The organism is Microbacterium sp. C7(2022), assembly GCF_028823665.1.
Classification (GTDB): domain Bacteria; phylum Actinomycetota; class Actinomycetes; order Actinomycetales; family Microbacteriaceae; genus Microbacterium.
Map to the genome: position 1 here is coordinate 1 of NZ_JAPEHV010000007.1, position 57671 is coordinate 57671.

Annotated in this window: 44 protein-coding genes (1 of these 44 running past the window's edge); 24 read left to right on the plus strand and 20 right to left on the minus strand. The window is 65.7% G+C overall.

All coding sequences use genetic code 11. The features are described from left to right. Positions 1–495: 495 nt before the first annotated feature. Together ON062_RS12210 and ON062_RS12215 are read left to right on the plus strand one after the other, a co-directional pair. Positions 496–780 carry a hypothetical protein gene (locus tag ON062_RS12210; RefSeq protein WP_274647429.1) on the plus strand — a complete coding sequence of 95 codons (285 nt, stop codon included), beginning with the start codon at positions 496–498 and terminating at the stop codon, positions 778–780. A 529-nt stretch (positions 781–1309) separates the two neighbouring features. After that, positions 1310–2272, plus strand: coding sequence for a PD-(D/E)XK nuclease family protein (locus tag ON062_RS12215; RefSeq protein WP_274647430.1), 963 nt, complete (start codon positions 1310–1312; stop codon positions 2270–2272). Positions 2273–2482: 210 nt separating this feature from the next. Here ON062_RS12215 and ON062_RS12220 read toward each other — a convergent pair whose 3' ends face one another. From ON062_RS12220 to ON062_RS12230, 3 genes are all read right to left on the minus strand, one after another. Further along, the gene (locus ON062_RS12220) at positions 2483–3157 is read right to left on the minus strand and encodes a hypothetical protein (protein WP_274647431.1); all 675 of its coding nucleotides are present in this window, start codon (positions 3155–3157) and stop codon (positions 2483–2485) included. A gap of 233 nt (positions 3158–3390) precedes the next feature. Then, positions 3391–3813, minus strand: a complete 423-nt coding sequence (locus ON062_RS12225) for a hypothetical protein (RefSeq protein WP_274647432.1) — start codon at positions 3811–3813, stop codon at positions 3391–3393. Between the two features lie 69 nt (positions 3814–3882). Next, positions 3883–4572 carry a GntR family transcriptional regulator gene (locus ON062_RS12230; protein ID WP_274647433.1) on the minus strand — a complete coding sequence of 230 codons (690 nt, stop codon included), beginning with the start codon at positions 4570–4572 and terminating at the stop codon, positions 3883–3885. 153 nt (positions 4573–4725) lie between these two features. On the opposite strand from ON062_RS12230, the gene ON062_RS12235 reads away from it, so the two are divergent. From ON062_RS12235 to ON062_RS12255, 5 genes are all read left to right on the plus strand, one after another. Beyond that, positions 4726–5817, plus strand: coding sequence for an urea carboxylase-associated family protein (locus ON062_RS12235; RefSeq protein ID WP_274647434.1), 1092 nt, complete (start codon positions 4726–4728; stop codon positions 5815–5817). Beyond that, on the plus strand, positions 5810–6439 hold the full coding sequence (locus ON062_RS12240) for a flavin reductase family protein (protein WP_274647435.1): 630 nt from the start codon (positions 5810–5812) through the stop codon (positions 6437–6439). The genes ON062_RS12235 and ON062_RS12240 overlap by 8 nt, the downstream gene beginning before the upstream one ends. Before the next feature lie 99 nt (positions 6440–6538). Then, the gene (locus tag ON062_RS12245) at positions 6539–7711 is read left to right on the plus strand and encodes an ABC transporter substrate-binding protein (RefSeq protein WP_274647436.1); all 1173 of its coding nucleotides are present in this window, start codon (positions 6539–6541) and stop codon (positions 7709–7711) included. Positions 7712–7773: 62 nt separating this feature from the next. After that, the gene (locus tag ON062_RS12250) at positions 7774–8529 is read left to right on the plus strand and encodes an ABC transporter ATP-binding protein (protein WP_274647437.1); all 756 of its coding nucleotides are present in this window, start codon (positions 7774–7776) and stop codon (positions 8527–8529) included. Continuing rightward, on the plus strand, positions 8526–9392 hold the full coding sequence (locus ON062_RS12255; RefSeq protein WP_274647438.1) for an ABC transporter permease: 867 nt from the start codon (positions 8526–8528) through the stop codon (positions 9390–9392). The genes ON062_RS12250 and ON062_RS12255 overlap by 4 nt, the downstream gene beginning before the upstream one ends. 278 nt (positions 9393–9670) lie before the next feature. Here ON062_RS12255 and ON062_RS12260 read toward each other — a convergent pair whose 3' ends face one another. The 7 genes from ON062_RS12260 to ON062_RS13950 are packed head-to-tail and all read right to left on the minus strand — an operon-like array spanning position 9671 to position 16370. Continuing rightward, positions 9671–9880, minus strand: coding sequence for a hypothetical protein (locus tag ON062_RS12260; protein WP_274647439.1), 210 nt, complete (start codon positions 9878–9880; stop codon positions 9671–9673). 21 nt (positions 9881–9901) lie between these two features. After that, positions 9902–10795 carry an HNH endonuclease gene (locus ON062_RS12265; RefSeq protein WP_274647440.1) on the minus strand — a complete coding sequence of 298 codons (894 nt, stop codon included), beginning with the start codon at positions 10793–10795 and terminating at the stop codon, positions 9902–9904. Then, positions 10792–11076 (minus strand): hypothetical protein, encoded by a 285-nt coding sequence (locus ON062_RS12270; RefSeq protein ID WP_274647441.1) that lies wholly within the window; start codon positions 11074–11076, stop codon positions 10792–10794. The genes ON062_RS12265 and ON062_RS12270 overlap by 4 nt, the downstream gene beginning before the upstream one ends. A 35-nt stretch (positions 11077–11111) precedes the next feature. Beyond that, on the minus strand, positions 11112–11429 hold the full coding sequence (locus ON062_RS12275) for a hypothetical protein (protein WP_274647442.1): 318 nt from the start codon (positions 11427–11429) through the stop codon (positions 11112–11114). A 25-nt stretch (positions 11430–11454) separates the two neighbouring features. Then, positions 11455–13140, minus strand: coding sequence for a nuclease-related domain-containing DEAD/DEAH box helicase (locus ON062_RS12280; RefSeq protein ID WP_274647443.1), 1686 nt, complete (start codon positions 13138–13140; stop codon positions 11455–11457). After that, positions 13141–13626 (minus strand): hypothetical protein, encoded by a 486-nt coding sequence (locus ON062_RS12285; RefSeq protein ID WP_274647444.1) that lies wholly within the window; start codon positions 13624–13626, stop codon positions 13141–13143. Beyond that, positions 13623–16370 carry an ATP-dependent DNA helicase gene (locus tag ON062_RS13950; protein WP_274647445.1) on the minus strand — a complete coding sequence of 916 codons (2748 nt, stop codon included), beginning with the start codon at positions 16368–16370 and terminating at the stop codon, positions 13623–13625. The genes ON062_RS12285 and ON062_RS13950 overlap by 4 nt, the downstream gene beginning before the upstream one ends. 161 nt (positions 16371–16531) lie before the next feature. Between ON062_RS13950 and ON062_RS12295 the strand changes: the two genes are divergently transcribed. The 7 genes from ON062_RS12295 (at position 16532) to ON062_RS12325 (ending at position 35512) form a co-directional block, all read left to right on the plus strand. Beyond that, positions 16532–19258: a hypothetical protein gene (locus ON062_RS12295; RefSeq protein ID WP_274647446.1), complete on the plus strand. Its 2727-nt coding sequence runs from the start codon at positions 16532–16534 to the stop codon at positions 19256–19258. Then, positions 19255–20817: an AAA family ATPase gene (locus ON062_RS12300; RefSeq protein WP_274647447.1), complete on the plus strand. Its 1563-nt coding sequence runs from the start codon at positions 19255–19257 to the stop codon at positions 20815–20817. The genes ON062_RS12295 and ON062_RS12300 overlap by 4 nt, the downstream gene beginning before the upstream one ends. A 10-nt stretch (positions 20818–20827) precedes the next feature. Beyond that, entirely contained in the window at positions 20828–22963 is a 2136-nt protein-coding gene (locus ON062_RS12305; protein ID WP_274647448.1) for a site-specific DNA-methyltransferase, read from the plus strand. Then, the gene (locus ON062_RS12310) at positions 22960–25563 is read left to right on the plus strand and encodes a DEAD/DEAH box helicase (protein WP_274647449.1); all 2604 of its coding nucleotides are present in this window, start codon (positions 22960–22962) and stop codon (positions 25561–25563) included. The genes ON062_RS12305 and ON062_RS12310 overlap by 4 nt, the downstream gene beginning before the upstream one ends. 32 nt (positions 25564–25595) lie before the next feature. Next, positions 25596–28895 (plus strand): hypothetical protein, encoded by a 3300-nt coding sequence (locus tag ON062_RS12315; RefSeq protein ID WP_274647450.1) that lies wholly within the window; start codon positions 25596–25598, stop codon positions 28893–28895. Continuing rightward, positions 28879–33546 (plus strand): DEAD/DEAH box helicase, encoded by a 4668-nt coding sequence (locus ON062_RS12320; RefSeq protein ID WP_274647451.1) that lies wholly within the window; start codon positions 28879–28881, stop codon positions 33544–33546. The genes ON062_RS12315 and ON062_RS12320 overlap by 17 nt, the downstream gene beginning before the upstream one ends. Positions 33547–33607: 61 nt before the next feature. Continuing rightward, positions 33608–35512, plus strand: a complete 1905-nt coding sequence (locus ON062_RS12325; RefSeq protein WP_274647452.1) for a DUF262 domain-containing protein — start codon at positions 33608–33610, stop codon at positions 35510–35512. A 130-nt stretch (positions 35513–35642) separates the two neighbouring features. Here ON062_RS12325 and ON062_RS12330 read toward each other — a convergent pair whose 3' ends face one another. The 3 genes from ON062_RS12330 to ON062_RS12340 form a co-directional block, all read right to left on the minus strand. Further along, positions 35643–37358, minus strand: a complete 1716-nt coding sequence (locus ON062_RS12330; RefSeq protein ID WP_274647453.1) for a DUF726 domain-containing protein — start codon at positions 37356–37358, stop codon at positions 35643–35645. 98 nt (positions 37359–37456) lie between these two features. Further along, positions 37457–38263, minus strand: a complete 807-nt coding sequence (locus ON062_RS12335; RefSeq protein WP_274647454.1) for a nuclease-related domain-containing protein — start codon at positions 38261–38263, stop codon at positions 37457–37459. 234 nt (positions 38264–38497) lie between these two features. Continuing rightward, positions 38498–39307 (minus strand): energy-coupling factor ABC transporter permease, encoded by an 810-nt coding sequence (locus tag ON062_RS12340; RefSeq protein ID WP_306802549.1) that lies wholly within the window; start codon positions 39305–39307, stop codon positions 38498–38500. A 158-nt stretch (positions 39308–39465) separates the two neighbouring features. Here ON062_RS12340 and ON062_RS12345 point away from each other — a divergent pair, with 158 nt between their 5' ends. After that, positions 39466–40758: a Fic family protein gene (locus tag ON062_RS12345; protein ID WP_274647456.1), complete on the plus strand. Its 1293-nt coding sequence runs from the start codon at positions 39466–39468 to the stop codon at positions 40756–40758. A gap of 8 nt (positions 40759–40766) precedes the next feature. Here the strand turns inward: ON062_RS12345 and ON062_RS12350 are convergent, their stop codons facing one another. Further along, a complete protein-coding gene (locus tag ON062_RS12350; RefSeq protein WP_274647457.1) occupies positions 40767–42260 on the minus strand; it encodes an amidohydrolase family protein in 1494 nt (497 codons plus the stop codon). 102 nt (positions 42261–42362) lie between these two features. Then, the gene (locus tag ON062_RS12355; protein WP_274647458.1) at positions 42363–43019 is read right to left on the minus strand and encodes an LON peptidase substrate-binding domain-containing protein; all 657 of its coding nucleotides are present in this window, start codon (positions 43017–43019) and stop codon (positions 42363–42365) included. 112 nt (positions 43020–43131) lie between these two features. On the opposite strand from ON062_RS12355, the gene ON062_RS12360 reads away from it, so the two are divergent. Continuing rightward, on the plus strand, positions 43132–43629 hold the full coding sequence (locus tag ON062_RS12360) for a DUF427 domain-containing protein (RefSeq protein WP_274647459.1): 498 nt from the start codon (positions 43132–43134) through the stop codon (positions 43627–43629). Between the two features lie 6 nt (positions 43630–43635). On the opposite strand, the gene ON062_RS12365 is transcribed toward ON062_RS12360, so the two are convergent. After that, on the minus strand, positions 43636–44361 hold the full coding sequence (locus tag ON062_RS12365) for an aminoglycoside 3'-phosphotransferase (protein ID WP_274647460.1): 726 nt from the start codon (positions 44359–44361) through the stop codon (positions 43636–43638). 69 nt (positions 44362–44430) lie between these two features. Between ON062_RS12365 and ON062_RS12370 the strand changes: the two genes are divergently transcribed. Further along, complete coding sequence (locus ON062_RS12370; RefSeq protein WP_274647461.1) at positions 44431–45129, plus strand: Type 1 glutamine amidotransferase-like domain-containing protein; 699 nt, start codon at positions 44431–44433, stop codon at positions 45127–45129. A 13-nt stretch (positions 45130–45142) separates the two neighbouring features. Here ON062_RS12370 and ON062_RS12375 read toward each other — a convergent pair whose 3' ends face one another. After that, positions 45143–45667 carry a hypothetical protein gene (locus tag ON062_RS12375; RefSeq protein ID WP_274647462.1) on the minus strand — a complete coding sequence of 175 codons (525 nt, stop codon included), beginning with the start codon at positions 45665–45667 and terminating at the stop codon, positions 45143–45145. On the opposite strand from ON062_RS12375, the gene ON062_RS12380 reads away from it, so the two are divergent. Together ON062_RS12380 and ON062_RS12385 are read left to right on the plus strand one after the other, a co-directional pair. After that, positions 45666–46643 carry an AbaSI family restriction endonuclease gene (locus tag ON062_RS12380; RefSeq protein WP_274647463.1) on the plus strand — a complete coding sequence of 326 codons (978 nt, stop codon included), beginning with the start codon at positions 45666–45668 and terminating at the stop codon, positions 46641–46643. The genes ON062_RS12375 and ON062_RS12380 overlap by 2 nt on opposite strands. A 53-nt stretch (positions 46644–46696) precedes the next feature. After that, positions 46697–46867: a hypothetical protein gene (locus ON062_RS12385; protein WP_274647464.1), complete on the plus strand. Its 171-nt coding sequence runs from the start codon at positions 46697–46699 to the stop codon at positions 46865–46867. Positions 46868–46909: 42 nt separating this feature from the next. Here ON062_RS12385 and ON062_RS12390 read toward each other — a convergent pair whose 3' ends face one another. After that, complete coding sequence (locus tag ON062_RS12390) at positions 46910–47248, minus strand: type II toxin-antitoxin system PemK/MazF family toxin (protein ID WP_274647525.1); 339 nt, start codon at positions 47246–47248, stop codon at positions 46910–46912. 2 nt (positions 47249–47250) lie between these two features. Next, the gene (locus ON062_RS12395) at positions 47251–47484 is read right to left on the minus strand and encodes a hypothetical protein (protein ID WP_274647465.1); all 234 of its coding nucleotides are present in this window, start codon (positions 47482–47484) and stop codon (positions 47251–47253) included. Positions 47485–47885: 401 nt separating this feature from the next. On the opposite strand from ON062_RS12395, the gene ON062_RS12400 reads away from it, so the two are divergent. After that, positions 47886–50900 (plus strand): hypothetical protein, encoded by a 3015-nt coding sequence (locus ON062_RS12400; RefSeq protein ID WP_274647466.1) that lies wholly within the window; start codon positions 47886–47888, stop codon positions 50898–50900. A gap of 119 nt (positions 50901–51019) precedes the next feature. Here ON062_RS12400 and ON062_RS12405 read toward each other — a convergent pair whose 3' ends face one another. Next, on the minus strand, positions 51020–51406 hold the full coding sequence (locus ON062_RS12405; RefSeq protein WP_274647467.1) for a YccF domain-containing protein: 387 nt from the start codon (positions 51404–51406) through the stop codon (positions 51020–51022). A gap of 83 nt (positions 51407–51489) precedes the next feature. Between ON062_RS12405 and ON062_RS12410 the strand changes: the two genes are divergently transcribed. From ON062_RS12410 to ON062_RS12425, 4 genes are all read left to right on the plus strand, one after another. Then, complete coding sequence (locus tag ON062_RS12410) at positions 51490–51792, plus strand: ribbon-helix-helix protein, CopG family (protein WP_274647468.1); 303 nt, start codon at positions 51490–51492, stop codon at positions 51790–51792. Continuing rightward, positions 51789–52214: a TA system VapC family ribonuclease toxin gene (locus ON062_RS12415; protein WP_274647469.1), complete on the plus strand. Its 426-nt coding sequence runs from the start codon at positions 51789–51791 to the stop codon at positions 52212–52214. The genes ON062_RS12410 and ON062_RS12415 overlap by 4 nt, the downstream gene beginning before the upstream one ends. A 60-nt stretch (positions 52215–52274) precedes the next feature. Beyond that, positions 52275–54761 carry an ATP-dependent helicase gene (locus ON062_RS12420; protein WP_274647470.1) on the plus strand — a complete coding sequence of 829 codons (2487 nt, stop codon included), beginning with the start codon at positions 52275–52277 and terminating at the stop codon, positions 54759–54761. A 169-nt stretch (positions 54762–54930) separates the two neighbouring features. Then, positions 54931–57671: the 5' portion of a carboxypeptidase regulatory-like domain-containing protein gene (locus ON062_RS12425; RefSeq protein WP_274647471.1), read on the plus strand. 388 nt of this gene lie beyond the right edge of the window; 2741 of the gene's 3129 nt are visible here — the first part of the coding sequence; the start codon lies at positions 54931–54933; its stop codon lies beyond the right edge, outside the window.

A 57671-nucleotide genomic window follows, 5' to 3' on the forward strand; every position in this document is an offset into this window, starting at 1 on the left:
CCTCGGAGGCAACCCCCCGATCAGCCGACTGCAACCAACGTCCTGACCCCGTACAGCTAGATCCGGCGCTACTGCCTGGGGCTGCACACCATCGCCTGGTCGGGGGGCAGATTGAATCGATGGTTCCGGCGGATCACCTCATGTCATCCCAGACGCAGACACTGCTACGGCGCCCGAGGTCTAGCTGACTGAGAATCGGTTCGCGACTTTTGGATCCACCGGTTGAGGGACCCAGAGCGCTCGCCCAGTCACACAACCGCGCGATGCCTGTATGCGATCGCAAACGAAGTCTCGGCGCATCCCTTGATCGTGTGATCGCGCAGAACCGCTCCGAGTTGCCAAGCGTGGCCCGCCTATCCTGGCGCGATGTCGCACGATCCCAACAAGCCACCAGGCGATGCGCGCTCCGCCCGAAGAACGAGTCTTGGCTCGATCACGAGACGCGGGCGTATTGTGACCAAGGGCTACATCGCTGCCTGGGCCGATGATAAGAACGTGGTTGACGTTTTCGACCTCCAGGGCGCGCGCGGGTACCCGTCCTCAATCGAGAACGCCTCGGTTGTGAGCTACGTCTGCGATTCCGAGGTCATGACGATTGACCTCGAGCGCGAGTACGGGCTCATTGAGGATGCTGGCGTTGCGGCATCGCCAGACTCCGCGCGGGCCGGAGCGTTACGCGCGAAGAGCAGGAGGCCACGATCGCGTTCCTTGACATGCATCTTCACCGTGGGCGGTATGCCGACCGGGCCGAAGTTCGGGTTCCGGCAAAGCTGCCAGTGAGAGATCGGAGCGCTCAGGACGCGGAGTTGAAGCTGGGTGACATGCTGTATCTCGCGCAGCAGATTCCGGATACGCTCCGGCTGTCGACGCTTGAACTCGAAGATCGGACGATGGTGCTGTACTGCTGCGGCGGCCCAGCTACGAGGCCGACCTGTCGACGATCACATTCCCTCTTTCGCCTACCCAGCTGCTCGTGACCGGCGATGATCTGCCCGACGACCTCGACATGAATAAGTTCCTTCTCAGGAACTGTCGCCGCTGGATGGTCGGCCAGCGTGGCTCGCTCCTCGACCTGGAGGCGGCGCTCCTAACTGAGCGGGGGATCCCGACACCGCTAGCGCTTCGGGCTTCTGCGCTGACCGTGGAGGAGTGCCAAAGCTCCCCCGAGCGCGCAGCGCCGGATAGGGGATCGGCCGGTCGTATCGGCCAAGAAAGATCGATGGTGCTCGACGGGGAGCCCCATGCGTGCAGTGCCCGCAAGAGGATCGCGAGCGGCGCGCTCGCAGACCCGACTGGATACTGTGGTCCCGTGGCGCTTGACATCTCGTTCCTCACCGTCCCCTTGGGACTCGCGGCGCCGCCGGCCCGACCTGTGAACGTCTACGACATCCTTCGGGAAGGCTGGCGGGAGACACGGGTGGACATGACCCTGCTCTTCTTCCTCGACCCGAACGAGCGCCACGGCCTCGGGTCACTGGTCATCGACGCGCTGCTCACCCTTCTGGATGGAGCCGATCTCGTTGGCGCCCGCGGCGGAACCGGAGTCCCATTCGATGCCGGAACCTACCTTGGATCTGACGAGTGGGAGCTCGGCAGTCAGGTCGACTACATTGACGTCCTCGCTGTGAACCGCACGAGCGGGTTGGCGCTCGTCGTCGAAAACAAGATCGGTCACGTACTCAACAATCCCCTCGATGCCTACGCCCGGCGTGCCCTCTCCGAGGAGGGCGTCGACGCAGTGCTGGTTGCGACGCTCGCGCCTCAACACCGCGTTGCTCCGGAGCCGCAAGCCGCCTGGCACTCTCGCTCGATCACCTACGCGGAACTTCGCGCCCAGATCCGTTCCTCAGCGGACCTAGTCGATCACCTGCTCAGTCCTGTCGACACCAATCAACGGCGGAGTCTCGATCTGTTGCAGCAATTCATGGAAGCTCGAACTGAAGGGTGGAGCATGTCCGACAACACAGTTGACGCCGCACGGATCGACGAATGGCGTGCGCTGCTCGAAAAGCACGGGGACGCAGTGAGCCAGTTCCTAACGGCACGGAGCAACGTCGAGCGAACGCTTCGCGCTCGAGTAAGAAGGCTCGAGCCGCTTATCGACACACAACTGAAGGACGCTGGTTTCGTCGTGGGTTGGGAGTCGCACAGCGGGTCAAAGGGTGTGGCCTGGAACGCCTACCACTTCCCGGACATCGACTGGAGCTACGAGCTCAAGCTGTCCGTCAAACCCGAGCACCCGAGCATCTTCATCTACGAGTACCGCGGGTGAACTTATCAAGACGAGACCATCCACCCGTTCTCCCTGGGGTGGTCCGCCAGCGACGCCGAGATCGCTGCAGAGTTCGTGATCCAGGTTGCTCACCTGATCAACGCACGTCGAGCGACCACGACCTCGGAGCAGTAGGAGCGACACAGTCGGCCCGGCGCAGGCAAGCACCCCTCAAGCGTGCACTGCCCGTATACGGATCGGGATGACCCCTCAGGCCTGAGCTTCGTCGTCTCTCGGTCGCATATTCTTGAGGCGCATGTCGCGCTCCGCTTTCACACTTGCGACAAGCTCCTCCGGGAGAGTCATAATCTCGTTCACTTGTCTGGCGCTGAGCTCGGCGTCGATCTCGCCTGTCTGTTGCCAGCCCTCGAGCTGCCAACCCACAGTCACTTCTAGGACTCGCCACCGGCGCTTGCGCCACGCGCGGTCTCTATCGGAATCACATTCTCCTGTGGGGCGATAGACCGCCTCGATTGTCTCGTCTGTCACCTTGAAGAGCCACTTATGAAGCGCATCCACATCCAGAGGCAAGCCCTCTGATACCAGTGCGGCGCGCATCCTGGAGACGACCACTAAAGCACGGGCGAAGGCGTCGTTGGGCTCCTGTGGTGCAGGCTCCGCCAGCATCTCCTCGCGGAATGTCTTCAGCGTCGACTTGACCACCCGCGCTCGTTTCGCGCGTAGCTCGCGTTCGCGGTCATGCTGGCGTTCTTCACGTTCCTCTTTCGCGATCTGACGAGAGACGGTCAGTGCGGTCTTTGCGTGTCGATTAGCTGCGATCGCTACGAAGAGTGCGGCGAGCGCCAGCGCGATTGATGCGACGGCCGCAATCACCGGGATCGTCACGCCCGTGAGCACTTCCCAGGAAGATGGGTCGTCGGGCACGACGCTGACGAGAAGTGTCTCGAGCGGTGTCGGCGTGGCATTGGGGGTCGTGCTATCGGATGGGACGACGACTGCGGTGGGCGTAGGCGTAGCGGTCGGCCCCGTCGGGGACTGGACCGGGGAAGGGGAGGTACTCACGCCGTAAGTTTGACTGACTCGCCATTCTTCGGCGAGGTTTCCGCGTTGCCGGGGATTGTCAACGTCGCAAAGGGCGGAACGAGATTCAGGGCGAATCACGTATCCGTGAGGCCGTTTGCTCTGCCAATCTCATGGGCAACGGCGTCGCTACGCCCATCGACCTGAGTTCCGGGCGCCGACTTGAGCTCGCGCGAAGATTGGTCCCGGGTACGGCTGCCGCCGCCGCCGCGGCGTGCGAGACTGGCCACATGGATGCCCCCAGCTGGATTCACAGCGGTAGCTTGCTCCACCGTGCCGCCTCTCGGCATGCCGTTGCGCTGTGCGGTGCTGAACTCGACCGCACTCACGCCCAGCAACTCGGCCGCAAGCGGGCTCTTGATCTGCTCGACGAACACACCACCATCTGCGGGAGCTGTGATCGCGAGGTTCAACGACGAGGGTTCCCTGCCGAACGGTTTATACACCTGCCGGCAGATCAGCAGGCGATCCGGGACCGCCTCGCGCAGGACCGTAAGCATCGGAACAGTGCGCAGGCCGCAGACGCAAGAATGCGAAAGCAACGAAGCGCCCCACCCCGGGCGAACGGATCAGTACTGCGCGAGGATCATCGCGAGCGATCGCGCGTCGGACTGAGGGGCGCGGAGGGTCTTTCGCTCTACCTCGCCCAGGTGCGACATCGCCAGGCGGTGAGCGCCATCGCGGTCGCCGGCCGCGAGCAGATCGACGAGCTGTTGATGTTCGTCGATGGAGCTCTGCTGATCGATGTCGCGCCCGTAGACGGTGAGGATCAGCGCCGTCCGCGAAACGACTTCTGACACGTAGCGGTGCAGCAACGCGTTGCCCGTCGCCGCGGCCAGTTCAATGTGGAACTGTCCGCCCAGGCGAGCCGACGCCTTCGCGTTCTTCGAGCTCCATGCCACGCGCTCGGCATCGATGTGCGCGTTGAGTCGCGCCGCGATGGCTGGGGTCCAGCATCCGGCCAGCACATCGATCGCTTCGCGCTCGAGCGCGGCGCGCACGGCGAATGCATCGCGCGCCTCGTCGAGAGTGGGCTCGGCCACTTCGGCCGACTTGCCGCGGCCGGTATCGACCAGGCCTTCGCCCACGAGGCGGCTGAGCACGTTCCTGATGAGCGTGCGGCTCACGCCGTAGTGCGACGCCAGGCTCTCTTCGCCCAACTTGGTGCGCGGTGTCAGTGCGCCCTCGATGATCGCGGCACGCAGCGAGACGTAGGCGCGTTCTGCGCGCTCAGCGGGTCTTTCGGTATCGATGGGCACAGCAGAAATGTATACGGAAAAGCGGGTGAGCGTGGCATCCTCGCCCTGAAATTCCGGCACAGAGTCGCGAAACATGGTCTTTACATGACGGCAACACCAATTTTCTGTATACCGAATAGCTTTACTTGTGTATCCCGAAAAGGAGTTGCCCGAATGGCTGTTCTCACCCTCACCCATCAGCAGAAAGAGCTGCTCGACCGTTCCGTTGCTGCGGGGGAAGCCGCCGACGTCCACGCACTCGTGATGCTGGCGCTGGCGGAGCACGACAGTGGCATTCGCCCCCGTACGATACCGGGCGACCCGGGCAGCATCCGCCGCTGGCGTGACGACATCGCGTTCACGCCGTCCACCGAGCGTGTCGTGCGGTGGGAACACCGACTCGAGCCGGGTACCGGGCGCGCAGTGATCGTCCGTGCCGGTCAGATTCTGCGGGTGGCGCAGGTGGAGGGCAATCAGTGCGCTGACCTCAACGTCTTCAGCCTGGCCGACTACCGCGAAGCGATGCACGTCGGACGCACCCGCACGCTGCACGGCATCCACCCGGTCGCGGGGGACTTCCTGTGGTCAGCGCCGCCGCGCGAGCGCGCCATGATGTTCATTCTCAACGACACCGCGGGGCTCAACGACACGTTGTTCCCTCGATGCAGCGCGAACATGTACGAGTCGATGTTCGGGTTCGCGGATCACACCAACTGCGCCGACATGCAGGCCGAGGCCCAGCGTGAATTCGGTTTGACGCCGGACGACGTGCACGACTCGTTCAACCTGTTCATGGGAACGACGGTCAACGACGACGGCAGTTGCTCAGTGGTTCACCAGCAGACGTCGGCTGACGACTACGTCGAACTGCTGGCCCTGATGGACGTGCTCGCGGTGCCGAACACGTGCGGCAACGACATCTTCCGCACGAGCAACTATGCGTTGCGCCCCCTTGACCTGACGGTCATGGACGCCGCCGACGACGACTTGGCCGCCGTGCCCGAGTTGCGCGCGTACCCGACCCAGCGCACCCCGGCCGACTTCGCGCAGCCGCACATTCGAACCGAGCGTTCGCTCGAGCGCGATCCCGACTACGTGCCCCACTTCTCGCGCACGCCGATCGTCACCCACGAAGTATCGGTGGAGTTGGATGCCGGTGCCCAGGCGTTGCTCGACCGCCACGCGCGCCGCGATCTGTACGGCGATGACAGCGACGCGGCCCTGCGCGACCTCGTGCTCGGCTGGTGGGTCGACAGCCATGCCTGACGTAATCGACTTCGACGCGCTCGCGCCATACGAGCGCTACAAGATGATGGCGAGCCTGATCGTGCCACGACCGGTCGCCTGGGTCACAACGCGGTCGGCCGATGGCGTCGCCAACGCTGCACCCTTCTCGATGTTCGCCATGGTGGGAGAAGAACCTCCGCTGCTGATGGTCAGCATGGACCGGCGCAAGGAAGGCAACTCGAAAGACAGCGCCGTGAACATCGACGCCACGGGGGAGTTCGTCGTCCACCTCGCCGACGAGTCGCTCGTCGAGGCGATGGACGCCTGCAGCGCAGCCCACCCGCCCGAGGTCGACGAACTGGAGCTGTTGGGCATCGAGACACGCCCTGCCGAGGTGGTGGGTGCGCCGATCATCGCGGACGCTCCAGTCGCCTTCGAGTGCGAACTATGGCAACGCCTCGAGATTCCGAGCCGCCACATCTACTTCGGCCAAGTGCGTCGCCTGCACGCTCGCGACGGACTGATCGATCGCGAACTGTGGCGGGTGAACCTCGGCGACTACTCCCCGGTTGGGCGATTCGGGGCGAGCTTCTACACGACCACGCAAGACCGCTTCGCGCTCGCCGGAGCGCCCACCCGCACCACGATCGATTCGCTCTGACCGCCGGACTCCGGCATCCGCTCTTTGACCGATGCACCACCGACCCGCGTTACCCGAGCTCCACCGTCAATTGATCCGACTCCCCATATAGGAGACATCATGTCCACCACGTTCATTCGCCGCGCGAGCGGCATCACGGCACTCGCCCTTGCCGCCGTCACCGTCGCGGGATGCGCCAGCAGCACCCCGACTGCGACGCCCGAGGCGGCATCCGACCTTGAGATCGGCGCGGTCGATCTGTCTGGTGTGTGCCCGGCGACCGTTGTCATCCAGACGGACTGGAACCCGCAGGCAGAGCAAGGCGGGCTGTTCAACCTCGTCGGCGAAGACGCTCAGATCGACGCGGCGACCAAGCGCGTGAGCGGACCGCTCGTCTCCTCGGGGGAGTGGACCGGCGTTGACGTCGAGATCCGCGCTGGAGGTCCCGCGATCGGATTCACCGGCGTGCCCGCTCAGATGTACACCGACCCCGACATTCTGCTGGGCTGGGTGAAAACCGACGAGGCGATCGCGAACTCCGCGGAGCGCCCGACCACGGCCGTGATGTCGACCTTCGAGAAGGCGCCGTGGATCGTGATGTGGGACCCCGAGACCTACCCCGAGGTCGACGAGATCGCTGACCTCGCCGACACCGACGCCACGGTTCGCTACTTTGACGGAACGACCTACATGGACTACCTGATCGGGAGCGGCCAGCTGCGCGCCGACCAGGTCGACGGATCGTACGACGGCACACCCGCGAACTTCATCGCGGCGGGTGGCGCGGACGCGCAGCAGGGCTTCGCGACGGTCGAGCCGTGGGTGTACGAGAACGCCATCGAGGGCTGGATGAAGCCGGTCGACTACCAGTTGGTTGCTGACACCGGTTACCCGATCTACGCCGTGGCGCTCTCGGTGCGCACCGCCGACGTCACCGAGCAGGCAGAGTGCCTGAGCGCGCTGATCCCCGTCGTGCAGCAAGCGACCGTCGACTACTTCGCCGACCCCGAGGCAGCGAACGCGCTTCTCGTTGACGCGGTCACCGCCTACGACAACGGCTGGGTGTACCCGGCGGAAGAGGCCGCGAACTCGACCACGCAGCAGCAGGAGTTGGCTCTCGCTGCCAACGGCGCGGACGGGACGTTCGGATCCTTCGACTCGGCACGCGTCGACTCGGTCATGGAGATCGTGGAGCCGATCATGGCCGACAAGGGGGTGGCAACGGCGGACGACCTCACCGCCGATGATCTGGCGACGAACGAGTTCCTCGACTCGAGCATCGCTCTGCCGTAGTGACCATCGGGTGCGGTCGGAAGGCCGCACCTGATCCTCCACCTCCCCGAAAGGCTGACCGCATGTCTGCCCACACCACCACAGCCGCGCCGGCTGCCGCCTTCGATGACGTCGCGCTGACGTTTCCGACCGGAACGACCGCGCTCGCCGGAGTATCACTGAGCGTCGACCGAGGGGAGTTCGTGTCGCTCGTCGGCCCTTCGGGGTGCGGCAAGAGCACGCTCCTTCGGCTGGCATCGGGGCTGGCTGCGCCGACGGAGGGGGAGGTGCGTACGTCGGCGGATCATGTGGCGTATGTGTTCCAGGACGCGACGCTCTTGCCGTGGCGATCGGCGCGCGCCAATGTCGAGTTGCTCACCGAGCTGCGCCGACTCCCGCATGCGGAGCGGCGAGAGCTCGCGGATGCTGCGCTCGCGGCAGTCGGCCTGACGGGATTCGAGAAGCATCTGCCGCACCAGCTCAGCGGGGGCATGCGCATGCGTGTCTCGCTGGCTCGTTCGCTCACGCTGCAGCCAGACCTGTTCTTGTTCGATGAGCCGTTCGGTGCGCTCGATGAGATCACGCGCGATCGCCTCAACGACCTCGTCTTCTCCTTGTTCGCCGAGCATCAGTTTGCTGGGCTGTTCGTCACGCACTCCGTGCGGGAGGCAGTGGCGATGTCGACGCGAGTGGTGGTGATGAGCGGTCGGCCGGGACACATCGTGGCCGAGGTCGACGTGCCGTTCGGTATGGAGCGAGGGCCCGAGCTACGCGAAACACCCGAGTTCGCATCGTCGGTGGCTGAGGTCGGCCGCCTGCTGAGAGAGGCCAGCAAATGACAACTTCCATTTCTGTCGCGAAGCCCGCACGCGCAGCGGCGGTGGCAGCTATTCCTGTGACCCGCAAGCGCGGCGCCCGGGCACGGCGCGTTGTGGCCGCGATCTGGCCGCCGGTTGTGGTTTTCGCTCTCGTCTTGGCGGGCTGGTACGCCGTGTCGTACCTCGCGCTGGCGCCCGAGCGTCGCTTCCTCCTGCCGCCTCCTCACGAGGTTGTCGTCAGCGGCTTCTTCGACCCGATCGCCGGCCCGACGATATTGACCGGGCTGCTGCAGACGGCGCTGGTCGCGGCGGTCGGCTTGGGCGTCGCCGTCGTGGTCGGTGTCGCGTGGGGGATCGCGATGTCTCAGGCGCGATGGGCCGAGCGTTCGCTCTTCCCGTACGCGGTGTTGCTGCAGTGCATCCCGATCCTCGCGCTGGTGCCGCTCGTGGGCTTCTGGTTCGGGTTCGGCTTCTTCGCGCGGGTGATCGTGTGCGCACTGATGGCACTGTTCCCGATCGTGTCGAACACGCTCTTTGGGCTTCGTTCTGTTGATCCGCGCATGCGGGATCTCTTCGCGTTGCAGCGGGCGTCGTCCGCGCAGGTGTTGTTCAAGCTCGAGCTGCCTGCGGCGCTGCCGGCGATGTTCGCCGGTCTGCGAATCTCGGCGGGGCTGGCCGTAGTCGGCGCGATAGTGGCGGACTTCTTCTTCCGGCAGGGCACAGCTGGGATCGGTACGGCCATCAGCCGCTACCAAGCGATGGTGCAGGGCCCGCCGCTTTTCGCAGCGATCATCGCTGCCGCCTTGCTCGGTATTGCTGTGTTCGTCTTCTTCGGTTGGCTGTCGCGCCGCGTGGTTGGTGCGTGGCACGACTCGGCGTCGTAGGGCGGTGATCGTCCGCGAGGGCGACCCGCGCTTTGCCGCAAGCTGAGCGGGCCGCGATGCTCGCCGAATTGCGTCAGTCTCGAATCCGGAGAGCCCGCCGCATCGCCGCGTCCAACGCTTCCTCCGCCCGAATGCGCTCGTCGCGGTCCGCCTTGTCCACGCGGGTAACCGCCGATCCGGCGTCGCGCACGTACCCGGTGCCGGGATTACGTGTGCGACCCCGCGAACTTCGTGAGTACATCGCGGCCGCGCTAGAGGCCGACATCGGTTGACCGAGGTCAGAAGCCCCTCGGGTTCGAACGGTTCTGAAGATAGCCGCGCTCGCTGCAGAGATCTTGCCAGGCCTCTTCGTCGACCTGCCGGAAGTTGCGGCCGCGTACCCGGCAGATGTGACTCCATCCGTCGCGGCTGACCAGGTCCTCGGACGGGATCGACCCGCTATTGATAGCGCGAACAATCTGCGCGTCGCTCCAGCTTGTGATGCTCATGGTTCCGATTCACCGACCCTTCTATCGCTGCGCGAACAATTCGAACTTCTGCGCCAGTCTGTCGCGGTCCGGACGCGCACGACGGCTCGAAGGAAGCCGGATCGGCTTTCCATGCATGTCCTGCAGTCCGTGTCGAAGCATTGGTCCGTCCACTTCGTCCAGCAGCTCCTGGTCGATCCGAACCTCGAAGTCGGGTGTGATGCCCAGTAGGGAGCGGTCGTAGGCAGCGTGATGGATCTTGCACATCGCGAGGCCATTCGTGACGTGGGCGACGCCGTGCTCTTCCGCGTCAGGGATGATGTGTGCTGCGTCGAGCAGCTCCGAGTGCCGGAGATCGCACACGGTGCACGCTCCGGCGTAGGCGTGGAGCACTCGCGCACGAAAGATTGGCTGATGAAGTCGAGTGCGCACGATCGACTCGGCGTAGAGACGCCTTTGCTCGTCGTAGGAGAGCGGGTCCCCAAGGAACGAGAGAGCCTGATCGAGCGGGAAGCGCACGATTCGGGCGACAGGATCGTTGTGGGCTATCACGATGGGGTAGTACGGGATGTAGAAGCCCTCACGTACCGCCCGGAAGTACACCAAGGGGTCGCCGTTCGCCCAGGCTCGCACGAGCTTGGTGTTATCGCCGCCCTCACCCTCGCGATAGTGATAGGTCACCCAGCCGTCATCCGACTCGTAGTCGGAGTACTTGTTTGCCTTCCAGCCAGACATGATCGACAACGTCGATGAGAACGTCGCGGGATTACGTATTCCCTTGCCGCGATCGAGCAATGGGATCGGCTCGCCGCCGAAGCGATAACTGCGGAGAACTGAGCTGTGGATCTCGTACCCGCCTTGTCCTATGAACTGTTCATCCAGCCAACGGAAGATGTCCGCTCGGATCGCCCGCTCCTCGTCGCGGCTTCTCATCATGAGATCCCCGTGATAGTGAAACCCAGCTCAGCAAGGCGGCCTGCTGCCCCCGCCCTTCCACCGCTGAACTCATCGGCCGTTAGGGCGGTGCCATGCTCATACCCGTACGCAACGCCGAAGATTGCTTTGGAGTCGTAGCTGCCCTCCTCAGTCACGAGCAGGTAATCGCGCGCTGGGCCGAAGCCGTACTTGTGTAGAAACGCATCGCGCCCCATCCGGTCGAACTCTGCGAGCGCTTGAGCAACCGCCGAGCGATTAGTGAGAGCGGAGTATCGCGGCACGGTTCCAATCTAAGGCTCTCGGTCCCCAGGCGCGCCTACAACCTATCGATCCAGGTCTCTTCTTCGCGGTCGTCCCACGAGTTCCCGGTCGTTACACGCCCCAAGGCCTCCGCGCGCCGTTTGAGTGCTCCGATCAACCGATGAGCGGTCGCCGCGTCCAGCTCGCCGACCGAAGAGATTCGGACGCCTGTGAGCTCGGCCGTGACTTCGAACTGTCGCGCGGCAGTAGGGATGTCGAGGCGCGCGAACAGCTCCCGGATCTCGGACCGCTGGCGGTCGGTCATCTGGAGCGGGCGAACGCTGGCCGACTCTGAGTCGTCGTTGTCATCGAAGACCGAAAGCAGATCGCTCATCTATCCATTCTGGCTCGTGTGGTCGTTAGATCGAGACGAGGTGTTCAAGTGAGGTGAGCACGACCAATCGGTCCTGGGCTCTTGTGGCGCCGGCGTAGATCAGATCGGGCAAGCGTTCGCTCGTCCCCGAGATGTCGGTCAGGATGACAGCCGGCGCCTCCATTCCCTTGAACTCATGAATCGTCCCCCAGCGGATGTACGACGTGTCGCGGATGCCGGATCCGAGCGTTGACACCGTGATCTTCTGGTCGGTCGCACGCCGCGCGGCCGAGTCCCGGTAGGGAGCGAGGATGACGACGTCCTTCGGTCCGTATCCCTCGGCCCGTAGTCCACGGACGACGTCGTCGAGCATGCTCGCCTCTTCGTCCTTCGACGAGAACAGTCGAACCTCGACCGCGTCGCCGGATGCGGCATCACGACGAAATTCCTTGCAGATACCCGAGCGGTTGCTGGCGCGTTCCGCCCATTCGCCGATCTCTCGCCGATTCCTGCAGTTGGTGTCGAGATCAATCGGGACGATTCCGGGGACCCGATGCTCGATTGTCTCGCGCCCGTCGTCTATGCCACTTCGGAAGATGTTCTGGTTTGAGAAGTCGCCGAGGAGAAGCATTCGCCCATTGCTGAGGCCGCCGACGAGCACGGCGTCGAGAAAATCGAGGTTGATATCGGAGGCGATGTCCTGCGCCTCGTCGACGATGAGGTAGTCATAGGGAGGATGAAATCCTGACTCGGTCACCTTCTCAAGCGCTGCAAGAGGAAGCTCGGTATTGTACCAGTCGGCGATTCCGTTCGCCGGCGAGGTGACACCACCGACACGCTCCATTTCTGCGTGGAGACGCGTGGCTGTGACGCCGTCGACGCCGGAGAGAGCCGTTTGGAGGTGATCTTCGAGGAGACGGTTGAACATGACCACGAGGACCCGCTCGCCTACGGTCGCGTGGCGTCGCGCCGCCTCAGCGGCGATGTAGGTCTTGCCGGTGCCGGCCGGACCCTCGACGAGCACGCGTGGGACCCGGCTGATCAGGTCGAGCGTTCGAACTTGATCAGCGGTAAATGACGCCAGCTCCTGCTCGCGGCGGCGCCTCAGCTCAGTGGGCTTGATCTCCGCTGAGAAACTTGGTGAGAGAGCATCCCGGATTCGCTCGACGCGCTTGGCCGATGGTTCGCCGGCGACGTGCTTGTACCCAGTGCTCTTAGCCGCCGTGTCCCGATCTACCGACGACAGTACTCGCCGAACCGCGCTAGCGGGCTGGGCGAGGTCGCCCGCGTCCAGGACCGCCCACTCCTGCCAGCCGATCGCCGGCGGAATGTTCTGCTTCGCGATCGCGGTGAACCACACTGCGTATCCGGTCGGGAAAGCGATGGGATCGAGCGAGCGCTGCCGAAGGAACCGAACGATGCTGTGGAACTCGCCGCTAGCCTGCGCGAACGGCGAACGTTCCGTCCAGTCGTCGTTGCCCAGCTTCCACCTGCCCGTCGAGTCTGTCTGGATGCGCAGATGAGACTTCACCTCGATCACCAGAAGGCCGAGACCCGGTGCCATCACCACGAAGTCAGCCTCACCCTCCCGCTGGGTGACATGCCGGCCGATCGCGAGGGAATGGAAGACAGTCCAGTCGTCGGTGCCGGGTGCATCGCGAAGCGCAGCGAATGCTGCTTTCTCCCCGGGCGCCGCACCATCGGCGATCGCCGGCGGGATCATGCGGGCCATCTACAGACCCACCCGTCGACGCTCTCGAACGCTCGACTGCGACGGTTCGAAGGTAAGGTCGCTCGTGACTAGCTTCCTCAGATTCCGGAACTGATCCTGGGGCGCCGAATCCAATGCCTCGCGAAACCCTGGTTCTGCGAGCTGCGTGCGCATGCCTGCAAGCCACTCAGGCCACGTATCGTCCGTCACTCGATTTGCGGCGCGAAGGTCGCATTCATCTCCGCTGAGTCGTAGGTAGGAACGGATAGCGAGCGCGCGTCGCTTCAACCCTTCCCTCCGTGGCGATAGCTCTGACTCCGCGAGCTGATCCATGATGGCCCAGTAGTGGGCCACGTACATGTTCTCCAGTTCGCGGTGGAGCTGTGTCCGCTGAAGACGGATCTGCACGCCGACAACGACGACTGCGGCGAGCGCTGCGAGGCCGATGAGGGCCGACGCTAACGATGACCACGCGGAAAGAACGTCGGTCCACAGTGAGTCGCTCACGATGCCGAATCCTTGCAGAGGAGTCGGACATCGCAGTGCGTGCACTTCTCCTTGGCGGGCGAAGGCGTGAACGCGAGCGAACGCAGCCCGGCGGCGGCCGATTGCACACGTCCCTCCGCAGCCGAGACCGCGCCGTCCGATACATCCACCGAGCGGCGCACACCCTTCCCCATGTCGTGGACGAAACCTGCCGAGACCGTCAAACCCTCACGTCGACCGGCGTCCGCGTAGATCTGCAGCTGAAGCGGCTCGATCTCCGGCCCGGTCGCGGTCTTGTAGTCGACGATGGCGAGGTTGGAGGGGACGCCATCGTGCTCGTCGTAGATCACGTCAGCACGCCCCGCGACCACAACCCCGTCGAGGTAGAGTTCGAAGGGCCGCTCTGTGGCCCATGTCCGCAGAAACTCCTCCGGGTGACTGTCGAGATAGGTCTGCACGAGCGCTCGGGCGCGCGCCTTCATCTGTTTGTGCGCCGGCTTGTTTGCGAAGGGCAGGAAGAAGTCCGAGTCCACGAGCGCGTCGATGTCGGATGCTGAGGGCACCTCGCCCGTGTCTTTGGTGCGCTCCGCGAGCACACGCATGACGTGGTGCACAGCGTTGCCGTACCCGAGCTCGTCGCGCACCGGCGGAAGGAAGCCGAGGCGTGAGCGCAGAAGGTAGCTGCGCCCGCACGCGAGGTAGGCCGCCACGTCGCTGTAGCTCAGTCGCAGGTCTGGGATCTCGAGCGACTTCGCATCGAGCGATTCGGCGTGGCCCCCGACGCCGGCGATCGCGCGCGCCGACTCGAGGTAGGGCGACGGTGCACCCGATTGCTTGGTGACGCGCGCGTGCGACGAGAGCGAGACCCAGTCGCGCGCGCGAGTCACCGCAACGTAGAACAGGCGTCGCTCGTCAGCATCCGATCCCTCGTAGCGGGCGGCGTCGAACATTTCCCGCGGCACCAGCCACTTCTGTTGCGAGCCGGTCCTCATCGAGGGGAATCGCTTCTTGGTCAGCGACGGCAGGAACACGACGGGCCACTCGAGCCCCTTCGCCCCGTGCACCGTTCCCAGGGGGACGGCGTCACCGGCGAGATCCTCCTCGCCGTCGAAGTCGTCGTACTGGCCCGAGGCATAGTTCACCATAAGGATGGCGAGGCTCTTGTAGTACCAAGGCGTCCATGCAGTGCCGACCTGTTCGCCCGGGTTCGCGGGATCCCTGCGCGATCGACGTTGCACCGATTCGTAATCCGCGAGCACCTGCGTGAAGCGGGCGATCGTGCCGAGCGTGTTGCGTACCAGCAGGTCGTCGAGATTCCAGTCCTTCACCCCGAGCAGGCCGAGCAGCGCGTAAAGGTCACCGATCAGATCGACCGACGATGACGTCGTCGCGGCCATCGCCTTCCACTCGGTCAAATGGTGCCGCACGAGTTGCAGCGAGCGCCGGTTGAGGGTGAACGCGCGCACGAGTGCGAGCACGACTTCGTCGAGCGTGACGTCAACGCGTGCCTTGGTTCCGGCGAACTTCCACTGCAGATCGGCGAGCCACGTGTACACCGACCCCAGTGCGTCGGCGACCGGCTGCTCGAACAGGCCGGTGCGTCCGCCGGGTTGAACAGGAATGTCATGGGCCGCGAACGCGTCCATGATCTTCGGGTATGCGGCCTTGCCGCGCACCAACACCGCGATGGACCGGAAGGGCACACCGCTCGCGTTGAGCTCCGCGATACTCTTGGCCAGCTCGGATGCCTCGTCCGCTTCCGTGCCGGAACCCACGGTGATCTTCACCGACTCACCCGATGCCGGTCGGAACGGCAGCATCTCCTTCTCGAGCCGACCCTGGATCGACCCCGCGAACTCGTTGGCGAGCGTGACAATCCCCGGCCGTGAACGACGGTTGGTGAGCAGGCGGAATTGCGCGACGTCCGGGTAGCGCTCGGTGAACGTCACGATGTTGTCGACCGCTGACCCGCGCCACTGATAAATCGCCTGATCGTCGTCGCCGACGACCACCAGATCCGCGCGGCCGGTCGGCGATGCAAGCAGCGAGATCAGCCGCTCCTGGGCGGGGTTGATGTCTTGGTACTCGTCGACGATGAGGTGCTCGACGACCGCCGTGACGGCCGCGTGGATCGCTGGGTGTTCGAGCGCCCGGACCGCCTGCACGATCTGCTGGCCGAATGTCAGCACGCGGTAGCGGTCGAGCGCGGCGTAGTAGTCGCGGACGGCCTCCTTGAAGTCACCGTCGGGAAGGTCGTCGACCTCGATCAGTTCGTTCTCGAGCACATCGACGCTGCGCAGAAAGTTCTTGATGCCGTCGAAGAGCCCGCGCCCGAACCGTTTGAGGTTCAGCCGGTTCCCCTCCCGCGACATCAGCGCGACGAGTTGATTCTCATCAACCAGCGAGCACGCCTCGAAGCGAGGGTCGTAGGTCTGGAGCAGTCGGAAGCAGTAGGCGTGGATCGTGCTCACCTGAAGCTGGCCGAGCTTGTCGCCGGCGGCATGCCCCACGCGGGCGGTCACCCGCTGGCGGATGCGCTCCTTGAGCTCCGTGGCAGCCTTCTCGGTGAACGTGAACGCGACGATCGAGCGCGGTTCGACGCCGGTCGCGATGAGGTCGGCGACGCGCTGCGAAACCACCTCTGTCTTGCCCGAACCAGCCGCGGCGATGATCTGGATGTGGCTGCCGCGATGAGCGACGGCATCCGCAGCATCGCCCTCAAGGGTCGGGATGTCGGTTTCGTTGGCGTCCACAGTGTCTGTCACGATAGCGGGAGCGTTGCCTGATCTCCGCCTTCGGTTCGCCGATGTCGGAGGTCACTGGCAGCGTGTCGAGCACTGGGGAGTGTCGCGCACTGACGCCGGGCCGGCGGCGCGATCAGGAGCTCGCGGGCTAGGCTCGCGTCTGGGAAGGGTTTCAGTTAGCGATGATTTCGACGGGTGGGGGATCGAGTGCCGTCGCGGCATCCGCTCACGCGGCGTGTGCACGGTTTCGCGGAACCGATCCGCTGATCACCGGGCGGCCGCGCCGCAAGCTCGCTGCCGAGATCGGGTTTGAAGACCTCGGCGTCGGAATCCCCGAGGCACGCTGGATGCGTGCGATGACCTTCGAGCGTCTCGTCCGGGACAGAGCCTTCGCGAGTCGCGTCACCACCTCAGCTGTGGGAGCGCTCGGCCTGGACCGCCCGACCTCGGTTGTCACCATCGACGTGAGGGTGGATGCCGAAAAAACGGCGTCTGCGCTGAGCGCTGCGCACGATCGCGCAGTGCGCAAGGGCGAAGCGACGCTGATCCACCAGCCCGCGTTGCCCTTCCCGGGATTCGAGGGCAAGGATGCGACCGACGTCAAGCCCGACTATGTCGTCGTTGCCCCGACCGCGGGCGATGGTTCGGGGTCGTGGCTGATCGTCGGCGATGCCAAGGACTACGAGCGCGTGCGCTCCCGCATCGACGATGGACGGATGCTGAAGGGCTTCCTTCAGGTCGCGCTCGGTGCCGAGGCATTCGAGGCGTGGTCGCGGGTGCCCGACGACATGACGGTGCACACACACGGCATCCTCGCGGTTCCTCGCAACGCGTTCCTCCAGCCCATGGCCATCGTCGAAGACCTCCACGACCATCGCGAAGAGGTGCGGATGCGGGTCGCTGAGCGCCGCGCCGAGGCGCAGGCCGCACAGCTCGAAGAAGACGCAGTGCTCGCCGACTACGTAGCTCACCTCACGGCAACTTTCGATCCGTCGTCGTGCACCACGTGCAACATGTTCTCGTTCTGTCGTGAGGAGCTGCGCGGGTCGGCCGACCCCGAAGACCTGCTGGTTGAGATCGGGATTGATCCGTCGATGCGCACTCACGTCCGCCCGCTCATTGCCGACCCCGGTGCTCACGTTTCGGCGCCCGAGTCGATCGTCGCCATGGTCCGCGCGACGCTCGCCGGCACCGCGGTCCACACGGGTCAGCGTCGCATTGATGCGGCCGGGCTTCCCGGCACGATCAACATCGTCCTCGCGAAGTCCGATGCGGCGGCACTGGGCGTCCACGGCATCGGCATCCAGCGCGTGTCGGAGTCGGGGCGAGGCAGGTGGAAGTTCGAGACGTTCGCGAACCCACAGTCACCCGAGACCCGTCGCAACGTCATGCGGCACCTCGGCGTCGCGATCGAAGACGCCATGCGCGATCAGCGCAAGGCAAACCCGGATGGCCCAAGCCCGATCCATCTCGTCGTGCCTGACTCGGCGACGGCAGACCTTCTGACGTCGATCGCTGACAACCTTGCCGGCGTCGAGCTCAGCCGTCTCCGTTGGGAGCGCGACCTCGATCAGCACCGCCCGGCGCTCACGTGGGACGGCGAACCCGCCGAGGTCCCGCGCCCGCTGCGCGAGACGGCTCGCACGGCCGTGTCATTCCTGCTCGAGGAGGACCGCGCCCGCGCGCTAAGCGTCCGCTGCCCGATCATCGACCTGCGCACCGTGCTGTCGCGGCACATCATCGCGGGCGGCCCGGCCGTCAACGCCCTCCGCCTCGACTACGTCGTGGAGTGGGCTGCGAGCAGCAAGCCCATAGATCACCGCGCCTACGGCGACAGCATCGAGCAGAACGAGTACACCCCTGGTGCCCGGCTTACGAAGACGCGATCCGATGCGCTGCACCAGGCTCTCGCCGGGGTCGCACCGCGCGGACGGGCGCACGGTGTAGACCCCGACCCGGCGCTCCACGATCGGCTGACACGGGAGGAGCTCGCGTACAAGGCCGAGGTGTTGGATGTGGCGCTCGACGCGCTCCAACCGCTGGAAGTGTCCGAGCTTCGAGACGCGTACCGTGCGGTCGAGGGCGATGCCCAGGCTGTGTGGCGCCGTCGCCTTTCGCTGAACGCGTCCGACCTCGTGCGCTTCGGCCGAACATATCGGCGCTGGCGCAACTCGCTCGTCAATGTGATCGAGGCCGACGCCAAGTGTCACGATCAGCTCCTCGCCCTTACCAACCCATCTTCAGCAGCCGAGATGGCGACGGATGCCGGTACGCGCCACCTCGCACACGCAACGGTGCTGTCTGTCGAGCCCCTCGAGATCAAGATCGACTCGCGCCGCATCGTCGCCGACAGCAAGATCGTGCTGCTCCACATCAACGGCGAACCGTGCGTCGAGGGTGTCGGTGCCTCCGTGACACTGACATCGGGTGCGTTCACGATTGAGGGTGTGAGCATCGGCGCGCTCTCCCGCGACGGCATCGACGAAGCGCGCCCCGAACGCGAATTCCGATGGATGCCGAAGGTCGCGCCGCATCTGGCTCTCGGTGATGAGCTCGTTGTGGCCGATGTCGGCTGGTTCGCGTCGGCGCCGTGGGGCAAGCGTCTCAACCTCGCCCGACCGAAGGCCGACGAGTACGGCGCACCCAAGATCGATTGCACGCGCGACTCTTACAGACAGGATCCCGAAGCGCACAAGTGGTGCTGCAAGTCCCACGTCGCCAACGAGTCGGAGTTCTCCGACCAGCTCGCCGAACGCCGCGCGCGCGGCGAGCTCAACCCGGAGGTGTGGCCGCCGGTCCGAGATCTCGATGGTTTCGAGGTGTCGCCCGGCGGATTGCCTGAGGGTGACGCCACACGTACTCCGTCGGCTCAGCCGCCGGTCGACGTGACACTGGACGACGTGGAGTGAGCCCGGTGATCGACTTCACGAGTCCCCTCACGGCGCCCGCCAGCGGAGTGCACCACGAGGCTGCGGCCGCGGGCAATGCGGCGGTGGCGGATGCTGCGGCCCGCGCACTCCGCGACGCGCTTTCTCGCACCGCCCCGATCGACCGAATCCTGCTCAAGGCTGCCGCAGGAGCCGGCAAGTCCTATGTGCTCAAGCGACTTGTCGCCGAAGCGCTCGAGCACCCTCAGTGCACGAAGGTGTCGATCGTCGCATTCACCAACAAGCAGACGCGACCGCTCGCGCGTTCGCTGGGCAAACTGCTCGGCAAGGACCGGGTCTGCCTGCGCGTGAGCGCTAAGGGCGCCGGTGACGTACCCCCCGATGTGGCGGATGCCGTGACGGTTGCTGCCGCACGCAAGGAGATCCCGTCGACCGCGCAGGTCATGATCTCGACCGTCGCGATGCTCCGTGCTCCCAAGGAGCTGTGGGAGATGGAGAAGGCGCTCGGTGGCAAGGGCGCGAACGGCGAGCGCACGTTCGACGTGCTATTCGTCGACGAGGCCTGGCAGATTCCTCACCACCTGTTCGACGACATCACCCGCGCGGCGCCGATCTGGGTCGGCGTCGGCGACGTCGGTCAGCTGCCACCGCTCGAAATTGGCGCGAATCCGTGGCGCGGTGACGATCGCTACAACCCCTACCGCGCCTGGCCGACCGACTACGAAGGTGATGCCCGCACCTGGTCGCGTGAGCTTCCGGCCGTGTGGCGGCCGAACGCCGCGCAGCTCGGTCTGTGGCGCGCGTTCTACCCCGAGTGGGCGGAGCTGAACTGCGTCGCCGCACCCAGTGACCGCACGATCAGCCGTACTAGTCCCCCGGTCGTTGAGAAAGCCAAGCGAGTCGAAACGCACCCACCTGTCACGGCCGAGGCAGCGCGCGCCGTCTGGGACCAGGTCGCCACAGGAATTCCAACGCTCCTCGAGATCGATGGTCTCGATCCCGCCGAGGCGCCGGACGTCGACCTCCCGCTGATGAATGCGATCGAGGCGCTGCTTGATCACCTGTTCACCTCCGGTGTATCGCTCGGACACGCGAACTACGACGAAACCGCCACGCCTGACGGCTCCGTGACGACAACCGAAGCGGGCTCCGTGCACGAAGACCCGATCGTCTCCGTCCTCGCCACCCGCAACCAGGCAGTGGATGATGCGGCCGACATGGTCGCCCGTCTCCGCGAGAAGCACGAACTCGCGGACAACGACCTCGTGAGCTCCACCGTCGACTCGTACCAGGGGCAGACGAACGGGATCACCGTGGCGCTCCACCCGCTGACCGGCGCGGCGAAGCTCGACGACTTCAACTCTGCCTTCGGTCGGCTCGCCGTCACGTGCACCCGAGCGACGCACGGACTGCTTCTCGTCGCCAGGCCGGGGCTCGATACCCTGCTCCAGCAGGCTCCGGCCCGGCCGGGGACGCCGTTCGGTGAGCCTGGCAACCGGACGCTTCCCCGCCAGACGCACCAGCGAATTCTCGCGACGTTCGCTCGCGGCACCCTCGATCTCACTCCCACTGACGCCTAAGGACTTCGCGTTGTCACACCTGAACGACCTCATCCGTCAACTTGCCACGAAGGACGAGGCACTCGCGCGCGACATCGAGCGCGAAGTCACCGCGCTCCAGGATCGGCGCGCGTTCGGCCTCAACTTCGAGCGCCACCAGCCCGAGGCGGTGGAACTGCCCGGGCGCAAGGTGCGTCGCGGCGACAAGGTGCGTGTCCTGCCTCCGCGGGGCCAGATGCCCAAGAAAGAGAACGAGCGGCTCTTCAAGGTCCGCGAGATCGCCACGACCGACGACGGACGCGTTGCGGCGATCGAGGCTCTGGATGACGCCGAAGCCATTGTCGAGGTCGCCATCGAGGACCTCGTCGTCGTTGCGGAGTTCCGCGACCCGATCTACCCAGGGCTTGTTTCGACCGGCAAGGTCGAGCGCGGCGGTGACAAGCCGTACCACTCGGTGATCAATGCCGAAAACTACCACGCGCTACAGGCGCTGCTCTTCACGCACCGCGGCAAGGTCGATTGCATCTACATCGACCCGCCATATAACACCGGCGCGAAGGACTGGAAGTACAACAACGACTACGTCGAGGGCGACGATCTCTACCGCCACTCGAAGTGGCTCGCGTTCATGGAGCGGCGGCTGCTGCTCGCGAAGGAGTTGCTGAACCCGGATGACTCGGTGCTCATCGTGACCATCGATGAGAAGGAGTACCTGCGGCTCGGGATGCTGCTGGAACAGTTGTTCGCGGAGGCGACAATACAGATGATTTCCTCATCGATCAGCCCGTCCGGTATGGCTCGAGGGCAGGAATTCCGCCGAAGTGACGAGTACATCTACTTCGTGACTATCGGATCGGCCGCTCCCACTCCGATCCGCCTCGGAGAGGAATGGCTGGGTAGAAGGTCAACCTCAACCGGCTCGCTCCGCTGGAACGGCTTGATGCGGTCCGGGACCGAAGCCCGAAGACAGGACCGGCCTGGGATGTTTTACCCGATTCTTCTCGACGCCCAAGATAGCAAGCTCTTGGCTATCGGTGCGGCCCTCAGTCCAGATGCCCCTCGCGATTCGTATGTGGCGCCGGCAGGTCAGATTGCAATCTGGCCAATTCGAACGGACGGATCGGAGGGACGCTGGCAGATTGGGCCCGAAAGCGCTGCGGCGCTTGTCCCGAAGGGCTACCTAAAGATTGGTCGGTTTGCCGGCGACCGGACCGCGATTGCGTACCTCAAGAGTGGCGAACAATCGAAAGTGGAAAAGGGTGTCTTCGGCGCGGCAGTGATTGGGAAGGCCGGGCATATCGAGGTAGAGGGTAGTGCTGAGGGGAATCTTGCCCTTCCTACTACGCAATGGTCACTGCTATCCCATTCCGCTGCCGAGTTCGGCTCGACCCTTCTGCGTGCCTTCATCCCATCCAGGCGGTTCCCCTTCCCCAAGTCGCTGTATGCGGTCGAAGATGCACTGCGGTTCTTCATTCTTCGCAAACCGTCTGCGCTTGTCGTGGACTTCTTTTCCGGCTCGGGCACGACCGCTCATGCGGTTATGCGAATCAATAAGCAGGCTGGTGGAGCTCGGCGTTGCATCGCGGTCACGAACAACGAGGTCTCCTCCGACGAGCAGGTGAACCTCCGCAAGCGCGGACTTCGCCCTGGCGACACCGAATGGGAGCAAATCGGGATCTGCGACTTCATCACGAAGCCGCGCATTCGCGCGGCCATCACGGGGGAGACTGCCGACGGCGCTCCGATCAAGGGCGTTTACAAGTTCACCGACGAGTTCCCCATGGCTGAAGGCTTCGAAGAAAACGTCGAATTCTTCTCTCTCACCTACGAGTCCCCGCTTCGCATCGAGGCGAACCGGGAATTCTCGCGTATCGCGCCGCTCCTTTGGCTCCGTGCCGGGTCGAAGGGTCGTAGAATCGACGTCCTTCCAGCGGGATGGGACGTCGCGGAGACGTACGGTGTGATCTCGGACCTCGACAACTCGGAGCAGTTCGCTCAGGCAATCGCGGCCGCGCCCGAGGCGTCTATCGCTTTCATCATCACCGACGAGGACCGCCTGTTCGAAGCGCTCGTGCGTGAGCTTCCCGAACACGTCGAACCCGTGCGACTGTACGAGGCGTACCTCCGAACATTCGAGATCGAAGCGCGGAGGGCGGCCGAGCGATGAAGTACACGCTCAAGGACTACCAGGCAGAGGCTGTCGACAAGGTTCTGACCAACCTCGAGAAGGCGCGCAGCACGTACCGGCGCGATGGCGCCGAGGTGGCGTTCAGCCTGACCGCAGCGACCGGTGCCGGCAAGACGGTCATGGCAGCGGCATCCATCGAAGCGCTCTTCTACGGAAGCGACACGTTCGAGTTTGATCCCGACCCGGGGGCGGTCGTGATCTGGTTCTCGGACAGCCCCGCACTCAACGAGCAGAGCCGCACGCGACTGATGCAGGCGTCGGAGAAGCTGATGTCGGGCGATCTCGTGACGATCAAGCCGCCGTTCGCTATTCCGGAGCTCGAGGCGGGGAAGGTCTACTTCCTCAACACCCAGCGACTCTCGAAGAACTCCTTGCTGACACGAGGTTATGTGCCGACCGCGGACGAGATCTTCGACCACGTCGCCACCCCCGATGACCTCGCCTGGAACATCTGGGAGACCATCGGCAACACGATCTCGAACGACGACAAGACGCTCTACCTCGTGCTCGACGAGGCCCACCGTGGCTTCGACACGAAGACCTCAAGTGACCGCAAGACCATCGTGCAGCGACTCGTCAATGGCGAAGGCAATCAGCCGCCCATCCCGATCGTCATGGGCATCTCGGCGACGATTGACCGCTTCGCCCAGGCGATGAAGGAAGCGCAGGCGAGCGACAAGCGCCAGGTGCTTGACCAGGTTGCCGTGCATCCGTGGCAGGTGCAGGAGTCGGGTCTCGTCAAAGACACCGTGATGCTCGACATCCCCGATGAGGTCGGCAACTTCGACTCGGTGCTCGTCAGGCGCGCTGCGCGCAAGCTCAAAGAGTCCACCACGGTCTGGCATGCGTACTCGAAGCACGAAGGCCTCGCCGACGTGGTGGAGCCGCTACTCGTTGTGCAGGTGCCGAACGTGCCGGAGCACGACGACGTGGGCGTCGCGCTCGACACGATCGCGGATGAGCTGGGCGGGCTGCCGAGCAGCGCGGTGCGGCATGTGCTCGGAGACCACAAGACACAGACGTTCGGCAGCTGGGACATCGATCACATCGAGCCACAGCGAGTTCAGGACACCCCTCACGTCAAGGTGTTGATCGCGAAGGATGGCATCTCGACAGGTTGGGACTGCCCCCGCGCCGAGGTGTTGGTGTCGTTCCGGCCGGCGAAGGACCACACGCACATCACCCAGCTGCTCGGTCGCATGGTGCGCAATCCTCTCGCTCGGCGCGTGCCCGGCGACGAGCGGCTCAACTCGGTGGACTGTATCCTCCCGTTCTTCGACAAGACGATGGCGGGCAAGGTCGTCAAGTACATGACGGGGCAGATCGAGGAGGTAGGCGGAACCTCATCGCGCAAGGTCGTGATCGAGCCGCACGAGATGTCGGCAAACCCGAACGTCGGCGAGGCCGTGTGGAAGGTCTGGGACGCGCTGCCGTCGCTGAGCGTGCCGGTGAAGGGAGCGCGGCCGGTGAAGCGGTTGGTTGCGCTCGCCCAAGCGCTCTCGAGCGACGGACTGCGGAACGGTGCCCTCGCCGAAATCGAGTCGAAGCTGCACACGGTGCTCGACGAGTTCGCCGATCAGTACCCCGATCTGCTCGCATCTGCGGTGAACGAGGTGTGGGAAGTCCACGTGCTCAACCTCGTCGCGACGACCGGAAAGGCGGGGGTGTCGTATCGCCAGTTTGTCGAGCGAGCTGATGCCCGAGCCATCCGCGTCGCTTTCGAAGACGCGAAGCGTGCCTTCGGGGCCGATATCGCGCAGTCCTACGTCGACCACCTCGCAGGACCTGACGACGAGGACGCCGACGACGATGGGCTCACCGAGGCGTATGTGAAGGCGGCCGCACTCGCGTACATCCCCGAGCTTCGCAAGAAGATCGACGCGGTGTCGGAGTCCATCGCGAAGGACTGGTTCGCCGAGTACAGCGACGCGATCGAAACGCTGAACGACGAGCGACAGGAGCAGTATCTCGAGATCTGGACGCTTGCGACCGTCCCGCAGCCCGGCAAGTTGCGGCGCCCCCGCAACCGCATAGAAGACTGGAAGATGGTCGACGCGAGCGAGCAGATCGTCGCGGCGCCGTTGGCGGAGCTTCACCTGATGTCGGATGCCGACGGGTGGTTCCCGATTGGCACGCTCAACGAATGGGAGCGCAAGGTCCTCTCTGCCGAACTCGCCTCTGGTACGTGTCTCGGGTGGTACCGGAACCCTGCCCGAGCCGCAGTCGATGCGCTGGGCGTAACGTACCGCGATGTGCTCGGCAACTGGCGGTCGATGCATCCCGACTTCCTCTTCTTCCACGAGGTCGACGGTGAGGTCAAGGTATCAATCATTGACCCGCACGGGCATCACCTTGACGACGCGCTCGTGAAGCTCAAGGGTTTGGCGGAGTTCGCCCGGGACTACGGGAAGCACTTCCACCGGATCGAGGCGATCGCCAATGGATCGAGCGGTTCGGCGCTGAGGTCGCTCGACCTCAAAAACCCAGGCCTGCAGCGAGCGATCCTTGACGGCGCCGGGCGGGTGGTCGATTTCTACGACGGCGAGTTCGCGATCGAGTACTCGGGTCCAGCGAAGTAGCGGCGGTAGCGGGGGCAAGCGACATGGTGGTCGTGACTAACGAGATCTTCGACCAGTGGGAAAGCGACTGGCGTAAACGCATGGTCGGCTGTTCGTTGGTAGCGGAAGCGAACGTCAACCCCGAGGAAGCCCTCGCCGCGTTCCGCATTTTCGGCCTCAACTGGATACGACTGACGTCGGCCCGCGAACGCACACGTCTTGCTCGCACCTACCGTGCTGTTCTCCTCGCAGGCCTGTGTGCTGTGGGAGCCCGCGACTACGATTCCGGCACGTACTGGGATCATGCGTTCGCCGCCTTCGACGCGCGCAGCGACGGCAACCGTCAGTCCGAACTGGCGGAGTCATTCCGCTACGGTCTGAAGACACTGGGGCTCTCCCGATTCACGCTGCCGACGCGTCGGCATGTCGGCGAGATCTTGCTCCACGGCGGCATCCCGATCAAGAGCACCCGGTCATTCGCAACGGTGTTGGCTCGTTGGGACGATCAGAATCCCTCAGGCGACGCGCGCAGCTTTGTCACGTGGATTACGGGCTCCTCTCAACAGGTTGCGATCTCGCGCGGAATCGATGTGCCGACGTGGCTTTTTCTCACGGAAACGGGCGAGATCGCTGAGGACTTCGTGGAGCGGTGCCTTGTTGCCCTCGATCAACTCGCGCACCCCAGCGGAGGCGACACGGGCCTAGCGCCGGCGGTCCTATCCGAAATCGCAGATGCGGTCGGCAGAACCAACTCCCGCTCACGCGGTCGCGACCGCGGTCGCAGGGCGTTGGACTCCGCCCCGATCATTTCGTTCTCGCCCCAGCGCGGCGTTCAGGTCCGCCTCCCGCCGCTCGAGGCCAGCACCGAGTCGGACGTGGACTGGCTGGTGAGCGCAGACGGGATGGGAGAACGCATCGAGTCTCCTGCACCGTGGCCGGGCGACCTCGTGGAGCCCAAATTCATCGGTCTCCGTGCTCCTGTGAAGCGCGTCGTCGTGCACGTGTCGCCATCAGACCAGACGTGGGACCTCGACGTCGTTGACGTCGACGACCCGTTGTTGGTCTTCGATGGTGAGTCGAAGCAGCTGATCCCCGCACGAAACACGTTGCCACGAGGGCGTGTATGGGTGGCGTTTCCGAACGACGACGGCGCGGCGATCGCGGACCGGCTCAGCTCTGATGCGCCGATCGTCGTAGTCGAGGAGACTGCCGCGCCGAATGGGTGGCATGGATGGAGCTTCGCCGCGCTCGACCTATCCACCGCTGCCCGGCTTTCTCTTGTTGATGCCATACGCGCGCGCTACGTCTCGACGACGCGGCGCCCGCGGCTCGTTGAGGGCGACAGCATCCCGCATCTGGAGACCCGCGATGGGCGACGGGTGCTCAGCACCCTGCCACGCGTGGAACTCCCGGGGACAGGGAGCGAAGGCACACTTGAATGGCACGTCTCAATTGCGACGATCGATGGTGAGGTGCTGGTGGCGCGAGAATTCACGGTCGCCGGTGGGGCTCGGATGGTCGATCCGTGGCCGGCAGATGCCGGGCCTGTTCTCGGCGACTTTCTGATCACCGTTCGCGGTCCGTGGGGGCGAGGCGCAGTCCTTCCCGTGGCCGTTGCACAGGGATTTTCTACGGAACCTTCTACGGCGTTCCGTTGGATGCGGTCCGATGGGCAAGGACTCGAGCACGCCGAGCTGCGCATCCGGCCGGGCGAAGACGGCGTCAAAGGCTTGGGGATTGCCTTCGAGCCTCACCGCTGGCGGCGGGCCACGACGTTGCGGTCCTCAGCTGGCGAGCTCCAGCTCACAGCTCGCCTGCCTTCCATGGCCGTCAGCGCTGCCGGAACGATCCCCCGCGGGAAGTCAGGTGGCCCGATTCCTCTCGACCTTGAGTTGCTGCGCGACACCACGCTCCGCGTCGATGTTCCGCCGGGGACCCGTCGCACCCAACTTGCAGCGGTCGCAGGGGACCGACTCGTGCAGGTGATCGATTCCACTCAGCACACCGGGGAGTTTCGGGTGTTCTCGCTCGGGCAGCTGAGCGACACCCTCGACGCGCACCGTTTTGCGCAGCTTAGGCTCATTGCGGACGACCGCTCAATTCCCGTCGCCTACGTGCGCCCTCGGCAGCTCGCTGCCGGCGTTACTGTGAGCGACGGCATCCTTTCGCTCGCGGAGGCGACGCCGGTCGAGGGGCTGATGATTCTTGCCTACGGACGGTTTGCGCCGTGGCAGCCGCCGGTCCGCATCGACATTGCGGCGGGCGAGACAAGCGCAGTCCTGCCAGAATCGGTGCTCCGGGAGGGCGCGGCGACGTTCGTGGTTTACGTCGCGAATCCGTGGGTGCCGTTCGACGTGCCCGACCTCGCCGACTGGTCCACCCGAAACGCCTTCTCGGCGGAGTGGGCCGATCCGATCGAGCCAGTCGACCGCCCCGAGACTGGATTCAGAAGCTGGCTCGCCGGTCGCGCCCCATGTCCGGCCTCGGACATGAGCCTGCCCATCGCTCTGAAGGTGTACGCGCTGGTACCGAGATTCGCGATGCGACGGGATGTCGACCAGCTCCGAAGCGAACTTGCCGAGGCAGTGAGGTCGAGCCGTGCCCACGTCGTCGACGCTGTGCTCCACTCGCAGGCGGATGCACACGACCTCTTCCGACTGTTCGTTGAAGCAGATGTCGTCACAGTACCGCGCGAGGCCTGGAAGTCGTCAGACCTGCTGTGGTCGTTCAGCCCGGCTCTCGGCATCGTGGCAGACACGGACGAGCACATCGGGGAAGGGCGGGAGCAGTTCCGTGCGAACCTGATTGCGTACGCGGGCGCGCCATCTCTAGCGATACTCGACGATGGCGTCGACCCGTTCGCGACCGTCGGCATGTTCGGACCGGCAACTCGGGCGCTCGATCGGATGCCGCAAGAACGCATCGACGCGATGATGGCGGTCGCCAACCTCTTGCCCCAGGGCCTGCTCGACAAGGACTCGCGAGCGCAGGCCAGCAAGCAGCTCTTCGACCGAAGAAGAGATCTGGCGATGGACGCCGTTATTGCGGTGTCCCGCTCGTTGATCGCCGAAGCCCGCGCCGCGGTGGCCGCAGATATGGGCGCGTACGCGACGACGCCCATCGACGTGCGCGCGAGCGAAGACGGATGGATGAGTCTGCCCGTGTTGTCGCTGGCGTGCGCGTTTGTAGCGCGGGCTGCCGCGCGCGGCGGAGTCGCGTCCGGTCGCGCATTTTCCAGGCTCAGGAAGGCATACATGCGACTTGCGGAGGCAGCTCCCGACATCGTCCAGCAGGACCTCGGCCTTGCTGAACTCTGGATCACGAGGTGGAACGAACATGACAACAGCAATTGATCCGGTCGCCGTCTCTGCGACCGTCTCATCCGCGTACCGGCGCTATCTCCGCTCCCTCGTCACGCCGAACGACGCTGCGATCGCGACTGCGCTGCATCAGGCGATCGAGACTGAGGCGGCCCAGCAGCTCGTCAAAGGACCTTATCTGGAGGCGACCCCACCCTTCGTTAAGGGCGCTGCGCCCGCGGATCTGATCGCCGAAGGCATACTGTGTGAGAGCTTTGCATCGCTGGCCTCACCGTCGTTCCCTCTCGAGAGACCGCTCTACTCGCACCAGGAATCGTCGATCCGTGCGATCCATGCCGGCCGCAACGTGGTCGTCGCAACCGGGACAGGTTCGGGAAAGACCGAGAGCTTTCTCCTCCCCGTCGTCGATCGGCTGCTCCGTGAACACGAGGCCGGGATGCTGGGCGCAGGGGTGCGCGCGATCCTTCTTTACCCCATGAACGCGCTGGCGAACGATCAGCTGAAACGACTGCGCTCGCTGCTTGCGAACACGCCTCAGATCACCTTCGGTCGGTACACGGGGGATACCGAGCAGACCACAGAGTACGCCCAGAAGAGGTTCAGCAAGCAGTTCCCGGGGCAGCCGATGCTGCCCAACGAGCTGCTCAGTCGTGAGCAGATGCGTGCCACGCCGCCGCATCTTCTTCTCACGAACTACGCGATGCTCGAGTACCTGCTGCTCCGTCCGCAAGACATGGAGCTCTTCGCGTCGCCCGGCGGCAAGAGTACTTGGCAATTCATCGTTGTCGACGAGGCCCACGTGTACGACGGCGCGTCGGGCGCGGAAGTCGGATTCCTGCTGCGCCGACTGCGCGAGCGCGTCGGTGCGAGTTCTCGCATTCAAGCCATTGCGACGAGTGCGACGGTAGGCAACGATTCCGCCCGCGCGGCACGGTTCGCCGAGGATCTGTTCGGTCTGCCCTTCGCAGCGGGCGAGACTGGCCCGGCGGACGTCATCTCTGCACGTCGCGTGGACTTCGGCGGGACTCCGACGTGGGGACGGTTCACAGCAGCAGAGCTGGCAACTGAATCGGCTGACTCGCTGTTGGCTGCGGCACATGCACGTGGGAGCGCAGCGAAGGACTTCGCAGGCGCTCTGGTCGGTGAAGAGCGACTCGCGGGGATCCGCGCTCTAGCGGGGGATCGTGCCCGCACTGTCGGCGACATCGCACATCGGCTAGATCTGGTCGCTCCGCCGTCGGTAGCGGAGATCACGCGCCTGGTCACCTGGGGGGCGAGCCAGCGAATGCCCGACGGCGAACCAGTGCTCTCCGCGAAATACCACTTGTTCGCTCGAGCGACTGAAGGCGCCTTCCTGTGCCTCTCGCCCGCAGGCCCACATGTGACGCTCAGCCGACACGAACGGTGCGCCACCTGCGACTGGCAGGTGTTCGAGATGGCCGCGTGCCAGATGTGCGGTGCCGTCCACTTCGTCGGGTCGGTGGAGATCACAGGGAAGACACGAAGGCTGTCACCAAAGAGCGGTGACGACCAGCGAATCGCGTGGTTCGCCCTCGGGTCGGGGGACGAAGCCGAATTCGACGAGGACGTCGTCCTGCTGGACGAGGCGCACTCGGGCTCGGGCTCGGGCTCGGGCGCTGGCGCGGCGCTCGCCCTCTGCCCGAGGTGCGGAGCACTCAGCCAAAACGTGGGCAGCCCCTGCATGAGTGGGGAATGCGCGGGAACAGCAACGCGAACAATCGTGCAGGTGGGCCGATCTGCGGACAGCCCCCGCAAGTGCGTGCAGTGTGGTGGCAGCAGACCACGCCTGATCCGACGCTTCGAAAGCGGAAACGACGCGTCCGTCTCGGTGCTCGTGACCGCGCTCTACCCCGAACTGCCCGCTCCGTCCGTGGACCAGGTCGGCATGCCTGGCGGAGGGCGAAAGCTCTTGGCGTTCAGCGACAGCCGTCAGCAGGCAGCCTTCTTCGCTCCCTACCTGGAGGACTCCTACGGTCGGCTACTTCAGCGGAGGATTCTCTTCACCGCGATTCAGAAAGGTCAGTTCGGCGGGCAGGCGGCGGCAAGCAAGGACATTGCCGCGATCTCGAGCGACCTGGCGTCACGAGCGGGTGTGTTCGACTCCCTGGAAACTGACCTCACGCGCCAACGCACTGCAGAGACCTGGCTGCAGGCAGAGCTCATGGGTCTTGACCGACGAATCTCTCTCGAGGGCGTCGGGCTGGTCGGGTGGCGATTGCGAGACGTCGGCACGCTTCCGCCGATGCCACCATTGACGGCGCTGGGTTTCAGCGCGGAAGAGATTCGTTCTCTGTGCCAGACGCTGCTTGACTCCTTGCGGCACCAGGGTGCCGTTGCGGGGCTCGAGTACGTGAACCTTCAGGACGCGATTTTTGAACCGCGGCTCGGACCGATCTATGCACGCAAGCGTGGGTCTGACGCGAAGAAGAAGATTCTCAGCTGGGTGCCAACGCGAGGCAGAAATGCGCGATCGGACTACCTCCGCCGCGTGCTCGCTGCGGCCGGTGCGGATCCAGCGGCGGCAGATGGGTTCCTCGAGGGCATCTTTGACGCTCTTACCCATTCGACAGCAGCGACATCCGTGTGGTTCGAGCGAACAATCGACTCGGTGCTCGGAGAGTTGCTCCGACTCAACCCGAGGATGTTCGAAGCGCGGCTTGTGACGGAAGCCGCGGGCGTGTGGCGATGCTCAGTGTGCCGGTCCGTCTCCTCCGAGAACGTGCGCGGGGTCTGCCCGACCTACAGATGCGCAGGATCGCTCGAGCCATGGTTGCCTGCCACTGCGCATGATGACGACGACCACTACCGAACCCTCTATCGTCAGCTCGACCCCATCCCGTTGTCGGCGATGGAACATACCGCGCAGTGGAGCACCGAACGTGCGGCAGAGATCCAGCAGGACTTCATCGACGGACGCGTGAACGTACTCTCATGCTCCACGACGTTCGAGCTGGGTGTCGATGTGGGCGAACTGCAGTCCGTGGTGTTGCGGAACGTTCCACCCACCGTTTCGAACTACGTTCAGCGCGCTGGCCGGGCCGGACGTCGCTCGGACAACGCTGCGCTCGCGGTGACCTACGCACAACGGCGGCCGCATGACTTGGCGGCGTTCGCGCGCCCCGAGCAGATGATCAGCGGTGCCGTGCGGCCTCCTGTGGTCCCGATCGATAACGACCGCATCGCTGAGCGTCATATCTATTCGATTGCGCTCGCACGTTTTTTCCGGGATCAGCTCGCTCACGCTGGGACCATCTATCGAACCGTGGGTGACTTCTTCGACAGTGCGCCTGGCCAGCCAACAGGCGCGGAGCTCTTCGCTGCCTTCGTCGAGATGCCCGATGCTGAGCTCGTGGCCTCGATCGAGCGGGTGTTGCCCGCGGCCATTCGTGGCACCGACCTCACCCGTTGGGACGGTTGGTCCGCAGAGCTCCGGGACCTCCTTGCCGCGGTTCAGCAGGAACATCGTGACGAGACGAAGTTCTACGAGGATGAATCGCTCGCCGCATACCAAGCACGAAAGGGATTCCTCGGCGACCGGTACGGCCGCATCCTCGACACGATCCGGAGTGCCGCGCTGCTGGGCTATCTTGCGAACCATAATCTGATCCCGAAGTACGGGTTCCCCGTGGACACCGTCGAAATGAAGCCGCCACTCGGTGCGCCTGGCGCAGCATCCGATCTCGATCTCACCCGCGACCTCTCGCAAGCGATCTTCGAGTATGCACCCGGCGCCGCCATCATCGCGGGCGGGCAGCTGTGGACCTCGGCGGGTGTCGCCACCCGCCACAACCGAGAGTGGCAGCCGTTCTTCTTCGCGACATGCGACAACTGCGGCCGCTACTGGGAGAAGCTCGGCGAGGACCTCGGTGCCTGCCCTGACTGCGCGACTGCGCCCGACGGAGCACGGCGAAAGTACATGGAACCGCGCTTCGGGTTCATCACAGCGCCTACCCCTGGAAAACCAGGGGACGCGCCCCCGCGAACAAGCTGGCGAGGCGAAACTCATGTGGCTGAGCCTGGAAAGAGCACATTCAAGAGGACTCTCACCCTCGGAGGAGCTCCTGTCGAGTGCGAGGTCCAGGAGCGAGCGCGCCTCGTGCGACTGAACCTTGGGCCAGGCGAGCTCGGGTACCGACTGTGCGAGTGGTGCGGGGCCGGCGTAACAGGGATTGCCGAGGCGCCGAAGTCCCACGTCAACGTGCGAACCCAGAAACCGTGTGGGGGGCACTTCCATCCCTGGACGCTCGGGCACAGGTACGAGACAGACGTCGTCCGGATGTCACTTGGTGTTCCCTGGTCCGGTTCGACGGTCGCGGAGCGACACGCGATGGCGTACTCCGTGCTGTATTCGGTTCTCCAAGGTGTCAGCGAGTCGCTGCAGATCGCGCGCGACAATGTCGATGGCTCTGTGACGGGAGGGCTCGCGCACGGGATGCCGGAGCTCGTGCTTATGGACACTGTTCCGGGCGGTGCGGGCTACGCCGTCCTGATTGCGGAGAACATGGAGTCTGTCCTGAGGCGCGCGTTGGAGATCGTGGCGACCTGCGAGTGCGGACCGGAGACGAGCTGCAGCTCCTGCCTCCGCACCTACTCGAATCAGAAGTGGCACAACCAGCTCTCGCGCGGCGCAGCCGAGGTGTACCTCGAAAGGCTGATGGGATGAAACTACTCCCTCCGGCAGAGCGATCGCCGATGCGCGACTCTTCCTCAGAAAGGAACCCTCAATGAAGGTAAGCGACCTGCTCCATCAGGTGGACTCAGGTGACATCGCGCTTCCGGAGTTCCAGCGCGGGTATGTCTGGAACAACGATCAGGTCCGGGGGCTGTTCACGTCGCTTTACCGGGGCTACCCCGTCGGCGGGTTCATGACCTGGAATACGCCGGCGGATACCGCGAGCGCGCGCGGTGGTGTTAGCACGGATGGAACGGTCAAGCTCCTGCTCGATGGGCAGCAGCGGGTGACATCCCTCTACGGGGTGATCCGCGGCGAGGCGCCGAAGTTCTTCGAGGGTAACGAGAAGGCGTTCACGGGGCTCTACTTCAACGTTGAGGACGAGTCGTTCGAGTTCTACGCTCCGGTGAAGATGAAGAGCGATCCGGCGTGGATCAACGTGAGCGCCCTCTTCAAGGACGGGCCGGGCGCGTTCTTCCCCGAGATGATGACTCTGGCGGCGGGGGACGCTCAGCGCCAGGGCGAGCTGTTCAACCGTCTCATGGCGGTGGCAAACATCGACAAGCGCGACTTCCACATTGAGGAGGTTGTAGGACCGGGGATGACGATCGACGTCGTCGTCGATATCTTCAACCGCGTCAACTCCGGCGGCACGAAGCTCTCAAAGGGTGACCTGGCTCTGGCCAAGGTTTGTGCCTCCTGGCCGGAAGCGCGTCAGGAGTTCAACGCCGTGCTCGCGACGTGGCGGCAGGCAGGCTATTGGTTCAAGCTCGACTGGCTGCTCAGAGTCGTCAACGGTGTCGTCACTGGGAACGCGCCGTTCACAGCGCTCGCGACCGTGCCCGTGGCGGACGTTCGCGAAGGGCTCAAGCTCGCGAAGAAGTACGTCAGCGGATGGCTCGATGTGATTTCGGGACGCCTTGGTCTCGACCATGATCGGGTTCTGTTCAGCAAGTACGCGCTCGTCTTGCTCGCACGGTTCTCCCACCTCAACGGCGGCAAGCTCCCGGATGCCGCGATCCAGAGCAGGCTTCTTGCCTGGTACGTTCACACCGGTATGTGGGGTCGCTACGCCGGATCATCTGAGTCCGCGCTGGCGCAGGACCTCGAGGCCGTCGATCGTGACGGCGTCGAGGGACTTTTCGGCACACTTCGTCAGTCTCGCGGCGATCTGACTGTGCGTGCGAGCGACTTTGCGGGCAACTCGATGGGGTCCCGCTTCTACCCGACTCTATACCTGCTCACGCGGACCCATTCTGCGCGGGACTTCGGGACCGGAGTCCCGCTCTCGAGCTCACTGCTGGGGCACAATACGTCGTTGGACGTCCACCACATCTTCCCGAAGGCGCAGCTCTACGCAGCGGGGTATAGCCGCGGGGAAGTGAACGCCGTCGCCAACTTCTGCTTCTTGACGAAGCACACGAATATCAACATCAGCGCGACTCCGCCCGCAACGTACATGCCTCAGGTCGAGTCCTCCTTCCCCGGCGCACTCGAGAGTCAGTGGGTGTCGGACGATCGAGCACTTTGGGAGGTCTCGGCCTTCCGTGAGTTCCTCGCAGCGCGTCGCGAGCTGCTCGCCGAGTCAATGAACGTCTTCCTCGGTGAACTCGAGTCAGGCCGTGGTGCGGCTGATGAGCTGGCTCGGGGGTCGGCGGTCGTGCTAGCGGACGACGAACGAGATGTCGAAGATGCAGAACTCGCGGCGCTCGTTTCGTGGATGGAATCCGAGGGCTACGCGACGCCGGATCTTGGTATCGAGGTCGTCGATGAAGCCAGCGGAGAGATCGTTTGCAATGCTGACGCGTTCTGGCCCAGCGGGCTTCAGGAGGGCATCGGCAACCCCGTCGTGCTCGAGCGTGACGAACCTGACGCGGTAGACCGACTCAAGGTTCTCGGGTACGACGTATTCTCAAGCGTTGGCGCACTCCGAGCGTTCATCTCCCTGCGCTCGTAGTTGCGCACCGTATCTCTTGAAGCAGTCGCGTGCCTTGTTGGACCGCTCTAGAGCGGGAGCCTGGCTTCCGCGGTAGCCGGGCTCGAACACGTCCGCTACGAGTGCTTTGTCCCTTGCATTTGACGCGCACCTATCCGGTTGCGTGCCATGGTTCGAGATTGACGCTGTCCTGATAATCGAAGTGAGTCTTGACCTTGTCGGAGACGTCGATGTTCTGCAGCTTCGGCGAAGCTGGCGTGAAGCCCGTCAGACCCGCCGCGGTTTCGCCAATCTGCGCGGTCCTATAGACGTACTTGAGAACCGCATCGTTGGTCGAGTGGTACCCGTACACGACTCCGTCCACGGCGGCAGTCAGCGCATCCCAGTTACTCTTTGCGCCGATCGCGGAGCCCAGTAGATGGGCAGACTCGATTCGGGGCCCGCCCGGTTTCGTGCCAAGCGTCTCGGCTGCGACGACCATAACACGTGCTCCGAGGCTATGGCCGATGAGCACGTAGGATTCTGCGTCGGTGCGTGCAAGCAGGTCGCCTACGATGACTCCGGTCTTATCGGCCCTGGTCTTCGCTACGTGCCAGGGATTCTTCGCGACGTCGGTCGCGATCATCGCAGGCCCGATAACGTTGCCGAGGAACTTGGCACCCGCCTTCGTGCCGAGCGCAGCAGCGCCCTTCGCGACCGCGACCCCTCCTGCCTTGGCAGCGAGACCGCCGCCGAGCATGCCGAAATCGCGGAGTTCCTTCGAACCCCATCGCACTCGGTAGACGGGGGAGTCGGGATACCGCCGGTCCACAATCTGCCTCCAGCCTCCCCACTTCTCGCCAGCGCCGTCGGTGAGGAAGCCGTTTGCAACTACCACCGGAGTGCCACCTTTGCCGGGACGGAGTAGCTCGATACGGAATGACCTATCCTCACGAAGGTAGGCGTGCGAAACTGAGGCGCCGAGTGCGCCGCCGACGGATGCTCCCACGGCCGTGACCACGGCCGTCCCGCCGGCCATGCCGAGCCCACCTGCCGAGAGGCTCCCTCCCCCGAGCAATGCGAGGCCGTGGGAGGTGGCCGCCGCGCCAGAGAAGCCGCCGAAGATTCCCATGGAGCCGATCGCGCCGCCAATTGCGGGGGCGGCGAGAAGCGCGAGCGGAATAGCGACTCCGAAGGCGACGGCGCTTCCGACTGCGATTTTGGACGCCCTGTTGAGATCGGGTTTCTCGTACTGGAGGTACTCTTCATAGTCATTGAGCTCGCCGATCGTGCCCTGGGCCTTCTCGAACCCCGAGATGTCGTGGCGATGCTCCGCGCAAAACTGCGGGACACGAATAGCTCCCCGATCGCGCACGGCCATGTGCGTGCATCCGACGGCGACGCACGGGAGAGTGGGCGAGCCACATCCCCCGCAGACGTAGACTGCGAGCTGACCGGCCGGGCGATTTGATTTGCGATGCTCTGCCTTGGTGAAACAGGATGAGCACCAGCCTTCGACTACATCGAGGCTCGATACGTCGTCAGCGACGTCCGCGATCCACTGAGCGGCCTTCGCGTAGGCGTCGGCGCGCTTTTCCGCGAAACGCTTTGCGTCATCGGCCAGTTTGAGGGCCGCCTTCTGTTCAGCCGGATCCGCGAGGCTCAGTGCGTCCATGTTCGACGCTGTTCGCGCCGCATACCAGGTCTTCGCGTGGGCCCACAGGTTGCTGCGAAGTGCTGGATTTGCCTCGAGCGTTCCACCTACTTCTACGATCGGTTCGAGGTCGGTGAGATCGCCTGCTAGCGCGAGCGTTGCGCCCTGGTCGGAAACGACATCGACCCTCAGCCGTGTGCCTTCGACGATGTGGACGTGGATGGATCCGGGCATAGGTAGATCGTGCCACATCCGACGACGATCGCACCGCTAGGAACCAACCCTCGACGCTCGCACGCCAGACCCGCTCGCGGCTGCGCGGGATCGAGCGATCACGCGGGAGGAAACGCGCGAGCGAGTCGCGACGCGGCCGCTTCAACATCGAGGGCGACCGCTGGCGCCTCCATCATGCGTTTGATGAGGAGGCGCGGCCGGACCACGTGGATGGCGTCGACGACGAACGAACCGCCAACGAGCGGCCAGTCCGCCTCGAGGAAGCAGAGCGCGCCCATCACCGGCGGGACATCGTCTGCGAGCGCATCGCGAACACGGTCGACTTGGGCGCGAACGCCGTCGACCAGCTTCGTGCCGTCGCGGCCGCCGATTCGGAGGGACTCGACGCGAGGGCGCAGAATCCCACCCTCGACGCGCAGCTCGGGGCGCTTGTTCTTGTACCGCTTGGCGTCGATCACCCAGACTCCGGAAGGTCCGACCACGATGTGGTCGATGTTCGCCTTCGTGCGGGGGATTCGACGGTCGTGCATCACACGGAAGGCGTCGGGGAGATCGGCGAGCCGTTTCGCGAGCAGTTCCTCACCGACGGCGCCGGCCTCCCACGCTCTCGTGCTCTGCGGATCCTCCGAGAGAGCGAGGATCAAACCCCCGAGCTTCGGATGGTCGCTACGAATGCGTTGCTCACGGGCATCCTTCCGACGCTCGTATTCGCGGCGGGCTGACGCTCCCGCAATCCCGTCGCCGACCTCGCCCGCAGGTGCTTCGCACTCCACGCAGCGGATCGACTTCAGCGAACGCTCGTAGATGGCATCGGCGCCGGCTGCGTGCGCGCGACCGCACAAGCGGCACGTCCCGGCGTAGCGCAGGCGCATGCGCTTGTCGTCTGGCCCCAGTTCCAGCGTCACGAGCTGAACGTAGCAGCCCGAGCGCGCCTCCTGTCGCGCCGGCGACCTCCGTGAGGGGGAGCCCCGGCGGCACAGCCAGCAGTTCCTTGGGGGAGTCGCGCCGGAGACCGCGGGCCACGGTTCGGTGGGTGCACACGTCGATCAGCCGTGACTTGCACGCGTATGTGCGGTTTTCCTCACATCACCCGAATGTGCGAATAATCACACGTTCGCGCAAGTTCGCGTTACGCGAGACTACGCCCGCGCGTCCGCCTCCCGCCGCAGCAGCGGGGCCGATAGGCCTGAGGTGAGGAGGCCCGCGGCGAGGACGCCGATGGCGCCGACGAGGAGGAGGCTCGTGCCGGCGGCTGCGCCGTAGTCGCTCAGCAGCGGCAGGCCCGCGATCACCGTGTCGCCCGACGGCAGGCTGTACGCCAGCGCGACCGACTCGAGGCCGTCCGGCGTCGACGCGGCGATCGCGGCCAGCGCGGTCGAGAACACCAGAGCCGCACCCGACAGCGTCACCACAGCCCGCCGCGGTGCCGTGGCCGACGACACCCGCGCGTCCCGCTCGGCGACACCGGGCGCGAAGAACATGACGGCCGAGAGCACGCCCACCGTGATGAGCGCCTCTCCGAGACCGATGAGCAGGTGCACGCCGGTCATCGAGGCTGCCATGGCCGCGGCATCCACTGACCCTGCACCCCCGACCGCATACAGCGCCACCAGCGCCAGCGTGCCGGCCGGCACCGACAACACCGCGGCAACACCCGCCGTCGTGCGCGCGTGTCGCTCGACCCCCGCCCGCATCGCGAGCGCCCGCACCCCGACGGCGACGGCGATCGGCACGACCGCCCTCACGAGCACGTTGGTGCCGAGCGCGGTCGCGCCCCCATCACCGAACACGAGCGACTGCAGCATGATCACCGCCGTCATCGCCCTCAACGCGAGCCTCGGGATAGCACGAGTGGCCTGCCCGAAATCGACGCGACGGCGGGAGTCGAACCCGCAACGCTGCCGGGTATGAGCAGGAGCCCGGGACCGCCCGGATCGCCGCGATGACAACCACGTTATGCGCGGTTGAGGCTCGAAGCGCGGATGCTACGCACTGTGTCTCACAAAGACGGCCGATGACGCAGGAAAACGCTGCACGATAAGATATTAACGTTAAGCAATCTAAAGTTAATATCAGGGCGGACGTCGGAAACTCTGCGGAGGTGGAAATGGCGAGCTATGTCGAGCGTCTCTGGGCGCCTGAAGAGCATGGGCAACTCAGCCGCCGCGATCGCGAGCCCGGCCGCTTCCGCGCTTACATCCCCGACGAACTTGGTCGTGGGCTCCCACATCTCGGTGATGAGGCGCGCGCTGCAGCCGAGGACGCGCTCGCCGTTCTTGCGCGGGCCGATGAACGGATCAGCCGGAGCGGTGCCTACCTCAACCATCTCCTCATCCGTTCCGAGAGCATCTCGTCCTCGTGGATTGAGGGAAACCGTGTCACGCCGAAGCGCCTGGCGATCGCTGAAGTGCTCGAGCAGGGGCCCCAGGTTGCCCTCGACGTCATCGGCAACGTGCGAGCCACAGAGCAAGCCATCGCGACACTTGCCGATCGAACGCGCCTGATCACGAGCGCCGACATCGAGCGTTTGCAGCATGTCATCGAGCCGACACTCGAACCCGGGCTGCGCACCGAGCAGAACTGGGTGGGCGGAACAGGGTGGAGCCCTTTGCGCGCCGAGTTTGTTCCGCCGCCTGAGTCGGAGGTGCCACGACTTGTCGCCGACCTTGCCGCATTCCTCAGCGAGACGACAGGCAATCCGGTCGTCCGCGCCGCGATCGCGCACGCACAGTTCGAGGCTATCCACCCGTTCATCGACGGCAACGGTCGCACTGGCCGCGCGCTGATCCACACCGTACTTCGCCGCGCGGACGCGCTACGCAACGTCCTGATCCCGATCAGCACGGTATTCGCCGGTGACACCGACACCTACATCGCCGGTCTGACGGCCTATCGTGCCGACCCACCTCGGCTTGACGAATGGGTTATCGGCTTCGCGCGGGCAACGGAACTCGCGTCTTCCAACGCCGTCAGACTCGCTGACGAAGTTGCCGCGCTCGATCAGCAATCCCTCGATGACCTCGTCGCCCATCGTCGCGCCCACGAGCTCACTCCGGCGGTTCCGCGGCGGGATGCGGTGGTACTCCGCATCCTCGCCGCGCTCGCAACCGAGCCCGTGCTCACCATCGAGAGCGTCGCGCGCAACCACGGGGTATCCACGACCGCCGCGCATCGAGCACTGAACGAGCTCGCGGATGCTGGCATCCTCGGCCGCACGAAAGACCAACGCGGCCGTCTCATCTGCTGGACGGCCGACCGCCATCTTGCGCTTGTCGCACTCACTGAGCGCAGCAATCGCGTCGGCGCGGGTGACACCGCGAACCGTGCACCCCGCGCCGGACCGCCTCGCCCCGAGAAGGGGCGGATTGGCACGCTCAGGGCGACGAGTCGCGACGACTGACGCTGGCGTCAGCGGGGAAGGCCGCGCACGGCCCGGCCGGGGTAGGCCGACTCGTCGAGAGCGCCATCGCGGATCACGAACTCGCCGTCGACGAGCAGGTGTCGCACGCCGGTCGACGGGCGTACCGGATCCAGAGCGCTGGCGTTGTCGGTCAGGGCCGTGGGATCGATCACCACGATGTCGGCGCTGGCACCGGCATCCAATCTCCCCTTGCTGCGCATGTCGGGTGCGACCTCATCGAGCACCCGCGCGGGCAGATACGAGGCCCTCCGGAAGGCCTCGACCCAGCTCCACAGTCCGTGCTCACGCACCATGAGACGGATGCTGCGCGCGAACGTCCCCGCGGTGCGCGGATGCGTCGACGCCCCCGGCGGCAGCGGCCACTCGCGGGTGTCGCTGCGCCCGTCTTGCCACTCGACGGGCATGGCGTCGCTCGCGACGATGGCGTCGGGGTACTCCAGCGCGCGACGCAGGATCGCGCGATCGGCCTCATCGCGTTCGTCGAGAAACTCGAGCAGACACGTCGCACCCGGTTCGAGCGCGCGAATCTCGTTGAGTCGGCGCGCGTCGGCGATGCGCTCGCCGGTGCCGAGCATCACGATGTTCGACGGCGCGAGACCGGTGGCCGCGAGCGCTTCGGGGGAGAGGAACGCCGCCCCCACACTCGTGCTGCCCATCCCGTACGGGTAGGCCTCGACGCTCACGCGGCTCCCCGCCGTCGTCGCTTCGTCAAGCGTGCGCAGCACGCGATCGACGTGCCGGCGTGACGTGCTGTTGACGTGACAGTGGTGCATCGCAGCGCCGGTGTCGGCCGCGGCGCGCACCACCTCGAACGATCCGTCGACCGGGGTCGCATCGTTGAGTTCGATCAAGTCACGCACGTGTGTGAAAGTCGGGGCGCCCGACCGTGCGGCGAGGCGTGCGACGGCGAGATACTCGTCCGGGTCTGACAGCGGGGCGTACCCGATGAGGACGCCGATGCCGAGGGCCCCGGCATCCAATTCGCCCTCGAGAAGGTCCAACCAGGTCGCGAGCTCGCGCGGCGTCGACGTGCGCTGCCAGTCGCGGTTGCCGAGCAGCGCGGCCGAGTCGTGAAAGTCGGCGCGCGCGGGAAGACCGGCGAGCACCTGCCCGCGGGCGTCGGTCCACGACGCCGAGAACCCGTAGTGCAGCACGCGGCCCGCGGCGGCGGCGTCGGCGTAGGCCTTCTCGACGGGCATGAGCCCGGCCTCGAGGTCGAGCGTCGTGGTGACGCCATCGAAGGCTTGCAGGCGCTGACCGGCGATCGAGTGCACGTGGCTGTGCAGGTCGACGAATCCCGGGCCGACGATCAGACCCGTGACGTCGATGATGGTCGCGTCGGCCGGGGTTTCTGCCGATGCGTGACCGGCGGGTGCGACGCGTGTGACCCGGCCCGCGGAGATCTCGACATCAGCGATCTGCTCGGTTCCCGCGGCGGGGTCGATCACGCGACCGCCGCGGAGGATTGTCGTTGTAGGCATCGGTTCCATCATTCCCGACGCGGCGCCCGCGCGATCGTTCGCGCCGACGAAAACGGGTGGGGTGCGTGGTGCGGTTGGACAAAGGCGCAGCGGCCCCTGGGGTCACAGGGAGTCGGATGCCGTCAGCACGGCCTCCTGCTCGAGAGTGAGATCGATGACCTGGCGCAAGAGCCCGCCGACCGTCGTCGAGCGCAGCAGCGTCTGCCGGTCGAAGTCGCCGAGTGGCGCGATCGCCGCCAGTTGCCACGCAGATTCGATGGGGTCTTCGGAGAGCTCGGTCGCGGCATCCCATCGCAGTGCATTCCACGGCGCGGAATCGGGGAGGGCCTCATCCATGCGTTCGCTGAGCAGAGTGGCGCGCGCGACGACGCGGCGCACGATAGCCTCGGCCTCGGTGTGCAGGGGGAGCAGGGCGTCATCCCACTCGAGCACGGGCAGCGGGCTGATCTCGGCGAGCGGGTACGGATCGTCATCGAGCCAGCGCGTCGTCTCGAACCGGTCGCCACCGACGGCAACCACGTGCATCGCGTCGGCGGCGGCCTCGACCTGCACGATGCGCGCGAGCGTACCGATCCGGCTGCGCTGGTCGCCGCCACCCACTTCGCTCCCGCGTTCGATCATGACGACACCGAACAGCGGGTTCTCTTCGTCGAGCAGGCGGCCGAGCATCGTCAGGTATCGCGGCTCGAACAGGCGCAGCGCGAGGGGCGTGTGCGGCAAGAGCACCGAGCCGAGAGGGAACATCGCCACCGATGACATGCAGCCAGTCAAACAGTCCGCGCACGCGCGGGGGCCGGGCGCGCCTGAGAGGTCGCTGAGATCGGGCCGTGACGCGTGGTGCGTTCGTAGGCTGGGCCGCGGAGGGCGCATCATGAAGCATCCGAATCCCGAACCGATCTCAGCCGGCGAAGAATCCGTGTGGGATTACCCGAGGCCGCCTCGCGTCGAGCACGTGGATCGCCGCGTGCGCATCACGCTCGGTGGCGAGGTGATCGTCGACACCACCGACGTCGTGCGCGTACTCGAGACGAGTCATCCGCCGGTGTACTACGTGCCCGCGAGTGCTTTCGTCGCGGGGGCGCTGACTCCGGGGCCCGGGGGATCGGCGTGCGAGTTCAAGGGAACGGCTCACTACTTCGACGTGCATGGCGGGGGCGAGACCCGTCCGCATGCGGCGTGGGGGTACCCGACCCCGCTGCCCGGTTATGAGGCCCTGCGCGATCGGGTCGCGGTGTACCCGGCGATGATGGATCGCTGCACCGTCGACGGCGTCGAAGTAACACCCCAACCCGGCCAGTTCTACGGGGGCTGGATCACGCCCGAGATTCGCGGGCCGTTCAAGGGCAGCCCCGGCACGATGGGGTGGTGACCGGCGTCACGTCGCATCCCACAGGGCGCGGTAATAGGCGATGCGCTCGGCATCGGGCGTAATTCCATAGGCGTCGTAGAGGGCGCCCTCCCAGCCCGGGCCGTAGTTCCACTCGGTGCTCCACGCGGCCACGGCGAGGTCGGCCCAGCGGTCGGCAACACCGAGCGCCCCGAAATCGACATGACCCACCCATCGCCCGTCGTCGCCGATGAGCGTGTTCGGGCTGCAGGCATCGCCGTGGCACACGACGAGTCGGTCGACGGGCGGTGCCTCGAGCAAGTGATCGGGGATTCGGATGCCACGCGTGGCCGCATTCGCGATGCGCGTGGCCGTGTTCCAGTCGAAGGGGCACTCTGCCACGGGGAGCGTGTCGTGCAGCGCGCGCAGCCCCTCGCCGACAGCCCGGACGGCCACGGCGGCGTCCTCGACCCAGCGCGGGGCGACCGCGGATTCGCCCGGGATGGTGGTCGTCACGAGCCACTCGTGCGTCTCGTCGTTGCCTTCGCTGACGATCTCGGGCACGGTGACCCACACTGCCGCCCACCGCAGCCGATCGGCCTCGGCCGTGAACGAGGTTTCGGCATGGCGCGGCCCGTACTTGATGTGACGGCCGTCAGAGGTGCGGAACGTCACCCCGCCCACGCCGTTGATCCACACCGGCTCGAGGTCCGCGCCGCGGGCAAGCTCGCGCACGCGCGCGGGAACCTCGACGGGGCTCAGCGGGATCGACACAGAGCCGAGGGTACCCGCCGCGTGTCCGAGCCCTCGAACGCGGCCGATCCGCTGCTATACCCTGGGCCGATGCGCATGCTTCTCACCTCGAACGGCATCGCCAACGACCTGATTCGTGACACGCTCGTCGACCTGCTCGGCAAGCCGCTGAGCGAATCCCGCGTCGTCGTGGTGATCGACGCGATTCTCGGATTTCCGGGCGACAGCTCGATGCTCGTGACGCACCTCGAAGGGTTGCGCGCGCTCGGGTGGGCCGAGTTCGACGTGGCATCGCTTTTCGCCGGCCCGCAGGCCTTGGTGGAGTCGCGGTTGCGCTCAGCCGACGTCATCCTCGGCTACGGCGGCAGCAACCTGTGGGCGGCACACACCTGGCACGCAACGGGCTTGGCACCGGTGTTAGCCGAGCTGCTCGAAGAGAAGGTGTACGTCGGGTGGAGTGCGGGATCGATGATCTTCGCTCGCCGCCTGGATCGGTGGCCCGCCGACTTCAACGACCAAGACGAGCTCGAGATGTTCGGGCTTGAGGATGCGGCGCCCGCCGTTGCACTCTTCGATTGGTTTTTCGCCGGGCATCTCGGTGCGGACTGGATGCCCGCACATGCCGAGCAGAACTTGTCGCAGGGCGCTCGCCGCTCGGGCCAAGACGTGTGGTTCGTCGACGACGACACGGCGCTGCTCATCCGCGACCCCGCAGCCGAGCCGACCGTCATCTCGTCAGGCCACTGGCGCCGCTACGGCCCCGACGGCTCGCTCATCGCGTCGGCCTGAGTCGTCGGGGGGATCAACCCATCCCAGGCGGGCCGTACAGTTCGCCCTCGGGCAGCTCGGGACAGGAAGCATCAGACGTCTGGGCCGCGACTTCTGCGCGCACCAAGATGCCATTGGGCGCGGTTGTGAGCGTGTAAACGATTCCCTCTTGAGCTCCGACTTCGGGGATAAACCCGAGCATCATCCCGTCGTAGTTCATGCTCTCGGGTCGATGCTCTCCCCAGACTGACATGAGGTCACCGGCGGGGTTCGCATCAATCCACTCGGCGGTCTCGCGGAGCGTGGCATCCGGCACGAGCCAGAATGCCTCCAGCTCGGCAACAGGCCCGCACGGCCAGCCCGTGTATGAGTTGAGCGCGGCCGCGTTCGGCGCAGCGTCGGTTGCGCCAGGTGGCAGAGAGACGTCGTCGAGCCAGGCATGGGCTTGCGCGCGCGCCTCCTCGTCGTTGCTTCCTGATTCGACGACGCGGGTGGGCGGCATACAGCACAGGCCGATGAGTAGGGTGTGACGATGATCGAGCGACAGGCGGAGCGGCATGACGAGTTCTGACGCGGGCGCATTGCAGCAGCCAAAGCGAAAGCGGTCGCCGCGCGTTGCTCCGTCCGAACTGGACTATTACGCACGGATGCTGCAGAAGATCCAGAACAAGAAGCACGAGGTGTACGCGATCAGCCGCATTCTGCATCGGCTGGACGACCCAGAGATTGAGCTGGTCACTCAACAGGCCGTCCACACGAGCGGGGGACTGGCGCTCCTTGACCTCTACCTTCCGCAGTTCGGACTTGCGGTCGAGGTGGACGAGTTGCACCACTTCTCGTCCGAGGGCAGGGAAGCTGACAAGGCGCGCGAGCAACGCGTCCTCGACCTCACATCACTAGAGTTCGTCAGGCTCGGGATCGGTTCCCTCAAGACGCGCGACGAGTTCCGCACCACGGTGGACGGCTTTATCGACGACGTCCGCCGGCGAAAGCGGACAGCCGTGTCCGCAGGCTCGTTTGCCCCCTTCTCGTACGGCTCCCGCCACGATCCGGAGCATTGGGTCGCCCGCGGGCAACTGACAATCGATGACGAGGCGCAGATGCAACGCATGCCCGACGTCACTCGGTTGTTCGGGTATCGGCACAAGCACTGGCAGCGAGCCACTCTGCGTCTCCGAGACGGTCGGCAGGTGTGGATGCCGTATCTCGCGCAAGAAGGTTCTCCTCGGCGAGCCGACTGGGACAACCGCCTTCTGGACGATGGGCGAACGATCGTTGAGCGCCGACTGGGTGATTGGGAAACAGGGGCATACGAAGACGTTGAGCGAATCGTCTTCGCCAAGTTCCGTGACCCCGTATTCGGTTCTGTCTACTACCGCTTCCTCGGGCGGTTCCGAATCAGCGCCCAGGAAGGCGACACGACTACGTTCACCCGCGTCGCGACAGAGGTCAGCTTCTCAGAGCTGGTTTCAGATCAGAGTCGCGTAGACAGCGGCGCCGCCGAAGATACCGACGATGAGAAGTCCCAAGCTTGACCACACGATAACGCGGGTCCAATCGGCATAGCGGCGCGAGCGGATGCCCGGGCATGCTGAGCGGATACTTATCGCAGGGCGCTCGCCGCTCGGGCCAAGGGGTGTGGTTCGTCGACGACGACTCGGCGCTGCTCATTCGCGACCCCGCGGCCGAGCCGATCGTTACTTGGTCGGGCCACTGGCGCCGCTGCGGCCCCGACGGCTCGCTCATCGCCTCGGCCTGAGCCCGCCCGTGCCCGTGGGCAACCCGCGTCGCTGCGCGGACCTCACAGATCGAGGAAGTCGCCGAGCCACATCCGCACCGCGCTGAGGCAGTCGACAGAGACGGTCCCAGCGACTCGATTGAGCCTGTCGCGTGAGAGCGTGCGTGGCTGCTCGGTCATGATCCACGAGGGGCGATCCAGGCCGCTCGGGCCATCCACGCGAACGTGATTCGGCCATCCTCGATCGGTCGTGGTGATCGGTAGCGCGATGACTAGTGTCGTGACGGCATCCAGATATCCGAGTGACGAGGCGATCAGGACCGGACGATGCCCGCCCTGCTCGCGGCCGCGCACGGGGGCGAGGGTTGCCCAGGCGACGGTGCCGGGCGCGAGTTCGAGCATCGTCACGACGCGTCAGTGAGCTCGGTGCGTTCCCATTCCGAGGCTTCCCGCGCATGCGACTCGACATCGGCCTTCGAAGCCTCGCTGATCGCCGACTTCAGAAGGTCGAGGCGTCTCCGTCGGTCCTCAGCATCGGCGAGGCGCGAGAGGTGCGCGCCGAGGGTGAGGCCGTCGCGCGCGGCCTGCGCCTTGAGCCTGTCGCGCAGTTCGTCACTGACCTTGATGGTCGTTGTCATACCCGGAGTATACCGACGTGGTAGTGCGTCAGGTCGACGGGAGTGTCGTCGTCCGCCCCAGGGAACGGCGCATCGTTGACGCAAGACTTGCCTGCGCGCCAGCTCCGCCCCCAGAGTCTGTCACCGGGCCGCGCAGATCCTGGGGGTGGAACAACTCCGCAGCGCTGGAGCCCGGCTCCGCCCCCAGAATCTGCTCCCCGCGCGCGCGGATTCTGGGGGTGGAACAACTCGACAGCGAGCCGGCGCGCTCCGCCCCCAAGATCGGTCGCCCGCACCCGCAGATGCTGGGGGCGGAGCATCAGGTGGCGTCGCGAGGGGCGCGGCGTCGTGCCGGGTGCACCCTGGCGGGAGCCCGCCACCGCCGATCCGAAGCATCCTCGCCGGGCCACTAGGCTCTATCCATGGCGCCGGCGACACGAAGAGGGATCTTCGCTGTCATCGCCGCGGTCATCCTCCTCGCTCTCGGCGCGGGGCTCGGCATCGTCGTTGGCGACGCGCTCGGCATTCGCACCGAGCCCGCCACGCAGATGCAGCCGGCCGCAGCCTCGGCACCGCCCGCGGCATCCGTCTCGCCGCCCCCGCAGATCACGGTCGAGAACGCGCCCGATTCGCCGCGCATCGCGGCCGCGATCGATGAGGTGATGGATGCCACGTCCGCCGTGGCGACCGAGGGTGTGGCATCCGTCACCCTCGCCCTGACCGGGGACGGTGAGAGCGACGCATATACGCTCACCGGAACCCCCGACGCCCTGCGCATCGAAGCCGAAGGCGAAGCCGGCGCCGCGCGCGGACTGTACGACATCGCCGCAGCGGTGCGCGCCGGCACTGACATCGCGGCGAACCTGGGCCAGACGGTGGCGTGGGAATTGCCGCTGCGCATCGTCGACATGGGCGCCGTCGCCGTCGAAGCCAACCCCGAAGAGTGGGAGCCCGGTACCAACTACTCCCACGTGTCGGAGGCGTTCCGAAACGCATACATTCCCGAAGCGCCATACGTCGACGACGCGGCGCTCGCCGCGGACTTCGAGGACTGGGACGCGTACCTGCGCCACACCGTCGCGCTGGGGTACAACGCCGTCGCGTGGTCGGGCTTCATCGAATACGCCACCTTCGCGAACGCGCCCGAGGGGCCCGTCTACGCCGACGATGACGAGCACGTCGCCCGCGCGCTCGCGCTGCGCGAAGCGTTCACGCCGTTCTGGGATCGCGCCGAAGAACTCGGCGTCACGATCTACCTCAAGAGCGACATGCTCGCCCTCACGCCCGAGCTCGATGCGTACTTCGCCGAGCACTACGGCGGCGCCGACACCGAGAATCCGCAGCTGTGGGAGGTCTACACCGCGGCGCTCGACGAGATCTACGCCGACGTGCCGGCGCTCGCGGGCCTCCTCATCCGCATCGGCGAGGGCGGGGCGATTTACGACCTGCCCGGCTGGGACTACTACTCGTCGCTGTCAGTGACGACGGTTGACGCGGTCCGCACGATGCTCACCGCCTTCACGGGTCATGCCGAAGCATCCGATCGCGAAATCATCTTCCGCACGTGGTCGGTCGGCATCGGCGATGTGGGCGACATGCACACCGACGTCGCCTCGTACGAGCAGGTGCTGGCCGGCATCGACTCGCCGGCGCTGATCGTGTCGACGAAGTACACGCTCGGCGACTACTACAGCTGGCTGCCGCTCAACAACACCCTCGAGCAGGGGGAACAGCGGCGCATCGTCGAGTTCCAGTCGCGGCGCGAGTTCGAGAACTTCGGTGCGTTCCCCAACGACCTGGGCACGCAGTACCAGTGGGCGATGCAGCAGCTTCTCACCGCGAACCCGAACATCGAGGGCGTGTGGGTCTGGACGCAGGACGGCGGGCCCTGGCGCGCGGGCCCGATGACCTTGTACCTCAAGGCCGGGTTCTGGCAGTTGTACGAGCTCGACACGATGCTCGGCGCGGCGATCGCGCGCGACCCTGAGACCGATGTTGCCGGGGTCACCACCGCGTGGGCGCGCCAGTACTTCAGCGACGACCCCGAGACGGTCGCGGCGATCGTGTCGGCGATGACGCACTCGCGTGAGGCGATCGAGCAGGGGCTGTACATCCAGCCCTTCGCTGATCAGCGGGTCTTCGCGATCGGGCTCGAACCGCCGCCCATGATGTGGATCTTCGAGTGGGACATCCTCACCGGCGACTCGGCCGTCCTCAACGTGCTGTACGCGATCACGCGCGACTCAGAGATCGGCGTCGATGGCGCGATCGCGCTCGGGCACACCGCGGTCGAGTCGGCGCAGGCGATGCGCGACGAGATCACGGCGACGGATGCCACGACCTGGCGCGACCGCGAGATGTACGACGCGTTCGTCGACACGCTCGACTACGAGATCGACACCCTGCAGATGCTCGCGTCGTACCGCGAGATGGTGCTGCGTCAGGCGCAGCGGCACGACACTTTCACGGCCGAGTCCCACGACCAGTGGCAGGAGGCGCGCGACCAGTTCGTCGAGCGCGCGGATGCCCACGTCGCCGCCTACCAGGGCAACGTCGACTACCCGGCGTACAACGTGATCGCTGCCGAGCAGAACGTGCAGCGCGCCGACCGCGACCTCACGATGTCGTGGCTCGCTCGCATCTTGTTGGTTCTCGCGCTCGCATGGGCGTTCATCGGCATGCTGGCCGCGCGCACGCGGTTGGTGCGCCGGCCCGGGGCAGCGGCCGCGCGGGCGTCGTGGCTCGCCTCGACCCGGCCGTGGCGCGCACGAGAGTCGACCCTCGGGATGCTCCCGCTGGACCGCTGGCTGATGATCGGCGTGCCGGCCGGCCTCTTGGTGGCCACACGCCTGGTGCAGACGTCGTTCCTCGCGTGGTCGCATGCCCTCACGGTGCTGGCCGCGTGGCTGATCTTCACCCTGGTGGTGCGCATCCTGGTGGGGCGCCGCTCGCCGTGGCCGGTCATCGCCGCCGTCGGCGGTGCGGTGGTGTTCCGCTGCGTGTGGGTGCTCTTCGCGCTGTCGTTCACGGGCCCCGGCGGCTACTGGTTCGCGTTCTGGACCGACCCGCTGCTGCGCGTGATCTACATCACGGTCGCTTTCGCCCTGTTCGCGTGGGTGTTCGTGGTGGCCGGGTGGTCACTTGCCGCGCAGCTGGGCGGCCGGCGGGCGACGGGCATCGTCGTGACCGCGGTCGGCGCGGCGCTGCTGATCCCCGCCGCGGTGATCGCGAGCTTCGGGCTCGAGACGGCACTCACGGTGTGGAACGACGAAATGGGTCTGTTGCCGTGGGGGATGGCTCGCATCCTCGGCATCACGACGTTCCTCGAGATTCCGCTCGCGACGGCGTGGTACGCCGCCGGACTCGGCGCGGCGCTCGTCGTGGTGGGTCTGCTGCTGTCGATCCGCCGACGCGGCGACGCTCCCGCGACGATGTAATCAGCCGGCGTCAGGCGGGCACGCGCTCGCCTGCGCGCACCGGCACGCTCCAGCGGTTGCCCACCGGAGGCAGCGGGCACACGCGATGCGGCCGTCGCGCGGCGGGCGCGGCATCCGATTCAGACGCGAACCGAGTCGCTCGGGACGATCTCTTTGCCGAGCGGCATGAGCGAAACCGGAACCATCTTGAAGCTCGCGATCCCGAGCGGGATGCCGATGATCGTGAGGCACATCGCGATGCCCGTGGTGATGTGCCCGATCGCCAGCCAGATGCCGGCGAAGATGACCCAGATGACGTTCCCGAGGAACGAGCCAACGCCCGCGCCGGGCTTGTCGACGATCGTCTGGCCGAACGGCCACAGGGCGTAGACCCCGATGCGGAACGATGCGATGCCCCACGGGATCGTGATGATCAGGATGCACAGCAGCACGCCAGCGGCCATGTAGGCGAGGAACATCCAGAACCCCGACAGGACGAGCCAGATGATGTTGAGGATCGTGCGCACCCGTCCATGGTGACCCATCGCGGCTGGGAACGCCCCGCGAGGTGGGATGACATATTGACATATGGCAGCGTATGCTTCGGCATATGCGCACGACAGTGATTCTTCCGGACGAGCTCTACCGCCAAGTGAAGGAAGCGGCGCGGGCGCGCGGTCGCACGGTGACGTCGTTCATGGAAGAAGCGTTGCAGCGTGAACTCGCACGCCGGGACTCGTCGCTCGGCCCGGTGGATGTGCACCTCGCTCCACCCAGTGGATCGCGCGATTCGCGGCCGCTCGTTGATCTCACCGATAAGGAGGCCGTGTGGGCGGCGCTCGATGAGGGTGACTTCGCGGTACAGCAGATTCGTGCTTCTCACGCAGCCGACCGCCACGCGAGTGAGCGATGAAGATCCCGGACGTGAACGTGCTGGTGGCCGCTTTCAGGCTCGAGCATTCCGCACACGACGTGTCCCGGGCCTGGCTGCGCGAGACGCTCGAGTCGGGTGAGACGATCGGCTTGTCGAGCCTCGCGGCGACGGGCGCTGTGCGCGTGCTCACCAACCGCCGGATCTGGCCGGTGCCAGACTCGCTCGAGACGGCGCTCGGTCATATCGACGCGCTGCGACAGAATGCGTCGGTGATCGACGTCCAGCCCGGGCGACGCCACTGGGAACTGTTCGCGCAACTGAGTCGGGATGCGGATGCACGGGGCAACCTCGTCGCCGATGCGGCGCACGCGGCGATCGCCGTCGAGCACGGAGCGACGGTCGTGTCGTTCGATCGCGACTTCGCCCGGTTCCCGGGGCTTCGATGGGAACTGCCCGCTTAGGCGCGGCATCCGAGACCCGGCGCCGCCCGTGTCGGAGGCCCGACCTACAATTGGACGGTTATGACCGACGCCTCTGCCTCCACGCCAATGATCATCACCGGCCAGGGGGACGGGGCGCGCTCCGACGATGACCTGCTCGCTGGGCTCAACCCGCAGCAGCGTGAAGCCGTCACCTATCGCGGGCAGGCCCTGCTCATCGTCGCCGGTGCCGGATCGGGCAAGACGAGCGTGCTCACGCGACGCGTGGCATCCCTTCTTCGCACGCGCGAAGCGTGGCCGAGCCAGATCCTCGCGATCACGTTCACCAATAAGGCCGCCGGTGAGATGCGCGAGCGCGTCGAACAGTTGGTCGGCGAGTCGGCGCGCGGCATGTGGATCTCGACGTTCCACTCGGCGTGCGTGCGCATTCTGCGCCGCGAGGCCGAGCAGTTCGGTTTCACCAAGGCGTTCACGATCTACGACTCGGGCGACTCGCGTGCGCTGCTCAAGCGCCTGGTGAAAGAGCACGAAGCCGACGCGTACGGACTCACGCCCGCCGCCACCCAGAGCCGCATCTCGAAGCTCAAGAACGAACTCGCGGACGCTGAGTCGTACGCGCGGCAGGCGAACATGAGCGACCCCGCCGAGCGCGTGTTCGTCGAGCTGTTCGCCGCCTACCAGCGCGAACTGCAGCGCGCCAACGCGTTCGACTTCGACGACCTCATCGGTCAGACCGTCTACCTGTTCCGCGCGTTCCCGCACATCGCCGACGTCTACCGCCGCCGATTCCGCCACATCCTCGTTGACGAGTATCAGGACACCAACCACGCGCAGTATGCGCTGATCCACGAGCTCACTCGACCCGTGGGATCGGATGCCGCGCCCACCGCGCACTCGAGCGGCATGATGATCTTCGAACCCGAGCCGGCCGCCGACGACCCGGCCACGCAGGGTGCCTCGCTGACCGTGGTCGGCGACTCGGATCAGTCGATCTACGCGTTCCGCGGCGCCGACATCCGCAACATCAGCGAGTTCGAGCGCGACTACCCGGGTGCGAAGGTCGTGCTGCTCGAGCAGAACTACCGGTCGACGCAGAACATCCTCTCTGCCGCCAACGCGGTGATCAGTCACAACTTCGACCGCAAAGACAAGAAGCTGTGGACCGACGTCGGTGCCGGCGAGCAGATCATCGGCTTCACCGGCTACTCGCAGCACGACGAGGCGCAGTTCGTCGCTGACGAGATCGAGCGGCTGCACCGCGACGGGCACGCGTACTCCGAGATGGCGGTGTTCTACCGCACCAACTCGCAGTCCCGTGCGCTGGAAGAGATCTTCATCCGCTCGGCTCTGCCGTACAAGATCATGGGCGGCACGAAGTTCTACGACCGCGCCGAGATCAAGGACGCGATGGCCTACCTCGTCGCGGTGGCGAACCCCGCCGACGAAATGGCGCTGCGCCGCATCATCAACCGGCCTCGACGCGGCATCGGCGACGTGACCATCGAGACCATCGCGCGGTACGCGGCCGAGGAGCAGATCACGTTCCGCGACGCGCTCGCAAACCCCTCGGCCCTCGGCGTCGGACCCAAGATCCAGAAGGCGATCGCCAACCTCGACCAGGTGCTGGTCGAAGCGGCCGCGATCATGCTCCCTGCCTCGGGCGAACTCGCGCCCCCGACGGCCGTGGCCGAGGGTTTGCAGTTGCTGCTCGCCAAGAGCGGATACACCGAAGCGCTGCGGGCGACGAAGGACGCGCAAGACGAGGCGCGCATCGAGAACCTCGACGAACTCGTGGCGGTCGCGCGCGAGTTCGCACGCAACAACCCCGAGGGCACTGTCGTGGACTTCCTCGCCGAAGTCGCGCTGGTCGCCGACACCGACGACCTCGATGACGAGTCGGGAACCGTGTCGCTCATGACGCTGCACACGGCGAAGGGCCTGGAGTATGACGCCGTATTCGTCACGGGCGTCGAAGAAGACTTGATCCCGCATCGTATTTCGGCGGGCGAACCCGGTGGTCCGCAGGAAGAGCGGCGCCTGTTCTATGTCGGCATCACACGCGCGCGCAAGCGGCTCTACCTGTCGCTGGCCATGACCCGCGCGCAGTTCGGCGAGGTCACCGTCGCCATGCCCAGCCGCTTCTTGCAAGAGATCCCGGCCGATCTACTCCACTGGCGGCAGTCGCCCGGTGACGTGAACTCGCGCGGAGGCACCCAGTCGCGGGCGCTGAACGCGCGCCGGCCCGGGGGCGGGTTCGGCGGATCGGGATCGGGCGGCTTCGGTGGGTCGCGCTCGGGCCGCTACGGCGACGATCTGGTGCCACTCGGTAAGCGCGAGCCGCGCGCCGGGGGAGGCATCGAGAAGTTCGCCAACCGCATCCCGGCGAAGGTGCGCGACAACGGCGATATGGAACTCGGACCGGGCGACCGCATTCGCCACGAAGACTTCGGCGAAGGTCGCGTCGACGCCATCACCGGCGAGGGTGCGAAGCGCATCGCGCACGTACGATTCGACAGCGCCGGCCCCAAGAAGTTGCTCGTCAAAATCGCGCCGATCGAGAAGCTCTGACCGGTCGCGCGGAAGCGTAACTCGTGCGCTCCAAAAAGTGGTGCGGATCAGGCCGCATCAGGGGCTATCTTTAGATCACTGCACACCTCCCCAGCCAAGTGATCGACGAGTTCGCGACACGCAACGTCGCGGGAGTAGCATCCACTCGTCGTATGGCTGGGGAGCACCTGTGACCACCACTGTTTCCGCGCACCGCACGCGCATCATCGCCGTTCTTACGGTGCTCGCCGTCGTCTTCTCGGCCTTCGGCACCGTCGCCACATCGAGCCCCGCGCGCGCCGCCGAGACCGGCTCTGTCTCAGGCATCGTGACCGGGCCGACCGGGCTGCCGATGGCAGAGGTCGAGGTTCGCGTGCACCGCATACAGATGGTCGACGGCACCCGGTACTGGAGGTACGTTGACGAAACCACGACCGACGCGCTCGGTGTCTACACGTTCGTCGGCCTCGCGCCCGACGCCTACACCCTTGAAGTCTTGACGAGCACGGGCGAGCTGCGAGCCGACGGCCAGGTGATCGGGGAGTGGTGGCACGATCAGCCCGACGAGCGCTCCGCCACAGCCTTCGAAATCGCCGAGGGCGACACGCTCATCGACATGAACTTTCAGGTCGACGTCAAGGCGACCGTGTCGGGCCGTGTCACGGACCCGGACGGATCCGGAGTGACGCTGGCCAGCGTCTCGCTCATGCGGTGGACCGAGGTTGACGGCGACGGCTACTGGGATGCGGTCTCGACCGGCAACGCTGACAACAACGGCAACTACACAGCGATGGCCTCGCAAGCCGGTCGGTACACGCTGCGTGTGGAGACGTCGCGCTCGAGCGGCATGCTCGGCGCGTGGTGGGGCGGCGCAGCATCGGCCGAGTCGGCGACCACGTTCGATCTCGAGCCGGGTGACGTCCTCAGCGACATGGACATCGCACTCGACGCCGGCGGCGTGATCGAGGGCACGGTCACACGCGCCGATACGGGTGCGCCGGTGCCTACGGTCTTCGTTCGGCTGAGCAAGCTGGTGACGCACTCGACCGGATCATCATGGCAGGCGATCAGCCCGCCCGAGGTGACCGGCCAGTCCGGAACGTTCCGCGCCATCGGCCTCGAGACCGGCACCTACCGGGTCGAGTTCGACCCGCACAATCCGTATCTGCTGGGGCAGTGGTGGCCGGATGCCGCAGCCGCCGCAGACGCACAGGTAATCGATGTCGTAGCCGGGGAGACGACCTCCTCCATCGACGCGGCGCTCGCCGTCGGTGCTTCGATCTCGGGCACGGTGTCGCACACCGGCGGTGGCGCGCACGCGTATGGCTCAGTTGATCTGTACCGCTGGGCGGACGAGCCGCAGGCGCGCTGGGTATCTGCGAGCAGCACGATGAGCGATCAGAACGGTCACTACGCGTTCGTCGGCCTGCGCGAAGGCACGTACACCCTGCGCTTCTTGGCCGGGCAGACCGGACTGCCGAGCGAATGGTGGAACAACCAGCGCGGTGCCGAATCGGCGCAGGCGCTTGTCGTCGAGCCGGGCGAGGCCGTCACCGATATCGACGCAGAACTCGGCTACGCCGACGCCCTCGTCTCGGCTGAGCCGACGATCGATGGTTCGCTCGTCGTCGGGCAGATCGTCACCGCGCAGCCCGGCGACTGGGCCGAAGGCACGTCGTTCACGTACCAGTGGGCAGCCGATGGCGTGCCGCTCGAGGGCGAAACCTCGGCGACGTTGACCATCACCCAGGCCCTCACCGCGCAGCGCGTAAGCGTCGCGGTGACCGGAACGAAGCTCGGCTACACCCCCGTGACGCGGGAATCCGCGGCATCCGTCCCTGTCTCCGGTGGTGCTCTCGCCACGACCGTGCCGACCATCGCGGGGACCGTGGCCGTCGGCTCGGTCCTCACCGCAGGAGTGAGCGGGTGGACACCCGACACGACGTTCACGTATCGCTGGCTCGCCGATGGTGCGACCATCAGCGGCGCGACGTCGTCGAAGCTCACGCTCACGAGCGCCCTGCAGGGCAAGCGGATCTCGGTCGCCGTGACGGGGCAGCGCGAGTTCTATGTGTCGGCGTCGAAGACGTCCGCCCAGACCGCGAGAGTGATCCTCGCAGGCACGCCCACCGTGAGCGGCAGCGCGATCGTCGGCTCGACGCTCACCGCGAAGGCGGGGACGTGGACGAGCAGCACGGCGCTGAAGTACCAGTGGTACGGCAACGGCTCCGCGATCAGTGGGGCAACGGCATCCACCTACAAGATCTCGAGCTACCGCAGCGGGCAGAAGATCACTGTCGCGGTGACCGGCAGCAAGAGCGGCTACGCGACCGTCACGAAGTCGTCGGCATCCACGTCGTACGTCATGCGCCCCTCGACGCCTACGATCTCGGGCACTCTCGCCTACGGCTCGACCGTCACAGCAAAGCCGAACACCTGGACGACCGGCACCACGTTCTCGTACCAGTGGTACGCCAACGGTGTGGCGATCTCGGGCGCGACGAAGTCGACCTTCAAGATCGGGTCGAGCCAGAAGGCGAAGCAGCTGTCGGTCAAGGTGACGGGGCGCAAGTCCGGGCATCCGACCGTCGCAAAGACCTCGGCCAAGTCCGCGAAGGTCGCCACGGCCGCTACTCCCACCATCTCGGGTACCCGGGCCGTTGGGTACACGCTGACCGCGAATCGCGGCACCTGGACGAGCTCGACGACGTTCTCGTACCAGTGGTACGCGAACGGCACCGCGATCTCGGGCGCGACGAAGTCAACGCTGAAGCTGGGATCGAGCCAGGCAAGCAAGCAGATCACCGTCAAGGTGACCGGCCGGAAGTCGGGCTACGCGACCGTGGCGAAGACCTCGAGTGCGACCACGCGTGTCATGAAGCCGGGCACGCCGTCGATCTCGGGATCGCCCACCGTGACGCGCACGCTCAC

Bases quoted from the DNA above. Each gene is read 5' to 3' on its own strand.
- ON062_RS12330 (WP_274647453.1), bottom strand. From the start codon at position 37,358: ATGCCCGGATCCATCCACGTCCACATCGTCGAAGGCACACGGCTGAGG.
- ON062_RS12225 (WP_274647432.1), bottom strand. From the start codon at position 3,813: ATGCTTACGGTCCTGCGCGAGGCGGTCCCGGATCGCCTGCTGATCTGC.
- ON062_RS12420 (WP_274647470.1), top strand. From the start codon at position 52,275: ATGACCGACGCCTCTGCCTCCACGCCAATGATCATCACCGGCCAGGGG.
- ON062_RS12295 (WP_274647446.1), top strand. From the start codon at position 16,532: ATGATTTCGACGGGTGGGGGATCGAGTGCCGTCGCGGCATCCGCTCAC.
- ON062_RS12345 (WP_274647456.1), top strand. From the start codon at position 39,466: ATGGCGAGCTATGTCGAGCGTCTCTGGGCGCCTGAAGAGCATGGGCAA.
- ON062_RS12255 (WP_274647438.1), top strand. From the start codon at position 8,526: ATGACAACTTCCATTTCTGTCGCGAAGCCCGCACGCGCAGCGGCGGTG.
- ON062_RS12410 (WP_274647468.1), top strand. From the start codon at position 51,490: ATGCGCACGACAGTGATTCTTCCGGACGAGCTCTACCGCCAAGTGAAG.
- ON062_RS12310 (WP_274647449.1), top strand. From the start codon at position 22,960: ATGAAGTACACGCTCAAGGACTACCAGGCAGAGGCTGTCGACAAGGTT.
- ON062_RS12325 (WP_274647452.1), top strand. From the start codon at position 33,608: ATGAAGGTAAGCGACCTGCTCCATCAGGTGGACTCAGGTGACATCGCG.
- ON062_RS12360 (WP_274647459.1), top strand. From the start codon at position 43,132: ATGAAGCATCCGAATCCCGAACCGATCTCAGCCGGCGAAGAATCCGTG.
- ON062_RS12375 (WP_274647462.1), bottom strand. From the start codon at position 45,667: ATGCCGCTCCGCCTGTCGCTCGATCATCGTCACACCCTACTCATCGGC.
- ON062_RS12245 (WP_274647436.1), top strand. From the start codon at position 6,539: ATGTCCACCACGTTCATTCGCCGCGCGAGCGGCATCACGGCACTCGCC.
- ON062_RS12395 (WP_274647465.1), bottom strand. From the start codon at position 47,484: ATGACAACGACCATCAAGGTCAGTGACGAACTGCGCGACAGGCTCAAG.
- ON062_RS12415 (WP_274647469.1), top strand. From the start codon at position 51,789: ATGAAGATCCCGGACGTGAACGTGCTGGTGGCCGCTTTCAGGCTCGAG.
- ON062_RS12265 (WP_274647440.1), bottom strand. From the start codon at position 10,795: ATGATGAGAAGCCGCGACGAGGAGCGGGCGATCCGAGCGGACATCTTC.
- ON062_RS12370 (WP_274647461.1), top strand. From the start codon at position 44,431: ATGCGCATGCTTCTCACCTCGAACGGCATCGCCAACGACCTGATTCGT.
- ON062_RS12380 (WP_274647463.1), top strand. From the start codon at position 45,666: ATGACGAGTTCTGACGCGGGCGCATTGCAGCAGCCAAAGCGAAAGCGG.
- ON062_RS12235 (WP_274647434.1), top strand. From the start codon at position 4,726: ATGGCTGTTCTCACCCTCACCCATCAGCAGAAAGAGCTGCTCGACCGT.
- ON062_RS12355 (WP_274647458.1), bottom strand. From the start codon at position 43,019: ATGTCATCGGTGGCGATGTTCCCTCTCGGCTCGGTGCTCTTGCCGCAC.
- ON062_RS12250 (WP_274647437.1), top strand. From the start codon at position 7,774: ATGTCTGCCCACACCACCACAGCCGCGCCGGCTGCCGCCTTCGATGAC.
- ON062_RS12390 (WP_274647525.1), bottom strand. From the start codon at position 47,248: ATGCTCGAACTCGCGCCCGGCACCGTCGCCTGGGCAACCCTCGCCCCC.
- ON062_RS12350 (WP_274647457.1), bottom strand. From the start codon at position 42,260: ATGCCTACAACGACAATCCTCCGCGGCGGTCGCGTGATCGACCCCGCC.
- ON062_RS12280 (WP_274647443.1), bottom strand. From the start codon at position 13,140: ATGGCCCGCATGATCCCGCCGGCGATCGCCGATGGTGCGGCGCCCGGG.
- ON062_RS12320 (WP_274647451.1), top strand. From the start codon at position 28,879: ATGACAACAGCAATTGATCCGGTCGCCGTCTCTGCGACCGTCTCATCC.
- ON062_RS12260 (WP_274647439.1), bottom strand. From the start codon at position 9,880: ATGAGCATCACAAGCTGGAGCGACGCGCAGATTGTTCGCGCTATCAAT.
- ON062_RS12240 (WP_274647435.1), top strand. From the start codon at position 5,810: ATGCCTGACGTAATCGACTTCGACGCGCTCGCGCCATACGAGCGCTAC.
- ON062_RS12275 (WP_274647442.1), bottom strand. From the start codon at position 11,429: ATGAGCGATCTGCTTTCGGTCTTCGATGACAACGACGACTCAGAGTCG.
- ON062_RS12385 (WP_274647464.1), top strand. From the start codon at position 46,697: ATGCTGAGCGGATACTTATCGCAGGGCGCTCGCCGCTCGGGCCAAGGG.
- ON062_RS12400 (WP_274647466.1), top strand. From the start codon at position 47,886: ATGGCGCCGGCGACACGAAGAGGGATCTTCGCTGTCATCGCCGCGGTC.